The 57,511-nt window shown below is 37.2% G+C and carries 62 protein-coding genes and 4 pseudogenes (1 of these 66 cut by a window edge); 20 read left to right on the top strand and 46 right to left on the bottom strand.

Going from position 1 to position 57,511, the window contains the following annotated elements; all coding sequences use genetic code 11:
• Nucleotides 1-98: 98 nt before the first annotated feature.
• From M3226_RS23940 to M3226_RS23960, 5 genes are all read right to left on the bottom strand, one after another.
• Entirely contained in the window at nt 99-539 is a 441-nt protein-coding gene (locus M3226_RS23940) for a group II intron maturase-specific domain-containing protein (RefSeq protein ID WP_308211982.1), read from the bottom strand.
• Between the two features lie 15 nt (nt 540-554).
• Entirely contained in the window at nt 555-1,097 is a 543-nt protein-coding gene (locus M3226_RS23945; RefSeq protein ID WP_251571227.1) for a reverse transcriptase domain-containing protein, read from the bottom strand.
• Nucleotides 1,098-1,374: 277 nt separating this feature from the next.
• Nucleotides 1,375-1,860, bottom strand: coding sequence for a hypothetical protein (locus M3226_RS23950; protein ID WP_251571161.1), 486 nt, complete (start codon nt 1,858-1,860; stop codon nt 1,375-1,377).
• Between the two features lie 13 nt (nt 1,861-1,873).
• The gene (locus tag M3226_RS23955) at nt 1,874-2,434 is read right to left on the bottom strand and encodes a replication-relaxation family protein (RefSeq protein WP_251571162.1); all 561 of its coding nucleotides are present in this window, start codon (nt 2,432-2,434) and stop codon (nt 1,874-1,876) included.
• Nucleotides 2,406-3,746, bottom strand: coding sequence for an FtsK/SpoIIIE domain-containing protein (locus tag M3226_RS23960; RefSeq protein ID WP_251571163.1), 1,341 nt, complete (start codon nt 3,744-3,746; stop codon nt 2,406-2,408). The genes M3226_RS23955 and M3226_RS23960 overlap by 29 nt, the downstream gene beginning before the upstream one ends.
• Nucleotides 3,747-4,026: 280 nt before the next feature.
• Here M3226_RS23960 and M3226_RS23965 point away from each other — a divergent pair, with 280 nt between their 5' ends.
• From M3226_RS23965 to M3226_RS23985, 5 genes and pseudogenes are all read left to right on the top strand, one after another.
• Nucleotides 4,027-4,236 carry a helix-turn-helix transcriptional regulator gene (locus tag M3226_RS23965; RefSeq protein WP_251571164.1) on the top strand — a complete coding sequence of 70 codons (210 nt, stop codon included), beginning with the start codon at nt 4,027-4,029 and terminating at the stop codon, nt 4,234-4,236.
• 178 nt (nt 4,237-4,414) lie between these two features.
• Nucleotides 4,415-5,044, top strand: a pseudogene (locus tag M3226_RS23970) (DUF5677 domain-containing protein); the annotation flags it as partial.
• A 20-nt stretch (nt 5,045-5,064) separates the two neighbouring features.
• Nucleotides 5,065-5,310 (top strand): hypothetical protein, encoded by a 246-nt coding sequence (locus M3226_RS23975; protein WP_251571165.1) that lies wholly within the window; start codon nt 5,065-5,067, stop codon nt 5,308-5,310.
• 83 nt (nt 5,311-5,393) lie between these two features.
• Nucleotides 5,394-5,540 (top strand): aspartyl-phosphate phosphatase Spo0E family protein, encoded by a 147-nt coding sequence (locus M3226_RS32315; RefSeq protein WP_285857974.1) that lies wholly within the window; start codon nt 5,394-5,396, stop codon nt 5,538-5,540.
• A 195-nt stretch (nt 5,541-5,735) separates the two neighbouring features.
• Entirely contained in the window at nt 5,736-6,524 is a 789-nt protein-coding gene (locus tag M3226_RS23985; protein WP_251571166.1) for a hypothetical protein, read from the top strand.
• 47 nt (nt 6,525-6,571) lie between these two features.
• Here M3226_RS23985 and M3226_RS32830 read toward each other — a convergent pair whose 3' ends face one another.
• The gene (locus tag M3226_RS32830; protein ID WP_374110682.1) at nt 6,572-6,679 is read right to left on the bottom strand and encodes a hypothetical protein; all 108 of its coding nucleotides are present in this window, start codon (nt 6,677-6,679) and stop codon (nt 6,572-6,574) included.
• Between M3226_RS32830 and M3226_RS23990 the strand changes: the two genes are divergently transcribed.
• Both M3226_RS23990 and M3226_RS23995 read left to right on the top strand, forming a co-directional pair.
• The gene (locus tag M3226_RS23990; RefSeq protein WP_251571167.1) at nt 6,670-6,885 is read left to right on the top strand and encodes a hypothetical protein; all 216 of its coding nucleotides are present in this window, start codon (nt 6,670-6,672) and stop codon (nt 6,883-6,885) included. The two genes, M3226_RS32830 and M3226_RS23990, sit on opposite strands and share 10 nt — an antisense overlap.
• A 448-nt stretch (nt 6,886-7,333) precedes the next feature.
• Entirely contained in the window at nt 7,334-7,501 is a 168-nt protein-coding gene (locus M3226_RS23995) for a hypothetical protein (RefSeq protein ID WP_251571168.1), read from the top strand.
• 344 nt (nt 7,502-7,845) lie between these two features.
• Here M3226_RS23995 and M3226_RS24000 read toward each other — a convergent pair whose 3' ends face one another.
• Nucleotides 7,846-8,091 (bottom strand): hypothetical protein, encoded by a 246-nt coding sequence (locus M3226_RS24000; RefSeq protein WP_251571169.1) that lies wholly within the window; start codon nt 8,089-8,091, stop codon nt 7,846-7,848.
• A gap of 130 nt (nt 8,092-8,221) precedes the next feature.
• Here M3226_RS24000 and M3226_RS24005 point away from each other — a divergent pair, with 130 nt between their 5' ends.
• Nucleotides 8,222-8,449, top strand: a complete 228-nt coding sequence (locus M3226_RS24005) for a helix-turn-helix domain-containing protein (protein WP_251571170.1) — start codon at nt 8,222-8,224, stop codon at nt 8,447-8,449.
• Nucleotides 8,450-8,712: 263 nt separating this feature from the next.
• On the opposite strand, the gene M3226_RS24010 is transcribed toward M3226_RS24005, so the two are convergent.
• From M3226_RS24010 to M3226_RS24030, 5 genes are all read right to left on the bottom strand, one after another.
• Nucleotides 8,713-8,997 carry a ferredoxin family protein gene (locus M3226_RS24010; RefSeq protein ID WP_202653741.1) on the bottom strand — a complete coding sequence of 95 codons (285 nt, stop codon included), beginning with the start codon at nt 8,995-8,997 and terminating at the stop codon, nt 8,713-8,715.
• A complete protein-coding gene (locus tag M3226_RS24015; RefSeq protein ID WP_251571171.1) occupies nt 8,997-10,292 on the bottom strand; it encodes an FAD-dependent oxidoreductase in 1,296 nt (431 codons plus the stop codon). The genes M3226_RS24010 and M3226_RS24015 overlap by 1 nt, the downstream gene beginning before the upstream one ends.
• A complete protein-coding gene (locus M3226_RS24020; protein ID WP_251571172.1) occupies nt 10,285-11,316 on the bottom strand; it encodes an electron transfer flavoprotein subunit alpha/FixB family protein in 1,032 nt (343 codons plus the stop codon). The genes M3226_RS24015 and M3226_RS24020 overlap by 8 nt, the downstream gene beginning before the upstream one ends.
• A gap of 35 nt (nt 11,317-11,351) precedes the next feature.
• Complete coding sequence (locus M3226_RS24025; protein WP_251571173.1) at nt 11,352-12,176, bottom strand: electron transfer flavoprotein subunit beta/FixA family protein; 825 nt, start codon at nt 12,174-12,176, stop codon at nt 11,352-11,354.
• 531 nt (nt 12,177-12,707) lie between these two features.
• The gene (locus M3226_RS24030) at nt 12,708-12,950 is read right to left on the bottom strand and encodes an aspartyl-phosphate phosphatase Spo0E family protein (RefSeq protein ID WP_251571174.1); all 243 of its coding nucleotides are present in this window, start codon (nt 12,948-12,950) and stop codon (nt 12,708-12,710) included.
• Between the two features lie 427 nt (nt 12,951-13,377).
• On the opposite strand from M3226_RS24030, the gene M3226_RS24035 reads away from it, so the two are divergent.
• On the top strand, nt 13,378-14,163 hold the full coding sequence (locus tag M3226_RS24035) for a carbon-nitrogen family hydrolase (protein WP_251571175.1): 786 nt from the start codon (nt 13,378-13,380) through the stop codon (nt 14,161-14,163).
• Nucleotides 14,164-14,212: 49 nt separating this feature from the next.
• On the opposite strand, the gene M3226_RS24040 is transcribed toward M3226_RS24035, so the two are convergent.
• The 3 genes from M3226_RS24040 to M3226_RS24050 all read right to left on the bottom strand — a co-directional run bounded on the left by M3226_RS24040 (nt 14,213) and on the right by M3226_RS24050 (nt 18,799).
• Nucleotides 14,213-15,313, bottom strand: coding sequence for an ATP-binding protein (locus M3226_RS24040; protein WP_251571176.1), 1,101 nt, complete (start codon nt 15,311-15,313; stop codon nt 14,213-14,215).
• A 178-nt stretch (nt 15,314-15,491) separates the two neighbouring features.
• Complete coding sequence (locus M3226_RS24045) at nt 15,492-17,786, bottom strand: thiamine pyrophosphate-dependent enzyme (protein ID WP_251571230.1); 2,295 nt, start codon at nt 17,784-17,786, stop codon at nt 15,492-15,494.
• Nucleotides 17,786-18,799, bottom strand: coding sequence for a 2-oxoacid:acceptor oxidoreductase family protein (locus M3226_RS24050; protein WP_251571177.1), 1,014 nt, complete (start codon nt 18,797-18,799; stop codon nt 17,786-17,788). The genes M3226_RS24045 and M3226_RS24050 overlap by 1 nt, the downstream gene beginning before the upstream one ends.
• 347 nt (nt 18,800-19,146) lie before the next feature.
• Between M3226_RS24050 and M3226_RS24055 the strand changes: the two genes are divergently transcribed.
• Nucleotides 19,147-20,883 (top strand): B12-binding domain-containing radical SAM protein, encoded by a 1,737-nt coding sequence (locus M3226_RS24055; protein ID WP_251571178.1) that lies wholly within the window; start codon nt 19,147-19,149, stop codon nt 20,881-20,883.
• A gap of 28 nt (nt 20,884-20,911) precedes the next feature.
• On the opposite strand, the gene M3226_RS32320 is transcribed toward M3226_RS24055, so the two are convergent.
• Nucleotides 20,912-21,040, bottom strand: coding sequence for a hypothetical protein (locus tag M3226_RS32320; protein WP_285857976.1), 129 nt, complete (start codon nt 21,038-21,040; stop codon nt 20,912-20,914).
• Complete coding sequence (locus tag M3226_RS24060) at nt 21,040-21,201, bottom strand: hypothetical protein (RefSeq protein WP_176541115.1); 162 nt, start codon at nt 21,199-21,201, stop codon at nt 21,040-21,042. The genes M3226_RS32320 and M3226_RS24060 overlap by 1 nt, the downstream gene beginning before the upstream one ends.
• A 131-nt stretch (nt 21,202-21,332) precedes the next feature.
• Between M3226_RS24060 and M3226_RS24065 the strand changes: the two genes are divergently transcribed.
• Nucleotides 21,333-21,686: a DUF3905 domain-containing protein gene (locus M3226_RS24065; protein ID WP_251571179.1), complete on the top strand. Its 354-nt coding sequence runs from the start codon at nt 21,333-21,335 to the stop codon at nt 21,684-21,686.
• A 191-nt stretch (nt 21,687-21,877) separates the two neighbouring features.
• Nucleotides 21,878-22,081, top strand: a complete 204-nt coding sequence (locus M3226_RS24070; RefSeq protein WP_098528563.1) for an alpha/beta-type small acid-soluble spore protein — start codon at nt 21,878-21,880, stop codon at nt 22,079-22,081.
• A gap of 69 nt (nt 22,082-22,150) precedes the next feature.
• Here M3226_RS24070 and M3226_RS24075 read toward each other — a convergent pair whose 3' ends face one another.
• The 4 genes from M3226_RS24075 to M3226_RS24090 all read right to left on the bottom strand — a co-directional run bounded on the left by M3226_RS24075 (nt 22,151) and on the right by M3226_RS24090 (nt 26,665).
• Complete coding sequence (locus M3226_RS24075) at nt 22,151-23,359, bottom strand: anti-sigma factor domain-containing protein (RefSeq protein WP_251571180.1); 1,209 nt, start codon at nt 23,357-23,359, stop codon at nt 22,151-22,153.
• Nucleotides 23,356-24,102, bottom strand: a complete 747-nt coding sequence (sigI, locus tag M3226_RS24080; RefSeq protein WP_251571181.1) for an RNA polymerase sigma factor SigI — start codon at nt 24,100-24,102, stop codon at nt 23,356-23,358. The genes M3226_RS24075 and sigI overlap by 4 nt, the downstream gene beginning before the upstream one ends.
• 319 nt (nt 24,103-24,421) lie before the next feature.
• Entirely contained in the window at nt 24,422-24,898 is a 477-nt protein-coding gene (locus M3226_RS24085; protein WP_251571182.1) for a hypothetical protein, read from the bottom strand.
• A gap of 186 nt (nt 24,899-25,084) precedes the next feature.
• Complete coding sequence (locus M3226_RS24090) at nt 25,085-26,665, bottom strand: peptide chain release factor 3 (protein ID WP_251571183.1); 1,581 nt, start codon at nt 26,663-26,665, stop codon at nt 25,085-25,087.
• Nucleotides 26,666-26,930: 265 nt separating this feature from the next.
• On the opposite strand from M3226_RS24090, the gene M3226_RS24095 reads away from it, so the two are divergent.
• The 3 genes from M3226_RS24095 (at nt 26,931) to M3226_RS24105 (ending at nt 29,986) form a co-directional block, all read left to right on the top strand.
• Nucleotides 26,931-27,191 (top strand): hypothetical protein, encoded by a 261-nt coding sequence (locus M3226_RS24095; protein ID WP_251571184.1) that lies wholly within the window; start codon nt 26,931-26,933, stop codon nt 27,189-27,191.
• Nucleotides 27,192-27,710: 519 nt separating this feature from the next.
• Nucleotides 27,711-29,414 carry an AAA family ATPase gene (locus tag M3226_RS24100; RefSeq protein WP_251571185.1) on the top strand — a complete coding sequence of 568 codons (1,704 nt, stop codon included), beginning with the start codon at nt 27,711-27,713 and terminating at the stop codon, nt 29,412-29,414.
• A 149-nt stretch (nt 29,415-29,563) separates the two neighbouring features.
• On the top strand, nt 29,564-29,986 hold the full coding sequence (locus M3226_RS24105; RefSeq protein ID WP_251571186.1) for a YkvA family protein: 423 nt from the start codon (nt 29,564-29,566) through the stop codon (nt 29,984-29,986).
• Nucleotides 29,987-30,114: 128 nt separating this feature from the next.
• On the opposite strand, the pseudogene M3226_RS32835 reads toward M3226_RS24105, so the two are convergent.
• Together M3226_RS32835 and M3226_RS24115 are read right to left on the bottom strand one after the other, a co-directional pair.
• Nucleotides 30,115-30,204 (bottom strand): annotated as a pseudogene (locus tag M3226_RS32835) (YjcZ family sporulation protein); the annotation flags it as partial.
• A 71-nt stretch (nt 30,205-30,275) separates the two neighbouring features.
• Entirely contained in the window at nt 30,276-30,380 is a 105-nt protein-coding gene (locus tag M3226_RS24115; RefSeq protein ID WP_251571187.1) for a YjcZ family sporulation protein, read from the bottom strand.
• Between the two features lie 232 nt (nt 30,381-30,612).
• On the opposite strand from M3226_RS24115, the gene M3226_RS24120 reads away from it, so the two are divergent.
• Nucleotides 30,613-31,422, top strand: coding sequence for a glycerophosphodiester phosphodiesterase (locus M3226_RS24120; protein ID WP_251571188.1), 810 nt, complete (start codon nt 30,613-30,615; stop codon nt 31,420-31,422).
• A gap of 40 nt (nt 31,423-31,462) precedes the next feature.
• On the opposite strand, the gene M3226_RS24125 is transcribed toward M3226_RS24120, so the two are convergent.
• The 5 genes and pseudogenes from M3226_RS24125 to M3226_RS24145 form a co-directional block, all read right to left on the bottom strand.
• On the bottom strand, nt 31,463-32,296 hold the full coding sequence (locus tag M3226_RS24125; protein ID WP_251571189.1) for an undecaprenyl-diphosphate phosphatase: 834 nt from the start codon (nt 32,294-32,296) through the stop codon (nt 31,463-31,465).
• Nucleotides 32,297-32,609: 313 nt separating this feature from the next.
• Nucleotides 32,610-32,738, bottom strand: a pseudogene (locus M3226_RS32840) (C40 family peptidase); the annotation flags it as partial.
• Nucleotides 32,739-32,932: 194 nt separating this feature from the next.
• Nucleotides 32,933-33,706 carry a coiled-coil domain-containing protein gene (locus M3226_RS24135; protein ID WP_251571190.1) on the bottom strand — a complete coding sequence of 258 codons (774 nt, stop codon included), beginning with the start codon at nt 33,704-33,706 and terminating at the stop codon, nt 32,933-32,935.
• A gap of 412 nt (nt 33,707-34,118) precedes the next feature.
• On the bottom strand, nt 34,119-34,694 hold the full coding sequence (locus M3226_RS24140; protein WP_251571191.1) for a hypothetical protein: 576 nt from the start codon (nt 34,692-34,694) through the stop codon (nt 34,119-34,121).
• Nucleotides 34,675-35,118 (bottom strand): helix-turn-helix transcriptional regulator, encoded by a 444-nt coding sequence (locus M3226_RS24145; protein WP_251571192.1) that lies wholly within the window; start codon nt 35,116-35,118, stop codon nt 34,675-34,677. The genes M3226_RS24140 and M3226_RS24145 overlap by 20 nt, the downstream gene beginning before the upstream one ends.
• 189 nt (nt 35,119-35,307) lie before the next feature.
• On the opposite strand from M3226_RS24145, the gene M3226_RS24150 reads away from it, so the two are divergent.
• On the top strand, nt 35,308-35,487 hold the full coding sequence (locus tag M3226_RS24150; RefSeq protein WP_251571193.1) for an alpha/beta fold hydrolase: 180 nt from the start codon (nt 35,308-35,310) through the stop codon (nt 35,485-35,487).
• Nucleotides 35,488-35,718: 231 nt separating this feature from the next.
• On the opposite strand, the gene ppc is transcribed toward M3226_RS24150, so the two are convergent.
• From ppc to M3226_RS24195, 9 genes are all read right to left on the bottom strand, one after another.
• Entirely contained in the window at nt 35,719-38,478 is a 2,760-nt protein-coding gene (gene ppc, locus M3226_RS24155) for a phosphoenolpyruvate carboxylase (protein ID WP_251571194.1), read from the bottom strand.
• 172 nt (nt 38,479-38,650) lie between these two features.
• The gene (locus tag M3226_RS24160) at nt 38,651-39,898 is read right to left on the bottom strand and encodes a cadherin-like beta sandwich domain-containing protein (RefSeq protein ID WP_251571195.1); all 1,248 of its coding nucleotides are present in this window, start codon (nt 39,896-39,898) and stop codon (nt 38,651-38,653) included.
• Between the two features lie 135 nt (nt 39,899-40,033).
• A complete protein-coding gene (locus tag M3226_RS24165) occupies nt 40,034-40,483 on the bottom strand; it encodes a CoxG family protein (RefSeq protein WP_251571196.1) in 450 nt (149 codons plus the stop codon).
• Between the two features lie 104 nt (nt 40,484-40,587).
• Nucleotides 40,588-41,769, bottom strand: coding sequence for an LL-diaminopimelate aminotransferase (locus M3226_RS24170; protein ID WP_251571197.1), 1,182 nt, complete (start codon nt 41,767-41,769; stop codon nt 40,588-40,590).
• A 226-nt stretch (nt 41,770-41,995) separates the two neighbouring features.
• A complete protein-coding gene (locus M3226_RS24175) occupies nt 41,996-42,772 on the bottom strand; it encodes a nucleotidyltransferase domain-containing protein (protein ID WP_251571198.1) in 777 nt (258 codons plus the stop codon).
• 134 nt (nt 42,773-42,906) lie between these two features.
• On the bottom strand, nt 42,907-43,560 hold the full coding sequence (locus M3226_RS24180; RefSeq protein ID WP_251571199.1) for a histidine phosphatase family protein: 654 nt from the start codon (nt 43,558-43,560) through the stop codon (nt 42,907-42,909).
• A gap of 189 nt (nt 43,561-43,749) precedes the next feature.
• Nucleotides 43,750-43,944, bottom strand: coding sequence for an IDEAL domain-containing protein (locus M3226_RS24185; RefSeq protein ID WP_251571200.1), 195 nt, complete (start codon nt 43,942-43,944; stop codon nt 43,750-43,752).
• Nucleotides 43,945-44,124: 180 nt separating this feature from the next.
• On the bottom strand, nt 44,125-44,967 hold the full coding sequence (locus tag M3226_RS24190; protein WP_251571201.1) for an ABC transporter permease subunit: 843 nt from the start codon (nt 44,965-44,967) through the stop codon (nt 44,125-44,127).
• Complete coding sequence (locus M3226_RS24195; protein WP_251571202.1) at nt 44,960-45,868, bottom strand: ABC transporter ATP-binding protein; 909 nt, start codon at nt 45,866-45,868, stop codon at nt 44,960-44,962. Before M3226_RS24195 ends, M3226_RS24190 begins: the two co-directional genes overlap by 8 nt.
• A gap of 239 nt (nt 45,869-46,107) precedes the next feature.
• Here M3226_RS24195 and M3226_RS24200 point away from each other — a divergent pair, with 239 nt between their 5' ends.
• A complete protein-coding gene (locus M3226_RS24200) occupies nt 46,108-46,953 on the top strand; it encodes an alpha/beta fold hydrolase (protein ID WP_251571203.1) in 846 nt (281 codons plus the stop codon).
• A gap of 229 nt (nt 46,954-47,182) precedes the next feature.
• Here the strand turns inward: M3226_RS24200 and M3226_RS24205 are convergent, their stop codons facing one another.
• Both M3226_RS24205 and M3226_RS24210 read right to left on the bottom strand, forming a co-directional pair.
• Complete coding sequence (locus M3226_RS24205) at nt 47,183-47,782, bottom strand: response regulator transcription factor (RefSeq protein WP_098528534.1); 600 nt, start codon at nt 47,780-47,782, stop codon at nt 47,183-47,185.
• On the bottom strand, nt 47,779-48,915 hold the full coding sequence (locus M3226_RS24210; RefSeq protein ID WP_251571204.1) for a sensor histidine kinase: 1,137 nt from the start codon (nt 48,913-48,915) through the stop codon (nt 47,779-47,781). The genes M3226_RS24205 and M3226_RS24210 overlap by 4 nt, the downstream gene beginning before the upstream one ends.
• Before the next feature lie 256 nt (nt 48,916-49,171).
• Here M3226_RS24210 and M3226_RS24215 point away from each other — a divergent pair, with 256 nt between their 5' ends.
• Nucleotides 49,172-49,951, top strand: coding sequence for an alpha/beta fold hydrolase (locus M3226_RS24215; protein WP_251571205.1), 780 nt, complete (start codon nt 49,172-49,174; stop codon nt 49,949-49,951).
• Nucleotides 49,952-50,030: 79 nt separating this feature from the next.
• Here M3226_RS24215 and M3226_RS24220 read toward each other — a convergent pair whose 3' ends face one another.
• The 6 genes and pseudogenes from M3226_RS24220 to M3226_RS24245 form a co-directional block, all read right to left on the bottom strand.
• Nucleotides 50,031-51,098: an alpha/beta fold hydrolase gene (locus M3226_RS24220; protein WP_251571206.1), complete on the bottom strand. Its 1,068-nt coding sequence runs from the start codon at nt 51,096-51,098 to the stop codon at nt 50,031-50,033.
• A gap of 22 nt (nt 51,099-51,120) precedes the next feature.
• Complete coding sequence (locus M3226_RS24225; protein ID WP_251571207.1) at nt 51,121-51,687, bottom strand: polyhydroxyalkanoate biosynthesis repressor PhaR; 567 nt, start codon at nt 51,685-51,687, stop codon at nt 51,121-51,123.
• Nucleotides 51,688-51,720: 33 nt separating this feature from the next.
• Nucleotides 51,721-52,317 carry a hypothetical protein gene (locus M3226_RS24230; protein ID WP_251571208.1) on the bottom strand — a complete coding sequence of 199 codons (597 nt, stop codon included), beginning with the start codon at nt 52,315-52,317 and terminating at the stop codon, nt 51,721-51,723.
• Nucleotides 52,310-52,795 (bottom strand): hypothetical protein, encoded by a 486-nt coding sequence (locus M3226_RS24235; RefSeq protein ID WP_251571209.1) that lies wholly within the window; start codon nt 52,793-52,795, stop codon nt 52,310-52,312. The genes M3226_RS24230 and M3226_RS24235 overlap by 8 nt, the downstream gene beginning before the upstream one ends.
• Nucleotides 52,796-52,827: 32 nt before the next feature.
• Nucleotides 52,828-53,585, bottom strand: a pseudogene (locus M3226_RS24240) (SDR family NAD(P)-dependent oxidoreductase).
• Nucleotides 53,582-53,962, bottom strand: coding sequence for an AMP-binding enzyme (locus tag M3226_RS24245; RefSeq protein WP_251571210.1), 381 nt, complete (start codon nt 53,960-53,962; stop codon nt 53,582-53,584). Before M3226_RS24245 ends, M3226_RS24240 begins: the two are co-directional and overlap by 4 nt.
• Nucleotides 53,963-55,414: 1,452 nt before the next feature.
• On the opposite strand from M3226_RS24245, the gene M3226_RS24250 reads away from it, so the two are divergent.
• Entirely contained in the window at nt 55,415-56,725 is a 1,311-nt protein-coding gene (locus tag M3226_RS24250) for a hemolysin family protein (RefSeq protein ID WP_251571231.1), read from the top strand.
• 35 nt (nt 56,726-56,760) lie between these two features.
• On the opposite strand, the gene M3226_RS24255 is transcribed toward M3226_RS24250, so the two are convergent.
• On the bottom strand, nt 56,761-57,511 hold the 3' portion of the coding sequence (locus M3226_RS24255) for an arginase family protein (RefSeq protein WP_251571211.1). It continues 35 nt past the right edge of the window; 751 of the gene's 786 nt are visible here — the last part of the coding sequence; its start codon lies off the right edge, out of view; the stop codon is at nt 56,761-56,763.

Here is a 57,511-nt window from a genome sequence, read left to right on the forward strand (position 1 = left end):
TCTAGACGACTATTTCAAGTCGCATGTATTCCTTGAGCTTTCAAGGCGCAACTCTCACACCACCGTACGTACGGTTCCGTATACGGCGGTTCAATAACTTAAGTATCGGCGCTCATATAAATGGTTGGGTTTTTAAGCCCCCATTTGGTGAGCGTTTTTATTTTAATTGCTTTTTGCAGTGTTTCACTTCTGGAAATCCTCCAATATCCCTTTCGGGAATTAGCTACTTTCCAGGCTTCTTCATGTTTGACACCTAATCTTCTTAGTTGATAATATTTTGTTTTGGTTTTCTTCCACCTTTTCCAAATAACCTGTCTCAGTCGATGGTTCAGCCATTTTGCTATATCCTGTATGAACTTTTTCATAAGACCAATTCCATAATAATTTATCCAACCAACTGTTACGTGGTTAATTTCTTTGGCGATATCCTCAAATTTCCCAGTGCGATTCCGCTTAGTTATATTCTTTAGTCTGGTTTGGAGTTTCTTCTTTGCTGACTGATGTGGTCTACATCCTACACCTTTGGAGGTGCTGTGTATGCAGACCTAGGAATTTTAACTTAGTAGCCCCACCTTACTCTTAGTTCGGTTAACAGTTAATTTTAGCTCTTGCTCGAGGTATTTTGTGATACTTTTAATTACCCGGTGACCTGCTCGTTCACTTTTAACGTAAATGCTAAAATCGTCCGCAAAACGGACGAATTTATGTCCACGTTTCTCCAATTCCTTATCCAGTTGGTTTAAGTAAACATTACTAAGAATCGGCGAAAGTACACCACCTTGGGGGGCACCGAATTCTGTCGGTTTAGTCAGTCCATTTTCGAGTATTCCGCTCTTGAGAAATTTCCAAATTAGTTTCAATATAACTTTATCCTGGATGAATGCCTTGAGGTATTCCATTAGTTTTTGATGGTTGATAGTGTCAAAGTAGCTTTTTAAATCACAGTCTACCACCACTCTATAACCTTGTTCATAGTATTTAATAGATTGCTTTATGGCTTGGTGTTGATTCCTATTCGGGCGAAAACCATAACTTGATTCAGAGAAATGTGGGTCTATAATTTCACCAATTATTTGGTAAATAGCCTGTTGGACCATTCGGTCCCGGACACACGGAATACCTAACTTACGTTTGGAACCGTCCGGTTTAGGTATTTCCAAATAAGGGTATTTAGTTCATCTTCGCTTATAGCTGACTCAAATAGGTCGTAAAAGAGATCACTTATTCTGTGTATAGTAAAATTTCCGTCTGGATATTGCATTAAAGTAATAGTTACTGAAGGATGATTTATTACCAAATAAAACTTTTTACCGTCCCACTTGGCATGTATGCAAAAACTATAGATAAATTCTTAAACATCAGCTTTCCGTTTAATCATACAGCATTACCTACTTGTTTCAGCACATTTAAGATCAGAGGGGATACCTGAATTAAGACATAACCTAAACCAGCATTTTGAATCATTTGCCAACCCTTATCAGCTCTGTCGAACATGAACTGAAAGCAAGAACCTACAATAATAACTGAAGCTATCGGGAACGACAATGCCACAAGAATATCTACAATTGGGTCTAATACATGCGCTAACATATCTAAACTCTGAGCACTCATCCACTCCTTTGCTCCTGCTTCAATAGCTATAGGAGCACTTGTAACGACTGCATTTGTTCCCGTTGTAGCTGCAAAAGCCTTCATTGCAAATCCAAGGGTTCCTACTGCTCCACAAGTTGCAATTGGAAGGGCTGCTGAAACTGCTAATTGAGTTACTTTTCTTACTCTCTTTTGCCTTCTTTGTTTTTCTTTCGCTTTAAATTCACCAGACATAAATTCATTGAAATTGATTCTTTTTGACTTTGCCAAAATAATCATCCCCTTATTTAATGTCATTCAAGGTGTAAACTCGATAAGGAAGACCTTTGCATAAAACAGTTAATTGTTTCCTTCTTAGTTCCGTTGTGGTTAACCAAATTAACTTCGGAAAATAGCCTAAATGTTTTGCTAGTTCCCCATTTCTCATTAATCCCTTGTATTGTTCGATCTTCTTTTTGTTAACGCTCATCTTCTGAGTAGAATCGACTTCAAGAAAATTATACTTACCATCCTTCTTAAAATACGAGTCTGCAACAATAGTAAAAATTCCATCCGATACCTTTATTTCATTCTCCCAATCATGAGGACAGCCCATGTAAATGTAAAAATCATTTCGTTTAAGGTAGTGGTTAACAAATTTATTCTTTCTTCTTACTTTGTCTGTATTGACATATTCCCTACCTTCTTTATTTAAAAAATATATAGTTGAGTAAGATTCTTCACGGAAACCAGTTATATAAGAGGACATTTCTTTGAGGATACGATTGGCATTTCTTACGCTTCCTAAACGATGAATCCTAGTAAGTTGATCACGATTAAGAAAGTCCAGTTTTCGTAATGACAATAGAATTTCTTCCTGTCTCTTGCTTAGGGGCTTCAACTGTTACAACCTCCCTCTTTTGAACAATATAAGGTGTGATTGTTTTTTCAATATCTTCAGGTGTAATAAGAGGAGTTTGAACTATTACACGTTCATCTGCCATTTGATATATTGCTCTTCCTTTAATTTTTGGTAAGGCTTCAGCACCATCTGTGTCAAGAACTACCCTTGAAGCTGTTCCGGACTGAACACGGAAACAAAGTTTAGCATCACTATTTTGCTTACATTGACGAGGGATTATATCCCCTGTTCCATATTGGGTTGCTAATATCAATCTAAAACCTAAGCCTGCTCCCAAACGTGCTATTTGGCTCATATATTTTTGACATTCTGCCTTAATGGTCCTTTCACTTTTATGAATAAGAATTCCATCTTTCCAAATATCCTTCTTATCAACTGCTTCATCAGGATTTAATTCCCCAACTTCATCAATAATGACAAAATGACGTTCAGTTATTCCAGCATCTTCAACTTTTTTCTTTCCAGCTCTTTTAAGTATTTCCTGTTTCTTTCTCATAAGGTTATAGGCATTTTCAAGAGTTTTTAATGCTTCCTCTGGTTCGTATGCGATTGATACAGTTTGTTTAACATTCTCATAGTCACATAGTTCCACCCCAGCCTTTAAATCAATCAAATGGAGTTTTAAGTTGTCTGGTTGCTGCTTAATTAAAGATGTAATAATACAGTTTATTAAATTTGACTTTCCATACCTTGTAGCACCACCCAGGCATAGATGAGGGCTTTTTTCAAAGTCATGGAAAATAAGTTTGTTTCTATTCCTTGTTGCTCCAAAAACAACCTTCCACCCTTTACCTTCTTGAAAACTAACCATTTTAGGTAATGGCTCATTATAAACTCGAATTATCAACATTCCATCATAAGACAACTCTATTTCTTTTCTGTCCGTTAGTTTTTTAGTGTATAGACTTTTAATATTTGAGAAAATATTTCGATCAAGTTTAAGTTCTTTAAAGTCTTTAAGTTTAATCTTTACTGAGCGAGTATTGATTCCTGATTCGATAACTTTTTGTTTTGCTAAGTAATCTTCAAAACTCCTACCTAAAGGTATACGGTAACGATACTCAACACCCCAATCATAATTTCTCTTTTTAATTTGTTGGGCTGTTAATGTTTGATTGCCGTCCTTAACATTAAGACCACTAAGAGCGAATATTTTGTTGATTTTTTTTGAGTCATTCCCTACCCCACTTTTCGAGCGATAAGCTTTTAAAGAAATCGCTCCAAAAATTGTTGTTGTCACAACTTCAAAAATCATTTTGTTATCCTCCTTCCTTCAACGCCACCTCTGTAGACTTACGATAGTAAGTATCCCAACTAAGTAGAAATAAAAAATTGAGGATTATCGGTTGATATTATTGGGTTTGGATACTACCAATCTATTGTCTAACTTCGTGATTCCATTGGCTATAATAAATGGTATTAACCTTGGATTGTCCGTTATTCCTATCAATCAAAAATAAATTTTGATAACTACAAATTAAATTGTGAAAGGATTTTTTTTAGGTAATATGGAAATGTATTAATAGGTGATGACATTGAAGAATTTAAAGAGTAATATAGGATGGCTAATTGATAAATCCGATTATACTAGGGAGGATTTAAGACAAAGATATAAAAAGTCAGCTAATACGATATCAAATTGGTGTACGGGAAAAAGTTATCCCTCTGCACCAGAAATGTTTGATCTTGCTGATTTATTAAACTGTAAGGTAGATGATCTTTATGAACGAAAAGTGGAAAACTAATCATAAAAAGTAAAAATTTTTGATTGAAAGGAAATGGCTATTAAATATGGAAAATTTAAAATCCCAATGTTATTCGGAATATGTTCTAACAAAAAAAATTCTAGAGTTATTTGATAAGACTATAGAACTTTTTTCCAACTTTTAAAAAAATGATCAAAACACATATTCATCTGCAGCGTTCGCAAAAATTTATGTTTCCTTTAAAGCATCGGTTGAACTATGTGATAAAAATTACCCTTTTGATACCTTTTCTATTACCAGGTCAATATTTGAAACTGTTTGTCTTTTAAGGTGTTTTTGTCGATATCCAGATTTTGCAACAGATTACAAAAATAGTTTCTTAAAGAAAAAGGTAAATATCATTAATAAAATAAGTCATAATAGAAAACTTTTTTCTCAAGAAATAAATGAGTTTGTTTCTCCTGACAAAAAACAAGAATTAAAGAAACAAATTGATGAATTAAATGTCATGGATTTTAGTACTAAAATAGAAGATTTAGCAAGAATGGCAGATTTAACACATATTTATTTAACTTTCTATACTATTGCAAGTGATTATGTACATGGTTCCATAAATAACTTTTCTAATTATCTATTTCATGAAAATGGAGATAATTTTGTAGATTATAAGCCAAAAGTTTACGATATTAAAGAATCTTTATTAAACGCTAATTACATGGCTATAATCGCAATTGAAGCATATTCACAGTTTATGAAATTAGATATTTCAGAGGAAACATTAACATCATTAAGTGAAGAACTTGCTTCTTTATTCGAAATAGTAAATAAAGAAAAGTACGATGTTTAAATTCTTAGAGGTAGATGAAGATGAACATAACAATTGAAATACATTACAAGGCTGAGAGCCGTTTAATTCAACGAGCTTCTTTTCCGTTAAAAGGCAGAAAACCTGAACGAGTCGCTTTAAAGTTTTGGAAAAGTATTAAAAAGGATATGCCCTACCCAGTGGAACTAGAGGAAGTCATTGCAGCTGGTGAGAATATAACGGAGAAGGTTAAAGAATTGGAGAAACAAAAATTACTTAATATTATCAATGATAATTTGCCCTTTTAATTATAATTTGTCACTAATTTGTCACAATTACACTAGTTTCAAACTGATAAAATAGTACCATCGTTGAAAAAGGGGTACTTAAATTGACCAGTGAGGAGCTACATAGGAAAATTGAAACAGTAAGAAAGAAATTGATACAGGTTGGAATGTTAAAAGGATTTACATCGCCAGAAACTATAAAAATTAGTGAAAAACTTGATAAATTAATATATATTAAAATGAGTATGTGAAAAAGCCCCTCTCGACTGAGAAGGGCTTTTGTAGGAGGAAAAACATGTAATCTTCACGGGTTTAATTGTAATCTTCCCCCAGGAGCATAAATTATTCACTTATTTGTATATTTTTTGAAACCTTACCATACTTTTCACGTTTTAGTGTTATAATTCAAATGGACTAAATAAATAGAAAAGTAGGGGGAAATAAGAATGAAAAAATTAGTAGCTGCTTTATTGGTAACAGTAATGGTTGTAATTAGTTCGTTTTCGGGAAGTAATGTTAAGAAAGTGGAAGCTGCAGTAACGAGCCAAGCTGGTTATGTAATTAAAGGTAATAACGCTAAAGGGCTATCATTCTACATAACAACGCCTCTGGGCACAATGGTTAAAGATGTCCAAGGCAAAAAAGATTGGTATACTACTAAACTAACTTATGTCACCTATAACAAAGTCGGCACTAAATGGGTTAAACAAGTGGTCGTAAACCGTACAGTTTACATGAATATTAAACCTGCAGATCGTAAATGGATTAACTACAATAATTTTAAGATTATTAATAATAAACCTATCGTTTATACAAATATTTATGTGGCACCACCTACACCTGTTAATGTCATCGCTAAACTTAACCCTACTACAGTAGCTAATACAATTAGGAGCAACGCTTCTAAGGAATGGGGAACTGATTATGAAATGGTTCAATACGAAATTAATCAGCAAACATCAGCTTACAATAAACTAAAGGTAATGGTTGTTAAGAATAGTTTAGGAGAAACCTTACTAAATAATGCGTTTAAAACTTGGAGTTACGATTTTGAAATGGTTGATTATGAATACTACACACAAGTTCAAGCTTATAACAGAGTTGCTGCAATTAAATTAGATACGACCGTCAAAGCTAACATTATGAAGGCAGCAAAAGCTGAATGGGGTTATGACTTTGAAATGGTGGAGTATGAATACTATACACAACTAAATGCTTATAATGCCACTCATTAATTAATAATAAAGCCCCACTCCATATAAAGAGTGAGGCTTTTTCTAATTTACAATAGTGAATTAATCTTATTGATAGTGTGTTTACCAGCAATCCCATCCACTTCATACGGTAAATAAACCTTTTGAAAACGGGTTACAGCATCTTTTGTTTTCAATCCATAATCATTATCAACTTTTCCAAGACCTTCAAAAAGAATTAAAAGACATTGATAAATTATTAAAACTTAATCCAAATAATGTTGAATTATTGGCACAACGTCAACAACTGTTAACTGAATCAGTACAAGCGACAACAGAGAAATTAAATGCATTAAGGGAAGCTGAAAGACAGGTTCAACAACAATTTGAACGTAGCCTTTAAATCTTGACGTACATTCACGCCCACTGCAAGTACCCATAAATTTCTGGTCGGAGTTATGGGTACTTGCTATAATTAATTTGAGTCATTAGTATCCAATACAAAGTAGACCTTGTATTAGTGATAAATAATGGCTTTTTACTGTTTCTAGCCTTTTCTAACAGCTAAATATCCAACTAGGGCTTACCTGCCCAAACTTGGTAAAAATTTTTTAAAATGGACATGCTCACTACATGCAAATACAAGCACCAACATAAACTGTACTAACCCATAAAAGTTTCCTTCTTTCGAAAGTGGCAGACCCACTTTCTTTTTTTGTTCAGTGCTTTTTTCTTCGTACTATGCGTCTAAAAGGAATTACTTTCCACTTAATTTATTCATCTTTTTCGGGTATTTTTTCTTATTTTAAAGAAAAAACTTACATTAATATTTAAAGAAGGAGATGATGCAAATGACAAACAACAATAACATTCGAAGTATACTAGGTGTAAATGTTCGTGCCCGCTCATCCAATATTGATAAAGAGCATTATGAACCTTTTAAAAATCCATTAATTCACAAACAAATAAATGGGCGAGTGATAGTCCCACTTGACAGCACAAGACTTTGGGGGAGATAAACCCCTGAATTCCCCTATTGACTTAATCACACTTTCAGGAAAAGGATAACCCTTTACCTGCTTAGTCGCCCAATGGGTCTAATGTGAACTAAAATTTTGTTTGTAGTTTTAATCCCCTATTATTTTGATTTTATTGGTTAACAATTTCATGTTAGCTGAAGTGTATTGCTTACGGAAATCCATGCTGCGTTTACTGGTATGTAACTGGGAAGTTGACTTCCTATTTGAAAACTTATAATAATCTGCGTACTGTTTTTCTATTCTCCTGAATGAATCCAACCGAACAACGTCCATGATAATCTCCCTTGTTTCCCCCAAAAGGGGGGGAAATAAAATGACTCCCCTTAGTCCTTTTCAATAACTTCAAATTTATCAGTATTCCAGTCGTGAATAGTTGGTATTACTACTTCCCCTTTGTGATTGATTAAAGTCATCATGATCTGACGAATAGCATGCGGATGTAATTGTAGACTCGCTAAAACTTCAGCTTCTTCATAGCTCCCTGCTTCAATACTGATTGATACTGGAACCTGAATAGTAGTGAAAACCTCGAATTGTTGTTTCTTTTGAACAGTTTGTAAATTTGTCATTATGTAACCTCTCCCTTTTTCTTCTAATTCCTTGAAAGTTATTAACTTCTTGAGTTAATACTAACACCTTGGGTTATTATCGTCAAGCGTTAATATTAATGTTATAATAAAAAAATTGGAGGTAGTTGAAATGATTAAATTCAAACTCAATGAAGTATTAGAACGAAAGGGAAAAACAATGTATTGGTTATCTAAAACTACGGGTATACGACCAAATACAATTAGTCAGTGGGCGAATAATGAAACTCTGAAGATGGAGGATCAAGTTAAATCAATTACAATAGACAATCTTGATAAGATTTGTACTGCGCTTGAATGTGAGATTGAGGATTTATTTCAGCACATTAAAAATAAGTAACACAAAAAGAGCCAACTATAATAGTGGCTCTTTATTTTTATTTTAAGTACTCTATTCATTGATTTCAGTCGTTTAATTCCATTTCAGGTATAAATACCATATTTATTCTAAAGTGCTCTAATAGACGTAAATGAAGCCTGAGAAGGTCTATTGAAAACAAAAAGACGATACTGATAATAGCACCGTCAATAATAGGATATACAAACAGATAAGAGCTTTATTTTCTGTTCACAATTGCTCACAAAAAGCTCACGGATTGCTCACTATGCTAACCGAAAAACAATTCCATGTCCGCCTTTAGGATACTCCCATTTAATATTCTGATATGGACAGCCGATCCTACAGCTTCCGCACTCATGACAGCCTTCATAACCTACTTGCATCCTTGTTCCTTCCCACTTATACACTTCAGCAGGGCAAAATATTGTACAAATTTTATCGGGACATTTTGTCATACAGATGTCGTGATCGAGCACCGTCAAATGGGACTTGGTATCACACTTAAACCTTAACAGGTACTGTTTTTCCTCGATATTCTTCGTTGACATTATTTCACCGCCTTCCAGGCACGATAAATATCCTGAATTACTCGTATAGTTCCCTTTTCCGCTGTAACACTCTTCATGATTTGTTTTTGTTTTTCCCGTTTTGGTGTTCCATCGACTGTAAAGAATTTGCTCATTGCCTTGTTCATCATCGGAACATAATCATTGAAATATTGTGGGTATTTTTCAAAAGTATGTGCTGCATCTTTATACTTTTCTAAATCTTTGATAATAAAACTATCATAAAGCTTTTCACGATAAAGATTTAAGCTGGACTCAGAAAAATCACCTCTCGTCTTAGCTTCAATAACCGTTTCAGCCGCTAATAGACCTGAATGCATGGCCATATTGGAACCCTCACGATGGATGGCATTGACTAACTGAGCGGCATCTCCAACAACAATGACTCCATTACCCGCAACTTTCGGAACAGAACGGTAGCCGCCTTCAGGAATGAGATGGGCTAAATATTCTGCAGATTCCCCGCCCGCAATCAACGGTTTTACCATCGGATGATTTTTCAAATAATCCAATAAATCGTATGGCTTTAATTTCGCTTTAATCATACTAGATAGGGTTGTTCCAACCCCAATATTTAAACTGTCCTTATTCGTATATAGAAAAGCCGTTCCAAGGTTGCCTTTTGTGGAATCTCCAAAAATCTCAATCGTACAGCCTTGGTTATCCTCTAAATTAAAGCGGTCATTAATTTTTTCTTTTGGAAGATTAATAACCTCCATAACCGTTAAGGCAACTTCATCTGGGCGAAATTCTTTATGGAACCCTAATTGTTTCGATAGAAGAGAGTTTACGCCGTCAGCTAGGACCACAACATCTGCATATACTTCACCATCAGGGCGGTCTGTACGGACACCGACAACCTTGCCATTTTCAACAATACATTCTGTTACTACGGTTTCGTTGATAAGAAGAGCTCCTGCTTCAACAGCCTTCCCGGCAAACCATTGGTCAAACTGCGCACGCAGCACGGTGAAATTATTATATGGTTCCACGGCCCATTCAAGACCTTTGTAACCAAAAGACACAACAGATTCCTTATCCATCATCCAAAAACGCTGCTCTATGACGGGCCTCTCAAGGGGAGCTTCCTTCCAAAACTCAGGAATTAATTCTTCCATCTGCTTACGGTACAAGACACCGCCCATTACATTTTTTGATCCTGGATATTCACCTCTTTCTAACAATAAAACATTCAGCCCACTTTGTGCACAAGTGAGGGCACATGCTGTACCTGAAGGTCCTGCTCCAACCACAATCACATCAAATTTCTCAGGCATAACTAATTTCACCGCCCTTTTCCGTCTGAACCTGCTTAAATTGATCGATTAGTTTAGGTACAATTTCCAACGCGTCACCTACAATCCCGTACGTTGCAACATCGAAAATAGGCGCATTTGGATCTTTGTTGATAGCGATAATAAACTCTGAATTTTTCATCCCAACTATATGCTGGATCGCACCCGATATTCCAATAGCAAAATAAATTTTCGGTGTTACTGTTTCTCCTGTTTGCCCAACCTGCTGTTCATGTGGCAGCCAGCCTGCTTCAACTACATCGCGCGTACCGCCTACACTTGCACCAATCGTTTCGGCCAACTCATGAATAAGCTGAAAGTTTTGAAAGTCTCCCATTCCCTTGCCGCCGCAAACAATCACATGTGCTTCCGCTAAGCTAGCCTTTTTTGTTACATCATTCACAATTTGCAGCACTTTTGTCCGCATATCTTCTTCTATTAAATCAATCTTCTCTTCAATTATCCTACCAAGTCTGCCTGTATCCAGATCTAATGCCTTCATAACCTTTGGACGAACAGTTGCCATTTGCGGCCTATGCTTCTTACATAAAATGGTTGCCATAATATTACCGCCAAACGCAGGCCTGCTGGCTTCTAGTAATCGATTCGATACATCTACGTCCAACATGGTTGTATCAGCAGTTAATCCTGTCGATAAATCCGTTGCAACAGCACTTGCTAAATCCTTCCCATTTGGTGTAGCTCCATATAGAATAATTTCAGGTTTATATTTTCTTGCCAATAACATAACACCCTGCATATATGATTCTGTCCTGTAATCCTTTAAAATTGGCTGATCAATAACATAAACTTCATCAGCACCGTAGGAAATTACTTGGCTGGCCAATGGTTTAACCTCATGTCCCAGTAAAAATCCTGCTAATGGAACTTGTAATTTGTCAGCTAATTTTCTACCTGCACCAAGCAGTTCTAGTGAAACTCCTTCAATCTTACAATCGTTTTGTTCGATAAATACCCAGACTCCCCGATAATCGTCCAGATTCATATAAACGCCTCCCAAAAGCAGAAAAATAACTGTTATTATTTAGATGACTGAATCGTAAATAGGTCCTCTTTCTTCAATAAGACTTCCATGAGCTGTTTTACTTGCTCATCAGCAGAACCATCTAGTTTTTTCCCGCCTTCAGGACGTGGTGGGGTGAACATCTTCCCTACGATAGTTGGTGATCCTTTTAATCCAAGCTGAGTCCGGTCCACATTTTCAAGATCGCTGACTGCCCAGATAATTGGTTCGTATTTTGCTGCTTTAATCATGTTAGGCATTGGTGAATATTCAATCTGGTTAATTTCCTTTTCAATTGTTAAAAGGCAAGGAATTTCAGATTGAATTAATTCATAGCCATGTGTTAATTTCCGTTTGATTAGAACTGTTTTTTCCTCTTGATTGACCTCCATTATTTCAATTACATTTGTCACAGGCGGGATATCCATTCTTCTTGCAATTCCCGGTCCAACCTGCCCAGTATCCCCATCAATGGCATGCTTTCCACAAATAACCATATCAACAGGGTATTCCTTATCAATTCGTTCTAATGCCTTTGATAAAGCGTAACTGGTGGCTAAGGTATCTGCACCTGCAAAGGCGCGGTCGGTAATTAAATAACCTCTATCTGCCCCTATTTCTATGCTTTTTTTAATAATAGCCGTTGCTTGGGGCGGCCCCATTGACAGTACCGAAATGGCAGCTCCCGTTTTTTCCTTAATTTTGACAGCCTCTTGAACGGCATGGGCATCATAAGGATTCAAAATGGCTGGTGCACTTCGGCGGTCGAGTGTGTTTGTTTTTGGGTTAATTTTAATAATTTTTGTATCAGGTACTTGTTTGATACAAACGACAATGTGCATTTAGGACTTTCCCTCCTCCATATAAACTGAGATCATTGAAAGCGTTTGCTTCCTTTGGTTATAGAAAATGCTGTTATTAACGATATATGTATCGCAACACAAGCATAGTACCAAACATACAAGTTTTTCTTTTTTCCTTTAGTTAAAAATAAATAATGATGGGAAAACGCTGCGGATTCTAGGAAGTATTTTCGGAATAACGAAAATAATGGATGATATACTGGATGTAAAAGATTTGGTTTAGTCTAGATGTGAATTTTTCAATAAAATGCTACTAATATAACTATATGAAATATTATGATATAAACAATGATAAAAATCACAGCTTCTCACTATTATTATTAATAATGTACTTTAATAGAATTAATTTATTCAGGGAAATGAAATGGATGTTTGTTAAGGACGATTGGATATGAATTGGGGTTGGTACGTTTTGAGAAGGGAGAAAAATCATATTTGATTATAGTAAGACATGGAAGGCCTTCTTGTTTGATAAGTATATGTTAATAGATATTGAAGACCTTCAATTTATTAAACCAAAACCTTTGGCCAGACCATCATCATATGTTTAAAGGCAAATTTTACTTCTTCAGTTGATTTAGATGTTTGTCCAATCACTCTTTGGTAATGATTGATTAGTTCATCTAGCTCCTGGCTGTATTTAATTGTTTGTTCACTTATAAAGCCTAGCTTATTTGCACTATTAATCATTAATTCTCTTTTAGCCTTTATCTTTTCAATCATTTCAGATTGATAATTACTATCCTTGTACATTTTTATCCTCCTACCTTACACGCTTACTATAAACCACTCAAAAAAGTAGACTACTTGAAGAATTATGACAAGAAATTCATTAAAAGTAAATACAATCGCAAAAGTAGACAAAACATTCTATTTCTTTCGTAATTCGACAATTTTTTCATTCATTTTCTCTTACAAACGACAAAACTCCATTAATCCTCTGTTATGAATTACCAAAAAATCTCCAAATGAGCAAAGGGAATTTGATGACGTTTTTTGCATTAAAGAATAAAAATTGAATTTTTTTAAAATATGTTCAGTTCGATAGAACTAGTTCAATCTACCGAATGAATAATTTTACTAATTCCTCTAAATTTGTATTGAATTTCTAGTGATAAATGTTATAACTTTTATATTGACTTGTAATGAAAAATACAGAAGATGATTGAGGTGAAGGTTTTTGAAAATAAAAGTTTCCTGTCTCCAAATGGATATCGCTTTCGGTGAGCCAGAGAGTAATTATAAAACTGCTGCAAAACTCATCGAAAAAGCCATGGAGGAACTTCCTGATATTATTGTCCTGCCTGAGCTTTGGACGACAGGGTATGACCTAACCAGATTAGATAAAATAGCTGATCAAAAAGCCCAGCAAACTATTATCTTTCTCCAATCAGCGGCAAAAAAATACCAAGTCCATTTTGTTGGAGGATCAGTTGCAAATAGAGGAGAAAATGGAGTAAAGAATACCCTTCTTATTATAAATAAAGAGGGCAATGTTACACACCAATATGATAAACTCCATCTCTTTAAATTGATGGATGAACATCTCTACTTAGAAGCCGGAGCTGGAAAAGGCTTATTCTCTTTGGAAGATCAATTATTTGCAGGTGTAATTTGCTATGACATTCGGTTCCCTGAATGGATTCGGGCTCATACATCAGAAGGAGCAGCAGCTTTATTTGTAGTAGCGGAATGGCCAGCTGCCCGCTTAGGGCATTGGCGGGCTCTCTTAATCGCCAGAGCGATTGAAAATCAATGTTATGTGATTGCTTGTAACAGGTCTGGCAGTGACCCTAATAATCATTTTGCCGGACATTCACTCATTATTGATCCGTGGGGAGAAGTATTGGCTGAAGCAGGAGAGCAGCAAGAGATTCTCACTGCTGAGATTAATTTAGATTTAGTCAAAGAAATACGCAAGCAAATTCCCATTTTTGAGGATCGAAAACCAGCCTCGTATAACTAAATTATTCAAATATTTAAAAGCAATCCAAATTGGTTATGGATTGCTTTTTTTATAGGGTTTCCTTTTTTTCATTTAGGTCAAGGGGCAGCCGGATAAAAAATGTGGTTCCTCTTCCTTCTTCACTTTCTATGGTGATGCTGCCTTGATGATCATTGACAATTCGATAGCTAACCATTAATCCAAGACCAGTTCCTCCGGCCTTTGTCGTAAAAAATGGATCACCTAGTTTTTTTATCTTCTCGCTTGAAATTCCGGCCCCCTCATCTTGGATACTGACTTGAACTCGTTTGCCTTCCAGCATCTTCGTAGTAATGGTTATATTTCCACCCAAAGGCATCACTTCAATTGCATTTTTTATTATATTAATAAAAACCTTTTTTAATTGGTTAGGCTCACAAAATACAAGTGGTAGTTTGCTATCTATGTCTGTTACAAATTGAACATTATGTAAAACTGCCTGAGCCGATAGTAAATCGACAGTTTCCTTCATTATCTTGTTTAAATCGTTTTCTTGAAATCTAGTAGCATGCGGCTTTGCAAGGATTAAAAACTCATTAATTATCGAATCAATCCGTGTCAATTCTGAAGTTATCACTTGATAATACATCGGATGTTCTTTAGTAATAATTTCCTCAAGTAACTGAATAAACCCCTTTAGAGCTGTCATAGGATTACGTATTTCATGAGCAATTCCCGCAGCAAGTTCACCAATTACATTCAGTGTGGCTGATTTACGGAGTTGTTCCTCAATTTCTATCTTTTCAGATATATCTTTAAAAATGGTAAAATTTATCCCACCTAAGATATCCAGTTGTGAAGAACAATCAAAATATCTACTATTTCCTTCCTCATCTTTAAAAATCACTGTGGAGCAGGTTTGTCCTTTTTCCAGCACTTGGTCAATATGTTTCAAAATCTCTTGCTTTCTCTTTTCCAAAATGGTGTGCGGCTCATAGACGCGATGACCTATTAAACGCTCCTTAGGAATACCTATCATTTTTTCCCCGGCACGATTCACATCAATAATCCGGTGATCATTATCCCAAAGGAGGAGACCATCCATAGAACATTCAAAGATACGTCGATATTTTTGTTCGCTGTCTTCACTATTACCTAGATGTAAAGTATCTTTTAGTTCCTTTTTCTCCACTTTTTTACACCCCACGAAATCCTTATTCTCTCTATATAATATTAAACCATATATTCTACATATATCGAGAAAAATCCTTTTAAGTCGACAACCAAATTTTACTCTTTCAAGATGATTATTTAAGAAAAGAACGCAAAGCACTTGCTGCTTTGCGTTCCTTGTTAGATTCGAGATCAATTTATAGAAGTGGGTTTTCATGCTTTGCTTTTAGACGCTGCCATCTCTTTTCAACTTCTGCTTCAAATTCTTCTAAAATAGATTTATTCTCATCTTTTAATAGATGTTTTGCTTTTCCCATATATTTCAACCAATCAGATAGTGGAACCCGTTTGTTCTTCTCTTCTGGATTATACGTAATCGTTGTAACGCCTTGCTCAATCTCATAGAGTGGGAAGAAGCAGGAATTAACAGCCTCCTCAACGATTTTTGTACCATATCGATCATCAGATTTCCAATTTAATGGACATGCGATGAGAAGTTTCCCGTACACTGTACCGACATTTTGTGCATACCATTGTGCTTTTGCACCTTTTTTCACTAAATCCTGCGGGAAAGCCTCAGAACCAGTAAATACATACGGAATATTCGTTGCAGCCATAATTTGAGCTGTATCTTTATGGTGGAATGCTTTTCCCTGCTGTACTTTCCCAACACCAGAAGTGCTTGTCATGTGTCCGATTGGTGTAGAGTATGACATTTGTGAGCCTGTATTCATATAACCTTCATTATCATACTCAAGCATGATCAGTTTATGTCCGCGTAGAGCAGTTCCTATTGCTGAACCCATTCCAATGTCCATACCGCCGTCACCGGTAATCATAACAAAAGTAGCATCATCCGACACCTTTATTTCGCCTCGGCGTTTTAATTCCATAAAAGCCTCAACTGTCCCAGATAATGTGGCTGCACCGTTTTGGAATAAATTATGAATCATCGTTTGTTTATGTGAAGTACTTGGATAACCAGTCGTGGTTACATACGCACAGCCTGTTTGGAATAAAGTAACAATATCTCCCTCAATCCCCTTAAAGAATAACTCAAGGCCTGCAAAAATACCGCATCCCGGACATGCACCATGTCCAGAAGCAATTCGTTTTGGCTTACCGGTAAGAGCACGGAGCGGAGGAATTTTGACCTTTAATTTATTGGTTTCTTCATCCATTTCCACATCAATTAAACCTGTTTTGTACACATCACCATGCTGTGGCAAAATAACTGGCTTAAGGATGTTTTCAGGAATTCCTGGAACATGGCCATAGTAATCAAATGGCTTTTCCGCATAGCCCCTTTCCATCGCATCGATTGCCATACTAAAGAAATCTTTAGCATCTTCTGCATAGAAATCCTTCCCGCCAAGACCAAATACTCGGCTTAACACAATCGTTTTGTTTTCTTTATCATCTTGAAGAGCTGATTTTACTTCGTGTGTAAGGTTAGGACCATTTGCACCATAGGAATCCGCACGCTCGCCGACTAAGAGGGCTTTAACATTCTTAAGGGCCTCACGAATTTCTTTTGCCGGGAATGGACGAATGATATTTGGGCTTATTACCCCCGCTTTAATCCCTTTTTGACGAAGCTGATCAACCACATCTTTGGCCGATTCAGCAGCAGAATTTAATAGGAATAGTGCAACTTCTGCATCTTCCACTTTATATAGATCGAGCACCTGATATTCTCTGCCAGAAAGTTTCGCATAGTCAGCTGCCACCTCTTTAAATACTTCACCCGCCTTGTATATTGCTTCCGATTGTTGGTAGTGGTTATTAATAAAATCGTCACCGCTCATATGTGCACCGATTGTAACAGGCTTGCTCAAATCTCTTACGAAGTTATAATCAGTCGGACACTCACCAACAAATTGTTGGACAACATTTCGATCCTTAAAGTATTCCACCCTGCGCTTTTGGTGAGATGTGAAGAAGCCATCATAGGCCACAATAACGGGTAAACGGACTTTTGAGTGTTCAGCAATTTTCAGCGCCATAATATTCATATCATAAACAGCTTGAGGTGTTTTAGCAGTTAAAATAACCCATCCGGTATTCAAAGCATAATAAAGGTCTGAGTGATCACCACGGATATCTAACGGACCGCTGACAGCTCGAGTAACAAGGTTCATCACCATAGGGTAGCGAGTGCCTGATTGGACAGGCATTTGTTCAAGCATGTATAGGAAACCATTCGCACTAGTTGCATTAATGACACGGGCACCCGTCGCGGCTGCTCCATAGCAAATACCTGCTGAACCATGCTCACCATCCGCTGGAATCAGTTTTACGTCATGCTGCCCGCGGGTTTTCATTTGATCTAAAAATTGGGCAACCTCAGTTGAAGGTGTGATTGGGAAATATCCCATGATATGATAATTAATTTGTGCTGCCGCAGTGGCTGCCATTTCATTACCTGATTCAAAGGTAGAAACCTGCTCTGCCACACCCTGTTTCGTTAATTTATCTTCTAAAATTGCCATCATCGTAGCCCTCCTGCAATATAAGGAAAGTTTTGCTCCACACGGTTTTCATCCGCATAGCCCAACATTTCCCGTAGATCCCCTAGAGCGTCGGTTGGACATGCTTCCACACACTTTAAGCAGCCCTTACAATATTGATAATCAATCCCTTTTAGGAACATTTGTATTCTGCCTCGCTTATCCTCTCCTTCTTCCCAAACAAAACAGAAATCAGGACAAACATTGTCACAAGCTGCACAGTTAATACATTTGTCTTGTTTAAACTCAGGAAGAAACCCCTGCCGTGATCCACTTAAATCTTTGAAGATACTATTTGCCTGCGAAACCATCACACCGCCAAGTTCTTGTGTCAAATAGCCAAGTTGTGGAAGCGATCGTGTAAAAGATTTTCCTTTAGCACCTTCTGGAACTTCATAGGTTTTAAATTGAACTTCATTATATCCACGATCAAAAGTACGAATATTTGGTTCAACAAGGTGGGGATATTTTTTTGTGAAAGTTTTCCGGATAACATCTCTCATGGATTCGGGATCTAGGAAATCACAAATTCGATATAAAGCGCCAAGCATGGCTGTATTTACTTTCGTTTTTTCCTCTACAGCAATTGTTAAGGCATCAACAATGGCAAGAGTCCCATATTCTAATTGCAAATCTTTTTTCACATCATCAAATTCTCTAGCTGTATTAACTAAGACAATACCTTCCGCATCCAAGCCGCTTACCACATTCACCGTTTTATATAATGCTTCATGGAAAACTCCCACAATATGTGGCTGTTCAATTGGACTATGGTCCCGAATCTCAACCTCAGGATCACAAAAACGAACGAAACTCTTTACTGGTGAACCCTTCTTTTCAGACCCATAGGATGAAAAGTTTGCGCCTCTTAATCCTAGACTTAATACCCCTGCCTCAGCTAACATTTTTCCGGCTAGGTTTGCCCCTAGTCCGCCAATCGATTCTAATCGGATTTCAAAAAATCCAAGTTCATTCTTTTTCGGTAAAATAGACATAATGTCCCTCCCCATTTCGTTCCAAAAAATACGAAATAAACTATTCATTGATTTTCCTGTCGTTATTGTAGGACAATTATGAAATTTTATCTGTGACAAATGTTAAACATCATCCGAAATTTTCTGTAACACATTAATTTTTTAAAAAAATCATGATTATCTCCGACTTTAAAACGCTTGCTTAATTATATAACAGATTAAAACTTGTAATATAACAGATAGACACATTTCAGATTTCAGCTAAGGGGCATCGGGTTTGTAGTGAGGATTTATGGTTTGCCTTATACTCTTTTGGTCAAAAATAGGCTATAATAATTATTTGGTCATATTGAAAAAGGAGTAACCATATGAATGTTATCTGCTCTACGCTAAATGCAAAGTTTATCCATACAAATCTTGCTATTCGTTATTTAAAGGCCTATGCAGCCCCCGAATTTGCAATCAAATTAAAAGAATACACAATTAAGGATCCAGTCCTAAATATCGTTTCGGACCTTTATCAAGCAAAACCTGACGTTATCGGTTTTAGCTGCTATATCTGGAACATTGAAGAAACACTTAAAGTTGTAAATATGTTAAAAAAGGTTGACCCTTCGATTTTGATTGTATTGGGAGGACCAGAAGTGACTTACGATACGGCCGAATGGATGGAAAAACATTCCGATGTGGATTTTATCGTGATCGGTGAAGGAGAACAAACCTTTAAACAGCTACTTCATGAAATCGCTGCCGAGAAAGAGTACCGAAATGTCAGTGGTATTGCTTTTCGAGAAAGTGGAGTAGTAAAAATAACATCACAAATGAATAAGCTGGATCTTAAAGAACTGCCCACACCCTATCGTTTTCCCGAAGATATCGCTGAGTTAGGCAAACGTGTCACCTATATTGAGACAAGCAGAGGCTGTCCATTTAGCTGTCAATTCTGCCTCTCTTCCATAGAAGTCGGAGTCAGATATTTTGATCGTGAAAAAATAAAAGCGGATATTCGCTATCTCATGGAAAATGGTGCTAAAACGATAAAGTTTGTGGATCGTACTTTTAATATTAGTAGAAGCTACGCGTTAGAAATGTTCCGTTTTCTTATTGATGAGCATCTGCCTGGAACCGTATTTCAGTTTGAAATCACCGCGGATATTATGCGGCCAGAGGTTATTGAATTTTTAAATCAAGAAGCACCAAAAGGTTTATTCCGATTTGAAATTGGCGTCCAGTCTACAAATGATTACACCAATGAACTAGTCAGACGAAAACAAAACTTCGCCAAGCTGACAAGAACGGTCACAATGGTCAAAGAGGGCGGTAAAATCGATCAACATCTCGATTTAATTGCCGGGCTTCCCGAAGAAGATTATTCCTCCTTCAGAAAAACTTTTAATGATGTTTTCGAGATGAGACCAGAAGAACTACAATTGGGATTTTTGAAAATGCTCAGGGGAACTGGAGTCCGTCTCCGTGCTGATGAACATCAATATGTATATATGGACCATTCACCCTATGAAATCTTAAGTAATAATGTGTTATCGTTTGATGATATTGTAAGAATTAAACAAGTCGAGGACGTATTGGAGAAATATTGGAATGACCACCGTATGGACTATACGGTTGAATATCTCGTCAGCAGTGTATTCCCATCTCCATTTGACTTTTTCCAAGAGTTTGGTTCCTACTGGGATGATAAGGGATGGTCGCGCATCGGCCATCAGCTTGAGGATTTATTTAGAAGGTTATACTCGTTCCTAGAAGAACGCTCCGTCGATAACCTTGAAATTATTGCAGGATTAATGAAGTATGATTATTTAAGAAATCACAAATACAAACCTAGAAAGCCTTGGTGGGACGCATCCCTGGATAAGGGTGAGCGCTCACAGCTTTACAAACAAATATTGAATCATCCAACTATGCTTGGAAATGAATTCAGTCAACTGCAGCTTGATGAAAAGGATTTATATAAGCATACGATGCTTGAGGGATTAACCTTTGACTTAGGTGTTTACTTAACGACCGGCCACTTAAAAAGAAAAACCGGCTACTTATTAGCGTTCTTTGACCCGAGCAAAGACCAAACATTTATATTTTCATTTTAGTTTTTTTATAAGCCGGGAGAGCCCCGGCTTATTTATTTTTATCATTTTTCTTCGAATGTTTTTTCGTTTCATACAGCTTAACCCCATTAACTTCACCAATTTCAATACTAAACTCTTCCATTGATATAGGGTTTTGAGTAATACCCACCTTAGCCATTAGCTTCTACCTTTTTTACCTTGTTTCGAATTACGATTTTGGAATCGAATGGCGTTATTATTATCGGTAAACTCTGCTGAAAATTCACTTTCCTGCACATTTTTATGAGGGGTTTTCGTATATTTTTCCACTGCATTAAATTCTGCTTTGCGCTTTGCCATTTAGAATCCTCCTAAAGATTTGATAATACCTCCTTAGTTTAAGCAATGTGGGTGTGTTCATTCCTTTCCTTATTTTTCATAAATAATATCGCCTTACATACAGAAAATAAAAGAAAAGGAGTGATTAAACCATGGACAAATCTAATCATAAACAGTCCTCCGAAAAGATAACAATGGATGAAACGATGCCCCATCAAATAAATGCACCTAGTTTCGAAGGGACTGGTATTAAAATGGAGGATCCCTTTGTAAATAAATATGGGGTTACCATTGGTGACAGTTTATATGCATCTGAGAACTCCCCTTTAGAAAATTGGTCAAAGGATACAGACCCTGCCATTATGTCGGGAGACGACTGGGTTCATCCCACAAATGATATTGGCTGGAATACTTCAGAAAATCGAGAGCTGCTCGACAGCAAAAGAAAACCACAAGCCTATCCATTTATGCACCCGACAAAGGATGTCAGTAAAGGTTCTGATTAATGGAATTATCCATATCCGAAAAACATTACCACTTATGAAATTCTAAAAGACAATAGATACTATTTATACAGAGGGAGTCTTACAATCCTCTAAATTCTAAAATGTTCCAAAGACACCCACTTTAAAGTGGCGATAGGCTAAAAAGTTAACAAGATAAGTATCAATTTCTCTATGACAAAGGAGTGAAAACAATGGCAAATAACAGCAATAAATTATTGGTACCTGGAATCGAGCAATACTTGGATCAGGTAAAATATGAAATCGCTCAAGAATTTGGGGTCCAATTAGGCTCAGATACTGTTTCTAGAGCAAATGGATCTGTGGGCGGAGAAATCACTAAAAGATTAGTCCAACAAGCGCAAGCCGAATTATCTGGGCAATTTAACAACCAATAATTGAATAGATATGGAAAAAAGTCCGGGTTTGACACCGGACTTTTACTTATTCTTATGACTATTATTTTTTTATTCCTTTTGTTTAGACCTTTGTTGATGGTTGGCAGTATTTACTGATGAGTTTTTTGCTTTTGGTTGATTTTTGGTCTGTTGTTTGGCCTGTTGCTGCTGTTTCGTCTGTTGTTTAACCTGCCGCTGCGAAGTTTGTTTAGCCGGTTGTGTGGTTTGTTGTTGCTTCGGCTGTTGTTTGGCCTGCTGTTTCGGCTGTTGTTTGGCCTGCTGTTTCGGCTGTTGTTTGGCCTGCTGTTTCGGCTGTTGTTCAACCTGCAGCTGCGGAGTTTGTTTAGCCGGTTGTGTGGTTTGTTGTTGCTTCGGCTGTTGTTGTTTGTTATCCCCGTGGTTTGGTATGATTTGATTCTCAACCTTTTTAAGTTGACCTGGCGGGATTTTCTTATCCCCAGGCATAATTTGAGCGTCAGAATTTTTTTTATCATTTTGGTTATCAACCAATTTCTTTTGCTGTCTCGGTGAAATTATTGCTAGTTGGCGTGAAGGAGCGGCAACATTTTTCTGGCCCGCATTCTTTTTCTTCTCTTTTCCTTTCTTTTGGTACTGATATTTACCAGTGGAAATACCACGATTCTGTGCCTGTTTGCGGTCTTCCTGGGTTGCTTTTAACACGGTCATATCCAGCTTTTGCTTGCCTGCCAACGCTTTTAATTCATCTAAAGTCTTTTGAAGATCCTTTTCAGATTGCTCATCCTGCTCTTCCGCTGGAACAGTTGAAATAATTACAGGCTGCTTCTTTTCTAACAAACCCGCTTGTTTCATTTCAGCTAAAAGGGACTGAGTAATTTTTGAAACATCTTTTTTCTTCCAATTCTTAAGCTCTGATATTACCTCTTTACCCGCTTTATTGATGCCTGTTAATTTAACAACCTGCATCTTCTTATTCAAACCAAGTTCTATACTTGAGTTTGCATCAATAGACATATACGCGTATGCTTTATTATTTTGATACAGTGGAAGGAAGGAACCAATCGAAATAATTAGGGCAGCTATTACGACCAAGACGCTTCGAGAAGTAAAAATATTCTTTAATAAGAATAAAAATAATAATAATGATTTCTTTGTTTGAACATTCGTCATTGGAAAGAAATGTATTTCCTCGCCAATCATATAGATTTGATCTTGTTTTTTGGTCCGTAAGAATTCACCTTCGGGGGTTAATAGCGTTATGAAAGCGTCGTCTATTTCCATGATAATTCCTTTTTTCATATATCCAGCACCCCCTTTATATAATCCTTCATATAGACATAATCACTAGATAATATAAGTGAAACCGCAATGATATATTTCCGATTTCTCTCAATCGTTTTTCGGCTCACATTGACTCTTGTTTCTAACTGTTTAATGGGAAGACGCTTTTTATCCAGTAATATCTTTTTTAACTCTGGATTAGCTACCAGTATTTTCGCTGTTTGAATCGCACTTTTCCGAGCATCAGCATGTTTTGGTGAATTTTCCACTAAGTCACTAAAACTTAAATCAAATAAGGTTAACATTTTTTGGAAGTGAAGTATTTCCTCTTTCCTTAATTGCTCGTCATTCTTCTTATGAAACTCATCAAGGGAAAGTTCATTCACAACCACAGTTCCCGGCGATTCTTCCTCTTGTAAGGGATTAGTAATATCAATACTAATATGTTGATTTTTGGTTTGTTTACGAATATAGTCTATTACTCTTCTTTTTATAATGATTTCGGAAAAACTTAATAAAGAGCTTCCTCGGTCTGCTGAATATTTTTCAATTGCCTCATTAAATGCAATAAGTCCAATACTAAATTCATCATCCGATTCATAAATGTAACGTCTGCATACGGAAGAAACAGTTTTAGCAATAAAGGGCTTATAGGAATCAATTAATTGATTTAATAGCTCTTGGTCCCCTTGTTGGACAAGTAGAACCGTCTCTTCTAGAGTTCTTTTTTTCTGCTTGGTCATAAACAATAAACTTAGCATTTACTCACCTCTATTCGTCCCATTATAACATACATATAGTACTTAAGACTTTATAGGGAATAAGCATATCGAAAAAGAAAAACGCCCTAATGGCTGTCTTTTCCGGTTTATTGTTTAGTTCCTCTTTTGTTATTTCGATTAATTTTTAGTCCAATTAATTTCCCCTCTCTATTTCAATTTCTTCACGTGAATAAATTTTGCGTAGGCATTTAATACATAGTTACGTTGATTAAAGATTAGTTTCTGGGGGTCCGAAGATAAATATTTTTCCCAATAGAAAAATTAAAAAGCTTTAAATCAGATTCATGATTTAAAGCTTTCAATTCACGATATCATTTTTATCGCATAATTTTAAAATCCGTTTTATTATTCCACCAACAAGTAACCCCGGAATGAGGAAAATCATTGGTAAAAAAATGGGCCCCGGATGGATACTAAAAAAAGTTACCTTCGGTGAAACCATTAATCCAACTGTGACAAAGTAAGCTCCAAAAACAAAAGGCAAGTAAGAATACTTTTCACCGGCTGGCATTGCAAATCGATATGCATCCCACATCGAAAACATATAAATACATGGATAAAACATAAGCCATTGATAGTCAACCACCATTTCAGCCTGCCTAATTTCACCTAGGAAGCTGTGCATTATAGCCCGGTTAAAATGACTATTAACATTCATAATAAACTCTAATATAACAAATAATACCCCTTTAATATACTGTCCTGTCAATAATTGGGTGAAACCAGGGAATGCAATATTCCACAAAACCGCTTCCAATTTGCTCATTTTTTTCATTTTACTATCCCGTTTCATTATGGCATCTAAGAAGAAAAACTTCTCCACTTAGCATATCCATTACTTTGTAAAATTAACGAGAAAACGCTAAAAAATTTCCAGCGTTTTTCCAATTTATGCAAATTCACTTTAAAATGATTGGAATCAAAAAAAAAACAGCGGAGCCATACCGCTGTTTTTTTCCGTCTATTCGTGCTGATCCATGGGATTATACAGTTTAACGTTAGGATTTTTTTCCTGAAACCATCTTAATGCAAAGTCATTTTCAAATAAGAACACATAATGATCATATCGATCCTTTACCAGAAGGCTTCTTGAACTCGATAGGTTTTCATCAATTGTCTCATTTTCAACCCATCTGGCAATTTTTGAACCCATACGCTCCATTAATACTTCGGCATTGTATTCATTTCTCATCCTGTGCTCAAATACCTCAAACTGAAGCTGACCTACAGCCCCTAATAAATATTCTTCCATCCTAACAGATTTAAAGAGCTGAATAGCCCCTTCCTGAACAAGCTGTTGAATACCTTTATAAAAGGATTTTTGCTTCATAACGTTTTTAGCCGAAACCCTGACATATAATTCTGGAGTGAACTGTGGCAGCCTCTCATATTGAAAGTCGTTTTTACCAGTCGTTAAGGTATCACCAATTTGATAAGTACCTGTATCATATAATCCAATAATATCACCGCTTACGGCTTCTTCGACTGTATTTCGTTCTTCTGCCATGAAAGATGTCGACTGGGAAAGCTTTAATTGTTTTCCTAATCGAGGTATATTAACCGTCATTCCACGTTCAAACTTACCAGAGCAAACACGCACAAAGGCAATGCGGTCGCGGTGAGCAGGATTCATATTTGCTTGAATCTTAAATACAAACCCCGAAAATTGTTCTGCTAATGGATCAATTTCACCTATGGATGATTGACGTGCTTTTGGCGGTGGTGCAAATTGCAGGTAAGACTCTAAAAACGTTTGAACACCAAAATTCGTTAAGGCACTTCCAAAGAAAACTGGAGTTAGAGTCCCCTCAGCTATTTTTTCAGCTGAAAACTCATTACCTGCTTCATTAAGAAGTAATATCTCCTCAAGAGTTTGATCGTATAGACCTGATTGTTTTAGTTTATGATCCCCAGCAATTTCCCCATCTTCAGTTAGAGGAATGTATCGTTCCTCATCATTTACACGGAATTGTTCTACCCTTTTATGAAAACGGTCATAAATTCCCAGGAATTCTTTCCCCATTCCGATTGGCCAGTTCATTGGATAGGATTCAATTCCAAGGACTTCCTCAAGTTCGGCAAGAAGCTCAAGCGGTGTTTTCCCTTGGCGATCCAGCTTATTAATGAATGTGAATATAGGAATCCCGCGCATGCGGCATACTTTAAACAGCTTAAGTGTCTGTTCCTCAATCCCCTTTGCTGAGTCAATAATCATCACTGCACTGTCAACTGCCATAAGTGTTCTGTACGTATCTTCACTAAAATCTTGGTGTCCTGGAGTATCAAGAATATTAACCCGAAAACCATCGTAATCAAATTGCATGACACTGGACGTAACAGAAATACCCCGTTGTTTCTCGATTTCCATCCAGTCACTCGTAGCAAACTTCCCTGTCTTTTTTGCTTTTACCGTACCAGCATCTCTAATGGCTCCGCCAAATAATAATAATTTTTCTGTTAATGTTGTCTTACCAGCATCCGGGTGGGAGATAATCGCAAATGTCCGGCGTGATAATACTTCTTCCTTAAAATTGTTACCCATCTTGTCTTCCTCTCTTTGACAAAGAAATCATACTTCCTCTAAATAAAGTTGAATTCCCTCCCTACTAGGGTGAAGGAAACCATTCACTAATCCCGGCAGCTTTTGCCTATTTTAGCGAGAATTTTTTTTCCATAACTTCAATCTTATCTCGCAAACGCCAACTTTGCAATATATCGAGTGTTTACTGATGATTTTTCTTTTATGATAGAGTTGAAAGGATTATAATGGTATTTATGAAAATTATTTGTTTTCCTTGGGAGGAACTATGCAAAATCAGTCTGTTGACCCGCAAACCTTAGACCTATTACATAAAGCTTTCGAAATCGTGCTTAAAAAAAATAAAATTTCATATAACAAAATAGGCATTGCCGAAGAAGGGGACCAACTCTTATTTTTGTATGAAACTAAGGAAGAAAAGGTTCATGTCTTTAAATGGAGCAAGGAGGCATCTGTCGGAAAGAGTATTGGCACACTAGCTCAAAGTGTGCTTACACCAATTATTCCACAACTCCGCTTATTATCCTAAAGTCTAGAACACACTTTCCTGTTTAGGACTGTGTGTTTTTATTTTTAGGTAAGAAAGAATAAAGTTATTATCTAGTGAATTGTCCAGCTCCAGCGCCTAGCCTCGCGGGGTCACAAGCTTATCCAGTTTCAGCTCCTTGGGACGCAAGTCTAGCCATCCCCTGAAGAAGGCAAAAACCGCCTTCTTACAGGAGCCGTCTTAGCCAAGAGTCCCAGGGCAGTTGCCTCCACAGTTAGGTCAATCCGTCCAAAAGGTTAAAGAGCAACCTTTCGGACGGCTCGTCTTGTGCTTGGCTACAGAAAGCTATCGCTTTCTGTACGCATTAAGGGCGACTAGTCTTTGACCCTGCTTTCGCCGGCCAGTCGACAAGTCGCCCTATATCGGGGCTGACCAATGCGCTTGCACTTTTATATAAGCGTAAATCGATATGCTCGATTTCTTCCACCGATTCCCACATCCATTTTTCTGGAAATGCCCTTATAATGAAATATATAACTCTTTTAGAGGAGATGAAGAGAATTGAATGAAAGTAAAAAGCTAGTTTCAAAGTTTATTCCGCTGATTACAGCGTTGATTATAGTCATATCAGGTATTATTTGGTATATCCAAACTTCTCATAATGAAATTTCGATTCCTTTCTCATCTGTTGAGAAAACGATCCAGGCTCAAAATGGAAAGGTTGTTGTCCTGACTGAACAAGCTGACGGCAGCCTTTATCTGAAAGCAGGCAAAAATGAATATGTTTCTCATATTCCGCCGAACAGTCAAATGATTGAAAAACTTGTTGAAAAGTACAATATTGATTACACCTATACGACCAGCAGCAGGTACGGTAAATGGATTATGGGCGGTGTGATGGTTTTACTTGCGGGTGCTGCTTTTGCCTTACAAAAAACAAAGGGCGGTTTTGGCCTTCATAATTCGATGAAAAATAGTGTTGCCAAGTCACGCCCCCTTCCTTCTATCAGTTTAAATGAGGTAGGCGGACTTGGAGCTGAAATGAAAGAGGAAATTTTGCAGACATTATCTACTTTAAAAGAACCTGAACGAGCAATAAAGTTGGGAATTAAACCGCCTAAAGGAATTCTTTTATACGGACCTCCAGGGACTGGTAAAACTTTATTAGCTCAAGCAATGGCACGAGAGTTAGATGCGTCCTTCTTCTCTGCTAGCGGTTCGGCATTCAATGAACTGTTTGTAGGTGTTGGAGCAAGCCGAGTTCGCTCCCTGTTTCAAGCAGCACGTAAACAGGGACCTGCCGTTATCTTTATTGATGAAGTGGACGCACTTGCAGGAAAGCGTAAAGCTCATGGCGGCGAAGAAGCAGAAAAAACTTTAACAGAACTACTTGTTCAACTTGACGGCGGTCAATCTAATGACGGTATTCTATTTATAGCAGCTACAAATAGAAAAGATATGCTTGATGAGGCCTTCCTTCGTCCTGGCCGTATTGACTTCTCCTTCCATGTATCTCTGCCTGATACAAAGGGTAGAAGAGAAATTATCGAGATTCATACGAAGGGAAAAGCACTTGCAGAAGATGTCTTTGCTTCCCTTGATGACTTAGCAGAAAGTACCTCTGGGTTCTCCGGTGCAGAACTGCAGTCTCTTTTTGAAACGGCCTCAAGACGTGCAGTTAGAAATGGCCAAGATGTAATTACAAAACAAGACCTGGATTATGCACTGGACCGGACGATTTTAGGAAGTACTTCTCGATCACTACAGGATCTCGATACAAAACGCAGGGTTGCCATTCATGAGGCTGGCCATGCGATTGTTGCTTCCTTAACCAAACCAGGTTCAGTTAGAAAAGCAACGATTATTCCTCGTGGTGAGGCGCTTGGTTATGTAGCGCCGATTCCAAAAGAGCTCCATTTATCAACAACTAGTGACTTGCTTGACCGTGTGGCAATGGTTTTAGCCGGTGGTGTTGCTGAGAGATTGTTATTGGGTGAACATAGTATCGGCGTGAGCGGTGACGTACAGCAGGCTAAACAGCTTATTGAACACATGGTCGACATTGGAATGCTTCAGGATGGGTTTACTCTAATTTTTAACAAGCAGGACAAAGAAATCAAAATGCAGGAACTTTTTGCAAAAGGATTAGAAAAAGCAGAATCCTTGATCAATAATCATCAACAACAGTATCAACAATTAGTCGATGCCTTATTAAAAAAAGAAACTTTAGAAGGATCTGAAGTGGAAGCAATTGTTGCAGGTTAACCTAAAAGCTTAACAACTTGTTCTTGCATAATAAAACCAGGTGCACTCACTGCACCTGGTTTTACTTTTGTGTTTTCGTGGTAAATATCTAATGAATTTTTATTTTGGTGGTAAACTAAGCTTGAATTCCGTTAAAGGAAGTGAACCCTATGTACAGTAATGATGAATTAATTGAAAAAGAGCAGTCTAACTATATGAAAAATGCAAAAGAATTCCTTGGAAATCCGCAAAAATTAATGGATTTACTGAATAAGGTGATCCATAAAGCAACAGAGAAGAAAGGTTATCTAGGAGATGCCTGGGATAAATTGCAGTTATTTGTTGATTTAGTAAAAGCTTATACTAAAGGTGAGTATAAGAATGTTCAACCAAGTACCATCGTTACGATAATTGGCGCCCTGCTTTATTTTATTTCCCCGATTGATTTAGTTCCTGATTTTATTATTGGTCTCGGTATATTCGATGACGCTGCTGTGATTGGTTTTACATTAAAAAAGTTATCGAAAGAACTTGACCAATTTGAGCAATGGAAAAGTTCGAATACGATTCCACTAGAAAACCCGCTGGATTAACCTAGCGGGTTGACTAGTTAGAAATCTAATTAACACTAAGGCGTTTAAATCTCCATAGAATAGGTGCTTGCTACCTCTAAAAATCAGCAAGCCCTTCTTTCTAGTTAATAAAGCACTCTAAGTTTTAACTACCATCTAAAGCAAGCAGCACCAACAATTATCAATAAGATAAATAAAACGACGATTAATGCAAATCCGCCGCCAAATCCATATCCACCGTAGCCACAGCCACCATAGCCGTAGCCACCAAATCCACCATATCCAAACATTTTATTTCCTCCCTTTTATATTAATAGAATCCGCCGCCCCAAGAAGCTCCAATAATAATTAGTAAAATGAATAATACGACTAGCAGGGCAAATCCGCCGCCATAGCCACCTACTGCACCAGACATTTACATTACCTCCTTTTCGATTTCCATATATCCTATTCACCTAGTTATAGATGTGCGATAAACATATATCCATATTAGGCTTATTGAATAAGCCCATTCTTTGTACATAGACTATTTTCAACTATCTATATTTGTCCAATTACGCTGCGGCAACCACGTCAGCTGATACCTAGTTGACAATTTACTATGTTTTTCTTACCATGTTCACAAAAAGGCGATGGGGGAAATCATATTGAAATTTACCAAAGCTATTTGGAGATGGCTCTATTTATCGTTAAGCCGAAAAAGTATGAATATCAAAAGCGCAGCCGAATCCCGTTCTCCTTTAAAAATCGGCCATAGAGGAGCAGCCGGGTACTGCCCTGAAAATACCTTTGCTTCTTTTCATCGAGCACTTCACCTTGGAGTGGATTTTCTGGAAATGGATGTCCAGATGACAAAAGATGGCGAGCTGGTGGTCATCCATGATTCAACCGTTAATCGTACAACGAATGGTAAAGGAAAAGTGAAGGATTTTACCTTAAAAGAAATTCAAGCATTGGATGCAGGCAGCTGGTTTGATTCTCGGTTTAGTAGTGAAAAAATTCCTTCTTTAGGGGAATTTCTAGATGGGTTTGGCGGTAAAGTCGGAATATTGCTGGAGATAAAGAATCCTTCCCTTTACCCGGGAATTGAAGAAAAAATTGCGAATGAACTACTAAAGAGAGGACTTACAAACTTAGAAGGACCACAAGTGATTGTTCAATCTTTTGACCAGTATTCATTAAAGAAATTTCATCAACTAGTACCTTCCATCCAAATCGGAGTCCTAGTAAAAAGATACACCGGTAAAGGAATATCTAATCAAGAATTGGTTTCATATTCAAGCTATGCTTCCTTTGTCAACCCCAAAATTACTATGGTAAGCAGGCGGCTTATCAGCAGAATCCATCAACATGGCTTTAAAACTTTTATATGGAACGTTAAGAAAAGAAAGGAAGTACACCTTTTAAGGGATTATCATGTTGAAGGGCTGATTTGTGACTTTCCTGATTTTCTCTAAGACTAAAAGAGCAGCTCCCTAAAGAGAGCTGCCCAATCATTTATGTTAAGAATAACAAGTAGATAATTAAAGCTAATACAATTCGATAAATGGCAAATGGCAGAAGCTTAATTTTATTAATGAGCTTTAGGAAAAACCGAATCGAGATTAACGCAAAGATAAAAGCACTAATAAATCCAGCAATAAAGACCGGCAATGCCTCGACCGTCATATATTCCCAGTTCTTTGATAAGGAGAGGAAACTAGCGCCAGCCATTATTGGTACGGCCATGATAAAGGTAAAGTCAGCAGCCGCACGATGACTCATTCCCATTAAAACTCCGCCTGAAATAGTTGAGCCAGAGCGAGAAAAACCCGGCCAAAGCGAGAAGCATTGAAAAAGTCCAACCAAAAAAGCTTGTTTATAGGAAACCTGATCTACCGTTTGTGTTCTTGGATTTTTTGAACCAAATGCATCAGCAAGTATCATAAGGATGGCGCCAATCACTAATCCAACTAAAACTGTCCCCGTGGAGAATAAATGATCATCAATATAGTCATTAAACAGTACCCCTAATACACCCGCCGGTATTAGGCCTACAATAACTTGGGTTAGCTTAAGGCGACTTTGTTTTTGCGCTGATTGTTTTGTGAATCTGCCCAGTCCTAATAAGTCGATAAAACGGTCTTTAAAGGTAACTAACACTGCCAAGATTGATCCAAGCTGGATAACTACTTTAAAGGTATTAGCTCCATGAGCAGTTAAAAAGGTTTCAGACTTTAACCACATATCATCAACGATAATCATATGTCCTGTTGATGAAACGGGGGCAAATTCTGTTAATCCTTCCACCAAGCCTAAGATAATGGCTTTGATCAGTATAATTAAACCCATATTGTAAAACGCCCCTAACTTCTAGATAAATGAAAAATTATGACAAGCATACTTTTTATTTTACTAATTAACTGGAACTATAAGCAACTCTAATATTTTCATATATTGATAAACAGCGGGCAAAAAATAAAATGTGGCGTTGTTTCTGCCACATCAGCACCTTACGTTTGTTTAAAAGAAAATACCATCGAATGGCTTTAACCGCCACTTCCTCTTTAATTTACTAGTTATTAATAATTCGCATTACCCGTCCGTTAAATTTATTCAGATAATAACTGTGTGTCATATCAGCAATCGCAATTCCTGTTCTACTTTGTGAACCTATAAACTTCCCGTTACCCAGATAAATTCCGACATGGCCGTCTATTTTAAAAGTATCAAAGAAAACAAGATCACCAGGCTGTGCTTCACTATACGAAACCCTTTTGCCTAAGTTTTTCAATATATCCGTCTAGGCTGCGACTTTTATACCCGCTTGTGAAAATGCCCCTGCAACAAACCCAGAACAATCAAATCTGCAACATCATTGACATTTCTCCCTCCACCAAATACATAGACTGAATTTCCTATATACTTTTCGCCAACATGAATGACAGTATTTATCGTTTCATTAGAAGCGGTAGGAATTGTTACATGTTAAAGTGTTGAACTCGTCGTAATAGAATTTGGGTCCACACCCTCAAGCCCCGCCTCTTTCAATGCAAGCCACTGATCTTGCTGTTGTAACTCCAACTTTTGAGAGAGTTTTTCTTGCTCTTGCTGTTTCAATTCTTCCTTTAAGATATTATTCTCTTCCTTTTGTTCTAAAATTTGTGCCTGCATCCCTTCAAGCTCTATTTTCATTGTTTTTAAATCTCTTAGCTTTTTTTCTACAGAAGCTTGTTTTACTACTACAGCTTCCTGGTCTTCTTCATACTGTTTAACAAGGTCTTGAACTGCTTGCACCATGGCCGCCACAGCATGAAGACGCCCCACAAAGTCTTCAAAACTGGAAGAGCCCAAAATAACCTCGATATATTTGACCTTTCCGCCACTTTCTTGTAAGGTTAGGGCTCGTTTTTTAAGTATTTCATTGCGCTGATCGATACTATCCTTAATAACATTTATTTCTTGTTCTAGCCCGAATACTTCCTTTTGAGATGCCTGTACTTTTACTTCCGTTTGGGCAATGATGTTGTTATTATCAATAATTGCCTGGTTAACCCTTTTTATTTGTTCTGTTAACTTATTCCATTCATCTTGGACTTGAGAAATTTCCTGGTCAGTGTTTGTTATCTCAGACTGGATCCCTGTACGCTTCTCCTGGACATCCTTAAGGCTTGTTTTCTCTGCTTGAACGACTGGGAGGGAAGATATACTGTTAATCACTAATATGATGATTGTACTTAGCACTGTAAGTCTCTTTTTCATCTTATTTTCCCTCCTTCATCATTTTTCAAATTACTAGATTAACCGAATTACCTCATTGAAGATTGGTTAATATGTATTTGCCCTTTTCGCACATTTGACAAGATTCTATGTATCTTGGTTTTTTCTCCTTATTAAACAAAATGTAAGCTTAATCTCACAAACATTTCCCAATATCATCCTATTTCATTTAAATTAGAAGTATATCATCTAATCCCTCAAATAAGTTATAAATATATGACCTTTATATTTCAAAAGGAAAATATGGACCCATTTTATTCATTCGGTCAAATATCATGTGGTGGAACCGACAAAAAAACCACAATCTCCAATTAAATCAAAAGAGAATGTGGTTTAGCGTTAAATAAGGATTTTATGTAAAACAATGATGTTATTTCCCTCTTATACCAACATATTATAAACGAGTTTTAACAAGCTCTTTGAAGCTATTTTTACTACGCTCTAAAAAATCTAAATGTGTATTGCGTGCTTTATAAGCATATTCCCTACGTACTTCACGCCATGCGTTTCGACTTTCACGGTTATAAGCAATTCCAGTTTCTGCATTCTTTTCAAAGCTATCTTCTAATTGATCGATAATATGGAAAAAGGATCGAATTGGTGTTAACGCTAATTTTTCCAATTGCTCAGAAACTTCATTAAACTGGTTTTTAAGCTCTTCACGGTCTTCTGAAGCAACGGCATCTTTATCTACGACCGCATTAATTTGTTGCACCACTTCAGAAACCACGTCTTTATTTGTCGTTCTCGCTTGCTCATATAATGATGCAAGGGAGTTACGGTATTGCTTATTGAATTTAATAACCTCTCTTACAGCATTAAAATAAGCATCTTCTTGGTTTTCTCTTAGCTGTCTTGCACGCTCACTGGATTGTTCAAACTGATCCCAAAAAGTTGTAACAAATGAACCTACAGGTATCGATTCAACTAGTTCTTCAGCAGGAACCGTTTCATTTTTCTTCTGTACCATCTTTCTTCCTCCTCTTAGTGCTAGTGCTATTAACTTTCTCTATTGGATCCTTCATCTGAAATGAAGGAATATAGAGCTCAAGTAAACTAGAATACATCTTGAAGAATTGATCTAGGATGGATTGATACGTCTCGAGTTGGTTAGCATATCCTTTTAAGTATGTAATCCCAGCTTTTGTGATTGAATATCTTCTTTTTGCCGGCCCGCTGCCTGTTGTATCCCATACAGATGAAACAAGTTCATCCTTTTCAAGCTGCCTTAGCATCCTGTATAAGTTCCCTTGATCAAGAGTCTTAAAACCGAATGCTTCTAGCTTTTGGCTAAGTTCATAGCCATGAAGGGATACTTTACTAAGAAGCAATAAAATAAATGGCAGTACAAAATTTTTGGATGGATTGACTGATTGGTTATCTTGGTTTACCATATATCCTCATCACCTCACCTATATGTATTTTACACCTATGGGTTATATTTTGCAATATTTAAAATAAATATAAATAAAAATTACTATTTAGGTGTTTACAATTTACTGACGCTGGCTTTAGACCTATTAAAATTGGAAAAGGTGGTGTAAGCTGGAAATGGCTATGTTTAGAAGTTAGGTGTGCCCTACTTGCATTTGGGTAAAGGGGAACCATTAGTCCTCATTCAGGGTTTAGGGGATGTCAAAGAAGGATGGAGTAACCAGTTTGAATTAGCAGATCAATTTGAATGGATTATTCCCGATTTACACGGCCATGGGGTTGCACAAGAACAGATGGTATTTCTATTCCCAACTTTTCATCAGACTTAATTGGATTATTATAGGAACTGGAAATCGGAAGCACTCACATATTCACTACCTTAATTTTCTATGGCTAAAATATATCACGTGAAAATCTCGATCTTTGTCCAAATACGCGTAAAAACGAATGCGTAGCCATTCACTTTTAAAAAATTCATAAAATGTTCATAAATTTTCCTTTTAACAATAAAAAGGCCATAAACTCCTTGCTTTAGGAATTTATGGCCTTCTTCATTTTGATCAGCCCGTATTACGGAGTCCTGCGGAAATTCCACTAATTGTAAGGAGAACTTGCGTTAATACATCTTCATTTGGCTCTTCCTGCTTCCGTAGCTCTTTAATCAGTTCAACTTGTAAAAAGTTCAACGGATCAACATAAGGATTCCGTCTGTATACTGATTCTTTGATGTTCGGCGAATGGTCGAGTAATTCACTATCTCCAGTTATTTTGAGGAGAATGGCTTTTGTTTTCTCATATTCCTCAAGGATATTCGTAAATATTCTTTCGGCCATGGTTTTGTCTTCAACAAGTGTTAAATATTCTTTGGCCGTTGTGATGTCTGCCTTCATTAGGGCCATGTTTAAATTATCAATGGTTGATTGGAAGAATGGCCATTTTGCGTACATTTGCTGTAATAACTGCAGATTTTCCTCGCTTTGCGATACGTAGCTGTCCAAACCTGTACCTGCAGCATACCAAGCCGGAATTAATTGACGACTTTGCGTCCAAGCAAAAACCCATGGAATTGCCCTTAAATCCTCAAAGCGACCTCTATTTTTACGGCTCATTGGTCTTGAACCAATGTTTAAGTCTCCGATTTCTTTTAACGGTGTGGCTTGATTAAAGTAAGTAAGGAAATCAGGGTCACCAAAGACAAGTGATTGATATTTAGATAATGCATACCCAGAAATTTCCTCAATGGCCTCTTCCCAAGCACTTTCACGTAGTGTTCCCCGCTCTTTTTGAGAAGAAAGGGTCGCTGAAAGAAGAAGGGTGGATGTTGCTTGCTCCAAGCTGCGATAAGCGATATCTTCAAGCAAGTACCTAGAAGATAAAACCTCCCCTTGCTCAGTAATTTTTACACCATCACCAATAGTTTCCGCCGGTTGTGACTGGATACTCTTATTTAAGGTACCGCCGCCGCGTCCTAATGATCCACCACGGCCATGGAAAAATTTAGGACCAATCTGATATTTTTTCGCCAACTCATGAATTTCGATTTGGGCTTTATACAGTTTCCAGTTGGCTGTTAAGGTTCCTCCATCTTTACTTCCATCAGAGTAACCAAGCATGATTTCCTGTTGATCCCCTAAGATTTGAAGATGCTTCCGGTAGATCGGCATTTCAAAAAGGGTTTCCATAATTTTTGGACCCGCTGTTAAGTCATCAATTGTTTCTAAAAGCGGTGCAACATTTAGGTGGCTTTCAAGTGTACCATCCGCATGAAGACGGTAGAGACCAGCCTCTTTTGCCAATACAAGTACTTCTAATAAGTCACTTGCGGATCTCGTCATACTCACAAGATAGACGGAAATTGCATTTTTGCCAAACTCCTCATGTGCAGATTTTATCATTTGGAAAACCTTAATCATTTCTTGTGTTTCTGCTGAATAGTCCTCATTCAACAATAATAGTGGACGTGGATCCATTAGGATATTTTGTAATAGCTGTAATTTTTCCTGTTCAGGAAGTTCTGCATAATTTTCGGTCATTCTCACTTTACGGAGGATTTCTGTGATCGCTGCCTCATGTTCTCCGCTATGGTTTCTAATATCAAGTGTCGCCAAGTGGAAGCCGAATAATTGTACTTGTCTAATTAACTTTTGGATGGTCCTTAACTCATGATCACTAGGATGATGTCTTTTTAAACTCCTATTAATCATTTTTAAATCAGCCAGTAATTCATCTGCTGATTTGTATCCAATCTTGGATTTACCTACCTGCTTAACGCGTTCAATAATCACCGCTACAACACGACGGTATACCTCTGTATGATTTGGCCACTTTTTATCATCGGTTAAGTATAAATTTTCTTTTTCCTTAAGGAATGTAAGAATTTCCTGATTTACGTTCACCCTTGTTGTAGAATGGCTGTATCGTTTCATGATGTCGACTAAAACATTTTTATATTTCTTTAATACAACTCTCCGCTGTCTTTGGAGTGTCTCCCAAGTAACATCACTTGTTACGTTCGGATTGCCATCACGGTCTCCGCCAATCCATGATCCAAAACGAAGGAAATTAGGAACATTCCAAGAAGTGTTTGGATAATATCTTTCAAGGCACTCTGCTACTTCCTGATGAATTTCAGGAAGTACGTCAAATAAGGTTTGGTCAAAATAATAGAGTCCATTACGTACTTCATCCAGCACTGTCGGCTTGTGATCACGTAATTCATCTGTCTGCCAAAGGATTGCTACCTCGTTGAATAGATTGTCCTCGAGCTTTTTCTGTTCTCTAGTCGTTAAAAGCGGATGATCGAGATTTTTCAAAATGACCGCAATACGCTGCTGTATCTCAAGAATGGAGCGTTTGGTAGCCTCGGTTGGATGGGCAGTTATAACAAGTTCTAAAGACAATGTGTGTAAGACTTTCTGAATAATATCTTCACTTATACCATGTTCTTTAAACTTTAGAATGGCACTCTCAATAGAAGCAGGCTGAACGATATTTCCTTCCTCAAGCTGGTATTGTCTCCGTCTTCGAATGCGGTGATTTTGCTCCGCGGCATTTATCAAATGGAAATACATTGAAAATGCACGAATGACATGTTTACGTATTGGTGAATCTAGGCTTGCAATTTCTGCCTTTAATTCCTGATAAATTCCTTCGTCGAAATGCTCCCGAAGTGTTTTGCACATGAGTCTTATTTTTTCAACTTTATCAAAAAGCTCGGGCCCGCCATGATCGACAAGTATATCACCAAGCATTTTCCCTAATAATTTCACATCCCGACGCAATGGAAGACTGCTGTCATTTACTTTCAATTCTGTTGTCATTCTATCACCTTCCCCATAATTCAAAAGATTCACTAAATTTTTTATATATAAATATAACATATCTTTTCAAATCATGTTAAGTTTTTTGTTTCATTTTTCTATCTTTTCTAAAAAAAATAAACCTAAGCGGTACTATCTTAGGCTTATTTCGTTTATTAAAATAGGTTTCCCACTAACTATCCGCTTTATCAATAACTAGTACATAAGTTTTCCGATCAGTGTCGTCGTAGGTTACTCTGACAGAAATGACTGTTTTATTGTCGTCGTCCAACTGGATCGTTTTACTAGTTCCACCTTCAATGGTAATTTCAGAACTGCTGTCACTTGCCGTCGGATTAATCTTAACAGTCTTGATATCACTTGAAACGGCTATATGATAGGTATACTCGCTTGAAGTAAATGAGCTGTCCCAGGTTCCCGTAGAAACAGTTAGCTTTGAAAGGGTAGCATTACTGGTCTTTTCAACTGCTGCTGATGCCCCCTGCTGGGAAGATGCACTTTGGTTTGTGGTGTTACCTTGTCCTAAAAAAGAATTGCCAGTCTGTGTGCCGAGTCCGCGTCCACTCTTCGCTGAACCGCTGCTCCCAGTTTGTACTGTACCACTGTTTTCATTTGATACAGACCCATTATTTGCGCTTGGTGCTGATGATCCATTGTTTCCAATTTCTGTAGAACTGCCGCTTCCAGTTTGTGCTGAATTGGTACCTTTTCCTGACGAAGTATCTTGGCGTTCCACATGGATAGTATATCTTAACTTTGATCCATTTTCAGCTGTTACCACAATAAGAATATCAGATTTCCCCACAGGAATATTAACCGGTACACCTTTCTCTGTCACTTCGGCACCATTAACCTCGACTACTGCCGTTTTTTCTACAGCTGCTGGCAGCACCGTAATCGTTTGTGCATTAGGAAGATCCACATTATATTCTGTCACGGTCGAAGAAAATGCAGGAGATAGTTTCCCTGTTGATAGTTTAATATTTTGAAGTTGACTATTGCTATTTTGCTCTCTGATTACAGTTAGAGTATAGGTGTTAGTTAAATTGGTGCTGCTATCCTTAACGGTGATAAGAAAGATATTTTGTCCGGATTGTAGTGCATATTCTTCTGCCGTTCCACTTGTGATCGTTTTGTCATTAATGCTAATGATCGAATTGGTATTACTGCCTTCCACTAGAATATGAATGGAGTTCGTTTCATTTTCTACTGTAGCTGAATATTGATTAATCTCTGATGTGAAATCTTTATCCAGCTTAACACCTTCGATCTCTAATTTTGCGAGAGTATTGGCAGTTTGGCTTACTTGAGTTACAGTCTCTTCCGCATAGGCGGTTGGCAAATTATAACCCGTTCCAAGACCGAGTAGCGAGACAATAAGGACAGCGTTTAGGCCCTTTTTGGGTATTTTTGTTAACATTGTTAATCCTCCCACTTTTTTACTAAGTGATTTTGGACTAACTTTACCACCGGAGGCTTAAGATTATCTTAATTTTTAAAAGAGGTGCATTAAGTGTTAAATATTTACCCTCATAGAGGTATTACAGCATAGGATCTACTTATTACTAAATTCTTCAAGTTTAGAAGAAATCGCTGCAGCTACTTCTTCATCGGAGAGATTAACTGCCTTATTAAAAAGGGTATTTGCCAGCGTTCCCATTGGTCCTGTTGCATTTATATCTAGAAACCCTGTCAGCCGGGTTTTTTGCCTGTTTAAGGCTTTGGCTTCAAAGTACCCCTCCCCGAGATACTTTTCGTTTTTCCGCCGTAATTCAAAGCTCACCTTGCTAGGTTCATCCCACTCCTTAATATCAATTAACAAAGTGACCTTTTTTTTCATAATCCCGAGATCACTTTTAAACTCCCAGATAATTTGCCGGTCATTTATTTTTTGATGTTGAATATAACCTGGAACAAGCGGTGCCCAATTATTTTCATCTCGAATAAAGTCCCATACGACTTCAATCGGGATATCTAGTTCTACATGTTGCAATTCACTTGGCATGTTTGTATCCCTCTTTCATTTTCAAAGTAAAAGACCTTCAATGGCTGAAGGTCTTTTTTTAAAAATATATGTTTAGATTTTGGTTAATAGAAGTTTATTCTACTTTATTTCTTAATTAAACGATCCACTAAAAATTTCTCTATCCGTTCGGCTGCCTGTGATAACCGTTCTGGCGGCTGGACTAGGGCAATTCGGACATATCCCTCACCTTGCGCACCGAAAGCATCACCCGGTATAACTGCTACACCGGCACGATCAATTAATTCAAAGGCAAATTGGCGGGATGTCCATCCCAACGGAATCTTTGCCCACACAAACATGGTTGCTGGAGACTTTGCAACCTGCCAGCCGCTTTTTATAAGCCCGGAAATTAAAGCATCCCTTCGAAGTTCATATTCCTTTACCTGTTCTCGTAGATAGGAGAAATCAGACGTTAATGCTTTTACAGCTGCATGTTGGATCGGATAAAACACTCCGTAATCGATATTTGATTTAAATGTTGCTAATAAATGGATTGCTTGTTCATTTCCCACTACATACCCAATCCGGCATCCCGCCATATTAAAGGTTTTAGAAAGTGAGTTAAATTCTATTCCAACTTCTTTAGCCCCGGGTACCGACATAAAACTAATCTGTGGATTCCTATCAAAAATTAATTCTGAATAGGCAAAGTCATGAACCACCAAAATGTTATGTGTTCTTGCAAAGACCACAACCTCTTCAAAAAAACCCCTATCCGCAAGGGCTGTTACCGGATTCCCCGGATAACTAATAATCATCATTCTAGTTTTCTCTAAAACTTCTAAAGGTATATTTTTTAAGTTTGGTAAAAACTTATTTTCAGCCAGCAACGGCATTGGATAAATAACTCCTCCGGCAATATGGACACTTGCCTCATAAATTGGATAACCCGGATCCGGTACTAAACAAAAGTCACCAGGGTTAATAATGGCGGTAGCTAAATGGGCCAAACCGTCTTGTGACCCCATCAACTGCAGCACTTCTTTCGCAGGATCTAAATCAACTTCATACCGTTGCTTATAAAAATAACCAACGGCCTCATTAAATTCGGCAATCCCCTTCAACGTATAACCATATTTACTTGTATCTTTAGCTGATTCAACTAAGGCATCGACTACAAAGGATGGAGGCGAAAAATCCGGACTGCCAACACTAAGGTCGATCACATCTTTTCCTTTTTTATTTGCCGCCATTTTTCGATCAGCTACTTCTTGAAAAATACTAGCTGTCATTTTTTGGAGTTTTTCCGATCCAATGAAATTCATAGACATTCCTCTCTAATCTTTTATATTTAAATAATTTTAACATATTTCTGATAATAGCAAGATATCAAAATTATCCTAATAGAGCTTTAATATTGGGGGATATGAACTTTAATTTATGAAATTTACCCATTCGAAGGTGTCTTACCCTGTTAAAAGAAAGATATACCACATAACAGAAAAGTCCGCCAAATGGCGGGCTTATATTAATAACAAATTGCAAATATTACTAAGATTTAGACCATACTTCCTCAAGTACTTTTCTAAACAGCTCATTTAAAGTCTCTGTATAATCCCTGGTTGGTCCTGTTAAGCTATTTGCATATTTCTCTAAATGATTGATTTCTTTTTCAATAAAGTCATCGATTATAGGGAAATCAAGTTCAAACACATGGTCATCCTGTCTTATTTTTCTTTCAATTAGCTTGAGAAGTTCTCTCTTTACTTCTCCCTCACTAATCAACTCCTTTATTAAAAGATGAAGCTCATTGGGTGGGAAGCGGTTATGCCATTCTATCCACATGCAAGCTAAGATGGGCCGAATTACATTTAGATAGCGCTTACTATTTAATGCTGCTGTTTGAATACAATTACGATAATTCCCTTTTGCCATATTTAAATAATGAAATAGGGACGCTCTAGGTTGAAATATTTGGTTCTCTAGTTCTCTCATTTTCCCATGAAGGGTGAAGGCTTGATAGTAAACAATGCTTGAATGAAGCCATTCCATTAAGGATGGATTTGACTTTTTAAACAGCAGGAGGGCTTTCCGCAAATCCCATCCATTTAAATCAAGTTGATCATTTATCGGAAGCTCAATAACATCTCGTTTTTGATTAATCGATAAATACCAATCTGTTTTATGAACATAAATGAACCTGACGTCGTAATCACTTTCTGGTGAGGAAGTGCCCCATGCGCGGCTTCCTGCCTCAACGGCGAAGCATATTTTCACTTCAAATTCCTGCTCAATCCTTTTTAATTCCTCGATAATCTTTTCTTTCAAAATTCTCTCTCCATCAACCATTCTTTTTGGGGTACTATTTTCTAATGATTAGATTTTTATTTTTGACAAATGAATATGCTTAATCTTCACAAAATATTAAAAGGCTTAATTCGATCCCCATTTTGTGTATTAGTCTATCGATTAAAAGAAATAACTTGGAAAATGTTACTGGAGTATTCTAATACAGAGACACTAGAATTTTTAATTTCACTTCCCATATCAAATTCTTTAGAAAATTTACTAATGATATTTCTTATAATAACGCCATGAGTTACGAGTAATATGTTCTCATTAAGATTTTGACTAGTTGATACAATCTCATTTAATCCTTTTTCTATCCTTCCCCATAGTTCATAGTAATTCTCGGCATGATGGAAGGGGTCTGACTTTTTTATAAAATTCATGACATCTTCTAGAGTATGTTTTTGAAACAATTCCTTAGTGCTAGAACAGGCATTGTCCTCGGCAATCTTACGAAAAACAACTTCAGAATATTCTCCCTCAAAGCTTCCAAAAAAACTTTCGCGAAAGGCTTTTCTTCTATTTATCACCAAATTCTGGTTGTCATTATTTTGTTGAAGTATTAATTCAGCTGTTTCAACTGTCCTCCCTGAATCACTCGTATATACGCGGTCAAACTGAACTTCGGCCAACCTTTTCCCCGTTTCGATTGCCACAGCTTTCCCTTCCTCGGTTAGTGGACTATCAGCCCAGCCTTGCATTTTTTTATAACGATTTAAATATGTTTCACCATGTCTGATTAAATACAAATTGAATTTAGTTCCCATGGAATCCCCCAGTGTTTTTTATTAACTTAAGTAAATTGACACTTTAAATATGATTATATCAGCAGTTAATATTAGGTGTCATAACAAACCAATTCTATAAGGATAATCAGATACCCCGAAACAGAAAAAAACCCATATCCAATAAAGGATAGGGCCTTATTATAGATATTTGATTACGATAGTAATTAATTAAGAAATTTTCTTTAGCTCTTCTGTTAATCTTAGGAATAACTCCTTATTCCCATCTTGTAACGTTTGGTCGATTTCCTTTCGGATTTTCTCCCTTTTAAATTCAAGCAGGACATTGTTTAGGAACATCTCAGCAATAACAGTATCTTGATTCTCATCCGAATGTTGTGGTGAATTAAGTAACTTCTTTTCCATGGAAATCAACTCCTTGAGCTTTTTTTCATTATACAAGGAGTTTTCTAAAAATTCAAACATTTTATTTCAATTTTCTAAAAAAATTTTTTTGAAGTCATTATTTATACTGTCTTCATCTTTGGTGTCAGGCACCAAAGAAAGACACCGTCCACCTCAGGCGTACGTTGGTACTACAATACTTTAATGGATTTGGCTCTGAAAAAGTGCATTCCGTTGATTATATTTTGTGATGAACTTTAGTAAGAAAACATTGGCAATTATTAATCCTGCCCCAATGAAAAGGAGTAATAATGGACTTAAGAAGAACAAACCACTCGCTTGACTGATAATTAGACCAACAACCGGGAGTACCATCATTCCACCAAATTGCTGGGCTTCTTGAAATGATTTTACTCTGGCAGATACTAAGACATTCAGGATAATATTAAAAATAACTAGTGCCGGAATCACCCACAGCATCAATAAAAGCCATATGGAATTGAAAAATAATATTTCTTTAAAATAGGGATAAGTAATCACATTCACCACAATTGCGTTTATTAAAAAGGCTGCAAAGGTAATAAGCATCGCTGGAATAAAGGCCGCTATTACCTTCCCCACGAACAACTCTTTGACTATAATCGGTGCAAACAATAATGTTTCGAGCGTATTTCTTTCCTTTTCTCCAGCAAAGCTATTTGAAGCAGTTACCATCGAATTAATAATCGCGGCCATCAAGAAGAAGGGAATCATCATAAAGTTTAAAAAGAAATAAACAGATTTGTATCCCAATGTTGGAAGGGCTGCGAGGGTGTTCCGCATATCATCATTAGGAAAGCTTCTTAAAAAATCATTTATCGGTTTTTCTAAATCATTGGCATTCTCGCCAATAAGACCTGTATGAATCCCAAAATAAGCAAACAGTGTTGGTAAAACTATACAGAGGATAACAGGAAGGATGATCATGGGTATCCATACCTTTTTGGACGAAAAGGTTGTCTTGATATCCTTTTGGACAATGGCATAAATAATCCGTTTATTCATGGTCCCCACCTCTAATCTTGAAATAAAGTGTTTCAAGACCCCTGTTTGTGATTTCACTGGAATATATCCAGGACTCTGTGAGGATTTCCTTTAGCAACGGACTAATCTGTTCCTTAGATAAAAGAGTGAATTCCAGTTGAGTTGGACTCTCTCTTTTGTATGAATATCCTCTATAAACTCTAGGATCTGCAGGCTGAAGTCCTGTCTCCACTAAAAGTTTAATTTCCGATAAATATTTATCTTCCAATTCTCGTCTTGTTCCCTGTTCAATCAAACGACCTTCTTTTAGAAACAGAAAGGCTTCACATATTGTTTCCAATTGATGAAGGACATGGGAACAAATCAAAATTGTAATGCCCTCCTCTTCATTTACCTTCTTCAATAATTGAATAACATCATTAATCCCTTCTGGGTCCAATCCATTTGTTGGTTCATCAAGGAATAACAATTTAGGCTTATGGATTAGTGCTTTTGCCAAGGATAATCTTTTTTTCATACCTGTCGAGAATGTACCTACCAAATGGTCCTTTTTATCATACAGCTCAAATTGTTCTAGCAGGTAACTGATACGCTTTTGATCAAAGACCTTATAAATCTTGGCAAAAAAAACAAGATTATCCCAAGCGGTCATGTCGTGGTATAGGGCTGCGCTCTCTGTTACAATCCCAGTCTGAGCTCTTATCTCATCACCTTGGAATTTAGGATCATAATTCATTACTTTCATCGTTCCGTTTGTGGCATCAATTACCCCATTAAGCAATCGAATGAGTGTCGTCTTCCCGGCTCCATTTGGACCAAGCAGCCCATTAATCGTTCCTTCCTTAATCGTAAATGAAACATCCTTCAAAATAGAACGACCATTAAACTCTTTATCCACATCAAACGCATCAATAATATTCAACCGTCTCCCCCCTTGAAAACTGGTGTCAGGCACCAAGAAAACACATTTGTATGTACACAGTGGACAATAAATCTGAAGATATTTTTGATTTAATCTTATCAGATTCTTGTAAGGTATTTGTACTATTTTAGAAAAATTGCACATTATTTCCTCATATTCCCTATTGATGCTATAGGCATTTTTTCTGATTGCAGGGGAAAATTAATGGCAACTATTATGTGGAGCAGGAGGATTGATGTATGGAGCAGGCAGCTTTCACTGGTCATCAGCCGGTAAATAATATTAATGTGTATTATGAATTTTACCCTCATCAAACATCGAAAAAAACGTTTGTTTTATTACATGGATTTCTTTCTTCCACCTTTACATTTAGGCATTTAATTTCCCTATTAAAACAGGACTTTCAAGTTTTATCCGTCGACCTTCCTCCCTTTGGTAAAAGTGGGAAATGCAATCAATATGTGTATTCCTATAAAAACCTGGCCCAAACGGTTATCCAACTAACAAAATCCTTAGGCCTCCAAAAAATGACTTTTATCGGGCATTCAATGGGGGGGCAGATTGTCCTGAATATCCTCCATATGATGCCCGATATTGCAGACAAAGCTATTCTTCTCTGCAGTTCAGCTTATTTAAAACGTTCTAAATTGCCTTTAATCTTAACTAGCTATTTACCGTATTTTCATCGCTTTGTTAAATACTATTTCGCAAGAACAGGGGTAAGAAAGAATCTTCAGGATGCTCTATATAATCACTCGATTATTAATGAGGAAATGATTAACGGCTATCTCCAGCCTTTTTTACAAGATGAGATTTTTATCGCCCTTACAAGAATGATCCGTGACCGGGAAGGAGATTTACCTGGTAAAGTGCTTCAACAAATCAAAACACCCTGTCTGTTAATTTGGGGCGATCATGATAATTCTATGCCGCTTAAAGTAGGTGAACAGCTGCATAAAGATTTAGCGAACTCTGAATTAATTGTTTTAAAAGAGACGGGACACGCTGTACCAGAAGAACGTCCTTTTGAGGTATTCGAATACATTAAAAACTTTTTAGAAAGTCACCAAACGGCCGTTGAGTAAGAAAAATTCCCCCACGAACAAAAGCGCAAGCGCCTTGAACAGCCCCGACAAGCATAAGACGCTCAGGGAAAGAAGGCGTTCTTTGCCTTCTTCCCTGATTGGCTGTAGACCATCGAGGGGCTAGGCGCTGGAGCTGGACGTCGACAGTCCTTTTATTACCAGTTATCCACAAGCGAAAATTTTATAATTTCCTAAACGAAAAGTAAAGGTGTATTCCTTGGAATACACCTCATTTAAACCAGCCCTTTTCTTTTGATTGGGTGATGGCTTCAATTCTGTTTTTGACTTCCAGTTTATCTAAGATAATCGAAATATAGTTGCGCACAGTACCCGTTTTGATGCTAAGGGTCTCAGCAATTTCTTTGGTGTTTTTTCCATCGGCTACGAGCTCAAGCACTTCTTTTTCCCTGTCAGTCAAAGGATTTTCTTCCCCGTAGACATCGTCCATTAATTCGGGTGCATAAATTCGTCGGCCTGCCATCACATTTCGGATTGAACTGGCTAGCTCCTCACTTGGGCTATCCTTTAACAAATATCCGCTTACTCCAGCCTTTAAGGCCCTCTGGAAATAACCAGTTCGCGCAAAGGTTGTTAAAATAATAACTTTACACCCAAGACCTTTTATGTCCTCTGCGGCTTCCAGGCCGGTTTTTCCAGGCATTTCGATGTCCATAATGCAGACATCCGGTTGAAATTTCTTTACAAGGGCGACGGCCTCTTCTCCATTTGAAGCTTTTCCGACCACTTCCATATCATCTTCCAAATTAAGCAGGGAACCAAATGCTCCAAGCAGCATTTGTTGGTCTTCAGCAATAACGATTTTGATCATTTGCCTTCCTCCTTATCAGTTGGCTTAACGTCATTCGGCACAGTGATGATTAGCGTGGTGCCATCCTCAGTCAATAGCTCAAAGTCGCCATTAATAAATTCGAGCCGCTCTTTCATGCCGATTAAGCCATGACCCTCTGACAGCTCATCTGTTTTACCCTTGAAAACACCATCATCATGAATAGTCATTATCGTCTCTTTTGACATTTGTGCAATAGAAATAGAACAAGTCTTTGCATCGCTATGTTTCACCACATTGTTTACCGCCTCTTTTAAGCACATACTTAAAATGTTTTCAGTTAGCAGTGATACATTTTGAAGCGCAAACTCCCCATTACATTCAAAATTAATTTGGGCGGCCTTAATCATTTGTTTAACCCGAAAAATCTCATCCTTCAGTCGAATTCCTCTCATTGAAGAAACCATCTTTCTCACTTCACTCAAGGCAGTCCGTGCAGTTTGCTGTACATCTTTCAGTTCATCACGAGCCTGCTCGGGGTCCTTCAAAATTAATTTCCGGGCAAGGTCTGTCTTTAAGCCAATCAGGGAAAGTTTTTGCCCAAGTGTATCATGCAGGTCTCTGGCAATCCGATTTCGTTCCTCCATCTTAACAAGTTCCGAAATTCGTTTATTGGCATCCACGAGCTTTTCTTCAAGCTGTCCGCGCTCTTTTCGATTATGAATACTGAATGGGAGGAGTATCACACTAATCCAAATAATGATAACAAACGGCAGCTGCTGGAGAAACAATTTTTCTTGCATGACAATATTATAGTTGATCGATGCAGACGTACTTATGAGATGAATAAAATATAACGTTAAAAACGCAATTCTGTCCTTAATATTTCCGATAAAATAAGCAAGAAAGAAAGCAAAATAAACATAACTATAAAGACTGGACGCTGTAATCGATATACCTATTAAAATTAAGGTCCATAAATAAACAGGCCAGCCCTTAGAAATAAACGCAATCCGATAAAGAATAAAGAAAACCAAAGTCAATAATATACCTACGACAATCTTAATCGTAGAAGCGGATTGAATTATAAAATAAAAAGGCAGAATGCAAAGGATGGTCCAAATATAAGGTGTAATGCCATTATTTTTTTGAAAGGTTAAATACTTTTTTATCATACGTGGTACCTCATTAATAAAAACTTCCTGCTCAGTTATTTTTCCTTCTTTTATACTTCATTTTAGCTGATATTCCCCCATCTTAAAACAAATTACTCCTGTAATACAAAATATTTCTTTATATATGTAAATTACATATACTGGTAATAAATAATCTTCAGCACCTATATAATTAAGTAGTCGCAATTTTATAAACGTTTACACCTTACAAATATTGGAAACATATGTTTATAAAAACACTTAGGAGGAATCAAAATTGGGAGAATTTTTTATCGGCGACTCCAGCATTCCTTATTTGCGATTTGGTGAGGGTGAACCATTAGTTTTTATTCATGGCCTTGGAGAAGTAAAAGAGGGCTGGTCAAATCAGTTTGAATTTGCTGATCAGTACGATTTAATCATACCCGACCTGCGTGGTCATGGTGAATATCACAAGCCAGGGGAAATTTCAATAAAACATTTTGCTGAAGATGTCATCAGCTTACTAAAAGGCCTCAATGTTGAAAGTGCACACATTTGTGGCTTGTCAATGGGTGGAATGGTGGCACAAGAAATCTACCGTCAGGCCCCTGAAATGTGCCGTTCCTTAATGCTGGTGAGCACCTTTCATTATGCTCCAGAAATGCTTGGAAAACTTTTTTTAAGATATCGAAAAGCACATGCAGAAAATAAATCGCAGGATGTACTAAGAGAAACGGCCGCAAAAATTTGCCTCTATTCTTGGAACAAAGATAATTTCGAGAAATTTTACCAATTTTATAGACCAAATCGAGAGTATCATTTTAAAGCGATGGAAGCCTGCCTGGAAGTTAATAATTTGACATTACTTCCTAAGATTAAAGTTCCCACATTAATCATTGGCGGACAATATGATTCCCTTGTACCTGCTTGGGTGCAATTTTTGATGCATAAACAAATTCCTCATTCTGAATTTGTGATTTTCAGAAATACGGGCCACATTGCAAAGCTTGAAGCAAAGGATAGCTTCAATAGGACACTAAGAAGCTTTTTAAACAAGCATAAAACAGCAAGTTGAAGGAGGAGGGAATTACTTCCCCTTCCCCACTTGCCTATACATATTATATATTTACTTGTACCCGATATTATGACTAAATTTAGAGCGGATTCGATCGGCTTGAAGCCCATTGATGCACAATTTTTGCAAACAGACCAGTTAAAGCTAAGCTGACATGACCTGCTTCAACCGTGATATAGGTTTTATCCTTACTTGAGACTAAATCCATAATCGGTTTACTTTGCTCTTCAAGAATTAAATTGTCCCTCGAACAGGAAACCACAAATAAATTGGCCTTTATATTTTTTAAGTCTACTATTTTATTGCCAACCATCATTTCTCCTTTAACGAGCTTGTTCTCTTTAAAGAGATCACTCGCCAATTGACGATAGGCTTCACCAGCAAATGGTACCTGATCAAGTGTCCATTTATTCATCCTTCGCCACTTATCAACATACTTTGAATCATGAGCTCGATGTAATAGATTGGTATAATTTGTGAAATAGATCGGTGAACCTATTGCCCGGAACATACCTTCTACCAATGCAGGTGGAATGATCCCATAGGTATCAATAAAGCACTCGAAGTTAATATCTCCTTCTCTAAACCCTTCAGCCCACTTATCGGGTCCCCTAAATGGCTGAAAATCAATAGGTACGGTCGCGACAATTAGATTTTTGATTGGCTCTTCCGCAATCGACGCATAAATAGAAGCAATCGTCCCGCCTAAGCAATAGCCGATGATAGTTATTTCCTCAGCGTCTGAATGACGAATCGCCCGCTTAACCGCGGTCCGTAAATATTTCTCAATATAGGTGTCAATCCCAATCTTCTTGTCTTCATACCCCGGTGAACCCCAATCCAACAAATACACTTCATAGCCCATATTGGTTAGTCCTTCAATGACACTAACCTTTGGAGCGATATCTAAAATGTATGGCTTATTAAACAAGGAGTAAACGAAAAATAAAGGAATTTGATATTTTTTCTGTTTCGCCGGATAATGCCATAAAACTGATTTATTTTTCCGCCAAATTTCATTTCTTGGAGTGTAACCAACTTCCGGCTCGGGCTCACTTAGAACATTAATTACGTTAACCCAGCGCTGCATTTCTTTGTCAAAATCCAAGGTGGGAATGGACTCTGTTATTGGTGAATCTGCTGCCAAAGCAGTTTTCTCCCCCTCCTAGTTAGTGTCCTGAATCTGTGCCTGTTAACACAGGTTCTACGGACTTTTCTACTTTAATCAGATCTTTAATTGTCTCGAATTCCTGTTTAAAATTATTCAGTTTTAATAATTCAAATTTCAATTCCTGAAGTTCAGCATGTAAGCTCTTTGTATCTGACAGCTCTTTCTTTGTCTTGACTAACTCATTTTTTAACTGCTTGGTTAATTTGATAATTTCTTTGGATACTTCGACAACACTTTCAATCTCTTTATTTTGAGACTTTACAGAATCCTGTAAAACACAAATTTGCTCTTCTAAGGCTTCCATTTTCTCTTCCGCTTGAAGGGTTAGGTTAGCCACATTTGTCACATCACTTTTCGTTGGGAAATTAAGGGCACCTGCCAATGTCTCTTGATTTTTTTTAAAAGTTTCAAGAATACGTGAATGCATATCTGTCCCTCTGTGCGACATTTTTACATAGTCTTTGTTATTGGTTAATAAAAAGATAAAATCATTTATTTGTTTTTCCCACAATAAACTAAATTTATGAAGGGATTCATATGGATCGTAATTTTCTTTGTCAGACATCTACCTTCACCTCATATCATTTTGTTTACGCTATTACTTTTGCAAATACCTTTGAAAAGGTAAAATAGCGGATTTAACCTGTTTCGTAAAGACATCAACAAATAATTTTTGATTTTCATAAAGCTCATTTGTGGTTTTCTTCACACTCTCGAGATACTTTTCGCGACCCTTTTTTCTCATAGAAATATATTGTTCAACGGTTTCTAATAACATATCAAGAGCCTGTATCTGGCCAGTTGTTAATTTCTGAACGGGAGTAATTAAAATCTGCGTCGATCTATTTTGAATATCTTCCACTACTTGATTGATTTCCTCATAGGATTTAACAGGGAAGAAATACTGTAGTGATGTAGTGGTCATTAGGAGTTCTTCGCGTGTTGACTGTTCCCACTCCTGTAACTCCAAACCAAATTGGGCCGCAACCGCAATCACATTCTCCTGATTTTGCTTTGCCTTCTCGACATAGTTCCTTACAGCCTCTAAGAAGCGTTCATCTTGTTTATTAAAGCGCTCAGCCCATGCATCTAATTCATCAAAACCAAGTTTCCATAATAGGTCAAGGCTCGATAACTCCTTTACTAACTCCTCTGTTCCTTGGTTTTCTAATACTGTTTGATTATTTTCAGTCATGATCGATTTCCTCCTTCATATTATCCATTTCAAATAGTTTCTTTAAATCCTGTAGATCATTTTCCAGTGTTTTAATATCATTGCTGCGTTTCTCTCTTACCTCACAGCTTAAAAAAGTCGCCCATTCTTCCAGTGATTCCCGAACCATTGTTAACTTGCGTTGATTTGTCTTTTGCAAGTTGATAATTTGGTAGATGGATTCATCCATAGAATCAATCTCCCCTTCAACATCTACTATTCTATTTGAAAGGGACGCAAATTCATCTTTAGTGGCAAGGTCCAAACGAGTTAACCACCTAGTAATTAATCGCTTATAAATCCTTAATTTTCTTAAATGTGAATCCATCGCCTTGCCAACTGCAACTGTAAAGGCTCGGGAATTGGTACGAGCATGAATTCTTTTATTTATCTCTGCTTCTATTTGTTTATAAAACTGGATAGGATCTTGATTGTTAGGATCTTGCTGTTTAGAATTCATGTTTACCTCTTTAATTCCTGCCTAGCGAAAAATTATTGGACGCTTGCGGTAGTTCCCCCAGCTACGGCTAAAATATGCCCATAGACATAATTGGAAGCACAAAAGCTAAAAACAATGCTGGATCCTTCTTGTCGTCATCTGAGGCAAACCTTCCTGCCTGAGTCCGCTCAAGGACTTTTTGACTTGAATAATCAAGGATAGCCTTTGCCATTTGGGTTGGGAAAAATCCTGGGGCAATGGCATTTACATGGACATTTATCGCGCATGTTTATTAACAGCTAGATCCTTGATTAAAGCAATAACCGCCCCCTTACTTGCAGAATTAGCTAATCGCATCCATAACCAATGGATCTTGCCTACCCATACCAGCAATTGATACGATATTAATAATTTTACCGAACTTTTGCTTGACCATAATTTCCCCTACAGCTTGGGAGAATAAGAAAACACCCTTATCCCATTTATCTGCAGGCATTTCTAATGCCGGTGCCCCCCAGCTCGTACCGCTGTTATTTCTAAAATATCAATTTTGCCCAATTCTTCAGAGTCTCGGCCACAGCATGCTGAATATCTTCAGGGTTAGAGACATCACATTTGAAGGCAATTGCCGGAACCCCTTTTTCCAGAAGGACTTCCGTAAATTGAATACATGCGTCTAGATTTCTAGAACAAATAGCATATTCGCTCCTGCCTTTGCGTAAGCTGTCGCAATTTGCTGCCCCAGTCCTCTTCCGCCGCCGGTTACAATCGCAGTTTTTCCATTTAAACTAAAAAGCTCTTGAATATTCATCCCAAACCCACTCTCAAGTAAGCTTTAACTTTCAATATTTCTTGTTCCAGAAGGACTCTTCTTAGTAATTTCCCTACTGAGGACTTCGGCAGCCCGGAACGAATTTCAACTTTTTTTTGGTGCCTTAAAGTGGGCAAGATTTTCCTTCCAAATTGTATAATTTCTTCTTCTGTGACTGAAAATCCTCCTTTTACCAAAACGAAAGCTTTCACAGTTTCACCACGGTAAGAGCCAGGTACCCCTATTACTAGCTCCTCTTCAATCCCTTCCTGCTGATAGAGGGCGTCCTCTTTTCCACTAGGATATACATTGAATCTGCTTGCAATAATCATATCCTTTTTACGATCTAGAATATAAAAATAGCCGTCCTCATCCATCTTGGCGATATTTCCTGTATAAAGCCAGCCATCTTTTTTGTCTCTTCAGTATCCTGCGGACGAAGCAGGACGGAGAATATATCGATGTCTCCGTGGGCGTTGAAGGGGAGTTAGTAATACATGGTCCACAGGTTATGAGAGGCTACTGGAATATCTAGAACAACGAAATACTGAAACCTGAATCAGTTAAAACATGTTCAATTTCTCTTTCTAAGTATATAGGATTTACTTGAACAGCTATACCGCCCAGTCGAAAAATCCCAAACAAACTAAAAATACAGGGTGATCGCTTTGCCATTATGCTTCCTAATTCCCCCGCACTATTTTGAAAGCCCTCATTAAAAAGAACTGCAGCAATTGGTCAGTAACCACCTTGGTGTCATTAAAGCTCCAAACCTTATTATTAAAGGTCGGGGCTGGATTATCCTTATATTGGCTAACTGCAACTTTTAGAAAATCATAGAGGGATTGGTGTTCAATATTCACATGCTTATCAATTCTTGGATCACAGACTTTTAACTACTGCTTTTACTGATAGATCATAAAAACAGATACCTCCTAAGCTTATAGTAACCTAGTAAATATTCTTTTTAAACGCGTAATTCTAAGAAGTGATCTACCTATTAATAGAATACTGATATAATTATGATTATTGTAGGAAAAAGCTGTTTTGTAAACCCTTCCTTCTCGACAATTTTTTCTTATTCCCCAATTCTCCAATCCTTCTTTTTATACCCTTTCAACCACCCTTTATAATCAGGAGCTCTCCACATCCATTAATCAGCCGTACTGAAAGAGTATGGAGAATTTTGTCGAAAAATTTTCGTGAACATCTGAATTATCGACAACAAGTGCATGACTATTCCCTAAATTTTGTTGTCAAACAATAAGTGAAGATTCAAAAAAATCAATATTCTTCTATACGTTTTTTAACAAGATAAGAGTTTTTATTTTTCATCTGACTTATAAATTTGGTTAAATTCACCTAGTTAAATGGTCTTCTATGAATCTCTTCAATATATTATTTACTATTAATTAGAAGAGAAAGGATGGGTGGAGAAAATTCTTAACGCCGAACTTTTGACAATCAATGGTGCTGGGCATATTTATGTAACAGAGGCTAATGACCTGGCTAATGAAAGAATTTTTTGACCTCTTAAGTAAACTTAATTAGAAACAAAGTCCTATTTAGGCCAAATCGGGCTTTTTGATTTATATTTTTAGGCATCGGCAGTAAGCGTATATTTCACTCCATAAGTAAGTGCTATAGAATTCGCTAAATGTTCTATCACTTCGTCCAACTAAACATGAACTTCAGTTCACATTTCGTTGACAAACCATGTGACATTATGTCATAATTGAACTATAGTTCAATATTTATTAGATTTTAAGACTGGAGGTGTAGGCCTTACGTATTGTAAGGCTATACATTTGGAAATAGTTAACCTGATCATGATCGCTATTTTTATTGCCCTCACAGCCTTTTTTGTCGCTGTAGAGTTTGCAATTGTAAAAGTAAGAGGCACACGGATTGATCAACTAATAAAAGAAGGCAAAAAAGGAGCGAAGGCTGCGAAACAAGTGGTTACGCATTTAGATGAATATTTGTCCGCTTGTCAGCTCGGCATTACAGTTACAGCTCTCGGACTTGGGTGGCTGGGAGAGCCGACCGTTTCAAAGTTATTACAGCCCCTCTTCACTTTATTAAACTTAAATAGTGCTGTTATACATGTTTTATCAATCATATTAGCCTTTGTTTTAGTTACCTTTATTAATGTAGTCGTGGGCGAATTAGCTCCTAAATCTTTTGCGATTCAAAAAGCAGAAACGATTACACTACTTTTTGCTAAACCGTTGATTGGGTTTTATAAAGTTTTCTACCCGTTCATTTGGATCTTAAATAGTTCTTCTAGATTATTAGTTGGCTTCTTTGGTCTAAAACCCGCCTCTGAAAACGAGTTAGCTCACACAGAAGAAGAGTTACGGATTATTCTTTCTGAAAGTTACCAAAGCGGGGAAATAAATGAATCGGAATTAACCTATGTTAATAATGTGTTTGATTTTAATAGTCGGATTGCAAAAGAAATTATGGTACCTAGGACGGAAATGGTAAGTATCTCAGTCGATGATCAGCGGGATGACATTCTCTCATTAATCAAGGAACAAAAATATACACGCTACCCTGTCATTAATGGAGATAAGGATAATATTGTCGGAATTATCAATATTAAGGATATCTTAACAACCAAATTGAACAAGGATTGGAAAGAGAATAACTCTCTTACACCATTCATTAAACCGGTCATCACTGTAATTGAAACCATTCCTATTCAAAGCTTATTATTGAAAATGCAAAAAGAAAGGACCCATATGGCCATCCTCATCGATGAATTTGGAGGTACGTCAGGCCTTGTAACCGTTGAGGATATTATTGAAGAAATCGTCGGTGATATTCGAGATGAGTTTGATACAGACGAGATTTCTGATGTGCGTGAATTAGCCAATGAGCATTATATTGTCAGTGGGAAAGTCCTCATTGAAACCGTTAACGATCTTTTAGGCACTTCCATCTCAAATAAAGATTTAGATACGATTGGCGGCTGGTTCCTGTCAGAGAAGTTTGATGCTAAAATGGATGACTGCATAGAATTTGAAGGCTATTCCTTTAAAATCAAGGAAATGGAAGAACATCATATTTTATATATTGAGATTCAAAAGTTAACACAAGCGGCTTCCCCTCTCCCCCTAATATCTGTTTCTTAATTAAAAACGGGCTGAATGTTCAGCCCGTTTTTCTGTTATGCGCCTTTATTTTGAAGATGACTCATTTTTAGGCATGTCTGCAATATTTGTAAATTTGCTTTTTCGTTTTTATAGATCATAGTCTGATAATTTGGGAGAAGTATGTTAGTTGGGTTAATCGGTACTTCACCGCATATATCAATTCCATCAGCCTTCTTTGCAATTAGTATGGCTTCAAGGAAACGATTTAATCTAGTCAGATCCATTATTCCTTGATCCCAATTTGTTGCTGCGTCAGTTGTGTTTAGTACATCTTTATCTATACTGATGTAAACATTACTGGTGTGAATAACAGATAAAACCGATTTTATCGAGTAGTCATGTCTGCCGTCAAATGGAAAAATGACCACTCGAGGGTCAGTAGAAAGGTGAGAAGTTATAGTGGTTGGGCCAATAATTACTACTCGCTGCAGCAATGGGATTTCCTTAAGGGCAAAGGAAACCCAGGAGCCACATGAAAGTAGATTTTCATGTGGCTTATTATCTAATCCGATATCAGGATGGTTATCAAACAAGACAAGAGTAAAAGGTTTTTTGATTTCTTTTAATAAAATAAAGGTAACATAATGATAGTTTCCGCTGCCAATAAAGGTGATCCCTTTTTGAATTCTCTTGTCCAGCTGTTTCATTAAGCTCTGTAAAGAATCTTCTTCGCAATACAGGTTGACATGCTTCATCTGACGAAAGTCGAGATCATCATGTAAATAATTATGGAGCTTATGTTGTGCTAAGTACGTTTCGTCAAAA

The organism is Neobacillus cucumis, assembly GCF_023715505.1.

What these genes read in the sequence shown, in the direction of transcription:
- M3226_RS23945 (WP_251571227.1), bottom strand. Translation starts at nt 1,097, where the DNA reads ATGGTCCAACAGGCTATTTACCAAATAATTGGTGAAATTATAGACCCA.
- M3226_RS23960 (WP_251571163.1), bottom strand. Translation starts at nt 3,746, where the DNA reads ATGATTTTTGAAGTTGTGACAACAACAATTTTTGGAGCGATTTCTTTA.
- M3226_RS23975 (WP_251571165.1), top strand. Translation starts at nt 5,065, where the DNA reads ATGAACATAACAATTGAAATACATTACAAGGCTGAGAGCCGTTTAATT.
- M3226_RS23985 (WP_251571166.1), top strand. Translation starts at nt 5,736, where the DNA reads ATGAAAAAATTAGTAGCTGCTTTATTGGTAACAGTAATGGTTGTAATT.
- M3226_RS23995 (WP_251571168.1), top strand. Translation starts at nt 7,334, where the DNA reads ATGACAAACAACAATAACATTCGAAGTATACTAGGTGTAAATGTTCGT.
- M3226_RS24000 (WP_251571169.1), bottom strand. Translation starts at nt 8,091, where the DNA reads ATGACAAATTTACAAACTGTTCAAAAGAAACAACAATTCGAGGTTTTC.
- M3226_RS24005 (WP_251571170.1), top strand. Translation starts at nt 8,222, where the DNA reads ATGATTAAATTCAAACTCAATGAAGTATTAGAACGAAAGGGAAAAACA.
- M3226_RS24010 (WP_202653741.1), bottom strand. Translation starts at nt 8,997, where the DNA reads ATGTCAACGAAGAATATCGAGGAAAAACAGTACCTGTTAAGGTTTAAG.
- M3226_RS24015 (WP_251571171.1), bottom strand. Translation starts at nt 10,292, where the DNA reads ATGCCTGAGAAATTTGATGTGATTGTGGTTGGAGCAGGACCTTCAGGT.
- M3226_RS24020 (WP_251571172.1), bottom strand. Translation starts at nt 11,316, where the DNA reads ATGAATCTGGACGATTATCGGGGAGTCTGGGTATTTATCGAACAAAAC.
- M3226_RS24025 (WP_251571173.1), bottom strand. Translation starts at nt 12,176, where the DNA reads ATGCACATTGTCGTTTGTATCAAACAAGTACCTGATACAAAAATTATT.
- M3226_RS24030 (WP_251571174.1), bottom strand. Translation starts at nt 12,950, where the DNA reads ATGTACAAGGATAGTAATTATCAATCTGAAATGATTGAAAAGATAAAG.
- M3226_RS24045 (WP_251571230.1), bottom strand. Translation starts at nt 17,786, where the DNA reads ATGGCAATTTTAGAAGATAAATTAACGAAACAGGGTGTGGCAGAGCAG.
- M3226_RS24050 (WP_251571177.1), bottom strand. Translation starts at nt 18,799, where the DNA reads ATGTCTATTTTACCGAAAAAGAATGAACTTGGATTTTTTGAAATCCGA.
- M3226_RS24055 (WP_251571178.1), top strand. Translation starts at nt 19,147, where the DNA reads ATGAATGTTATCTGCTCTACGCTAAATGCAAAGTTTATCCATACAAAT.
- M3226_RS32320 (WP_285857976.1), bottom strand. Translation starts at nt 21,040, where the DNA reads ATGGCTAAGGTGGGTATTACTCAAAACCCTATATCAATGGAAGAGTTT.
- M3226_RS24060 (WP_176541115.1), bottom strand. Translation starts at nt 21,201, where the DNA reads ATGGCAAAGCGCAAAGCAGAATTTAATGCAGTGGAAAAATATACGAAA.
- M3226_RS24065 (WP_251571179.1), top strand. Translation starts at nt 21,333, where the DNA reads ATGGACAAATCTAATCATAAACAGTCCTCCGAAAAGATAACAATGGAT.
- M3226_RS24070 (WP_098528563.1), top strand. Translation starts at nt 21,878, where the DNA reads ATGGCAAATAACAGCAATAAATTATTGGTACCTGGAATCGAGCAATAC.
- M3226_RS24075 (WP_251571180.1), bottom strand. Translation starts at nt 23,359, where the DNA reads ATGAAAAAAGGAATTATCATGGAAATAGACGACGCTTTCATAACGCTA.
- sigI (WP_251571181.1), bottom strand. Translation starts at nt 24,102, where the DNA reads ATGCTAAGTTTATTGTTTATGACCAAGCAGAAAAAAAGAACTCTAGAA.
- M3226_RS24085 (WP_251571182.1), bottom strand. Translation starts at nt 24,898, where the DNA reads ATGAAAAAAATGAGCAAATTGGAAGCGGTTTTGTGGAATATTGCATTC.
- M3226_RS24090 (WP_251571183.1), bottom strand. Translation starts at nt 26,665, where the DNA reads ATGGGTAACAATTTTAAGGAAGAAGTATTATCACGCCGGACATTTGCG.
- M3226_RS24095 (WP_251571184.1), top strand. Translation starts at nt 26,931, where the DNA reads ATGCAAAATCAGTCTGTTGACCCGCAAACCTTAGACCTATTACATAAA.
- M3226_RS24105 (WP_251571186.1), top strand. Translation starts at nt 29,564, where the DNA reads ATGTACAGTAATGATGAATTAATTGAAAAAGAGCAGTCTAACTATATG.
- M3226_RS24115 (WP_251571187.1), bottom strand. Translation starts at nt 30,380, where the DNA reads ATGTCTGGTGCAGTAGGTGGCTATGGCGGCGGATTTGCCCTGCTAGTC.
- M3226_RS24125 (WP_251571189.1), bottom strand. Translation starts at nt 32,296, where the DNA reads ATGGGTTTAATTATACTGATCAAAGCCATTATCTTAGGCTTGGTGGAA.
- M3226_RS24135 (WP_251571190.1), bottom strand. Translation starts at nt 33,706, where the DNA reads ATGAAAAAGAGACTTACAGTGCTAAGTACAATCATCATATTAGTGATT.
- M3226_RS24140 (WP_251571191.1), bottom strand. Translation starts at nt 34,694, where the DNA reads ATGGTACAGAAGAAAAATGAAACGGTTCCTGCTGAAGAACTAGTTGAA.
- M3226_RS24145 (WP_251571192.1), bottom strand. Translation starts at nt 35,118, where the DNA reads ATGGTAAACCAAGATAACCAATCAGTCAATCCATCCAAAAATTTTGTA.
- ppc (WP_251571194.1), bottom strand. Translation starts at nt 38,478, where the DNA reads ATGACAACAGAATTGAAAGTAAATGACAGCAGTCTTCCATTGCGTCGG.
- M3226_RS24160 (WP_251571195.1), bottom strand. Translation starts at nt 39,898, where the DNA reads ATGTTAACAAAAATACCCAAAAAGGGCCTAAACGCTGTCCTTATTGTC.
- M3226_RS24165 (WP_251571196.1), bottom strand. Translation starts at nt 40,483, where the DNA reads ATGCCAAGTGAATTGCAACATGTAGAACTAGATATCCCGATTGAAGTC.
- M3226_RS24170 (WP_251571197.1), bottom strand. Translation starts at nt 41,769, where the DNA reads ATGAATTTCATTGGATCGGAAAAACTCCAAAAAATGACAGCTAGTATT.
- M3226_RS24180 (WP_251571199.1), bottom strand. Translation starts at nt 43,560, where the DNA reads ATGGGAACTAAATTCAATTTGTATTTAATCAGACATGGTGAAACATAT.
- M3226_RS24185 (WP_251571200.1), bottom strand. Translation starts at nt 43,944, where the DNA reads ATGGAAAAGAAGTTACTTAATTCACCACAACATTCGGATGAGAATCAA.
- M3226_RS24190 (WP_251571201.1), bottom strand. Translation starts at nt 44,967, where the DNA reads ATGAATAAACGGATTATTTATGCCATTGTCCAAAAGGATATCAAGACA.
- M3226_RS24200 (WP_251571203.1), top strand. Translation starts at nt 46,108, where the DNA reads ATGGAGCAGGCAGCTTTCACTGGTCATCAGCCGGTAAATAATATTAAT.
- M3226_RS24205 (WP_098528534.1), bottom strand. Translation starts at nt 47,782, where the DNA reads ATGATCAAAATCGTTATTGCTGAAGACCAACAAATGCTGCTTGGAGCA.
- M3226_RS24210 (WP_251571204.1), bottom strand. Translation starts at nt 48,915, where the DNA reads ATGATAAAAAAGTATTTAACCTTTCAAAAAAATAATGGCATTACACCT.
- M3226_RS24225 (WP_251571207.1), bottom strand. Translation starts at nt 51,687, where the DNA reads ATGTCTGACAAAGAAAATTACGATCCATATGAATCCCTTCATAAATTT.
- M3226_RS24230 (WP_251571208.1), bottom strand. Translation starts at nt 52,317, where the DNA reads ATGACTGAAAATAATCAAACAGTATTAGAAAACCAAGGAACAGAGGAG.
- M3226_RS24235 (WP_251571209.1), bottom strand. Translation starts at nt 52,795, where the DNA reads ATGAATTCTAAACAGCAAGATCCTAACAATCAAGATCCTATCCAGTTT.
- M3226_RS24245 (WP_251571210.1), bottom strand. Translation starts at nt 53,962, where the DNA reads ATGGATGAGGACGGCTATTTTTATATTCTAGATCGTAAAAAGGATATG.
- M3226_RS24250 (WP_251571231.1), top strand. Translation starts at nt 55,415, where the DNA reads ATGATCGCTATTTTTATTGCCCTCACAGCCTTTTTTGTCGCTGTAGAG.